The organism is Planctobacterium sp. AWH2_060 (genome assembly GCF_056158425.1).
In genome coordinates this window covers 692055-749725 of the sequence record NZ_JBSWTG010000001.1, presented here as the reverse complement: position 1 = coordinate 749725, position 57671 = coordinate 692055, and the positions used below count along the sequence as shown (strand labels likewise).

At 44.1% G+C, this 57671-nt stretch carries 49 protein-coding genes and 3 pseudogenes (2 of these 52 cut by a window edge); 31 read left to right on the top strand and 21 right to left on the bottom strand.

All coding sequences use genetic code 11. The annotated features are described in order from the left end of the window. Positions 1-1970, top strand: partial view of a transcription-repair coupling factor gene (gene mfd, locus ACXAD8_RS03295; protein ID WP_475224870.1) — the 3' portion only. It extends 1510 nt beyond the left edge of the window; the window shows 1970 of its 3480 coding nt (coding positions 1511-3480); its start codon lies beyond the left edge, outside the window; it ends in the stop codon at positions 1968-1970. A gap of 48 nt (positions 1971-2018) precedes the next feature. Next, on the top strand, positions 2019-3380 hold the full coding sequence (locus ACXAD8_RS03290; RefSeq protein ID WP_475224867.1) for a CsiV family protein: 1362 nt from the start codon (positions 2019-2021) through the stop codon (positions 3378-3380). Here ACXAD8_RS03290 and ACXAD8_RS03285 read toward each other — a convergent pair. From ACXAD8_RS03285 to nagZ, 3 genes are all read right to left on the bottom strand, one after another. Continuing rightward, positions 3363-4472 (bottom strand): ISAs1 family transposase, encoded by a 1110-nt coding sequence (locus ACXAD8_RS03285; RefSeq protein ID WP_475224598.1) that lies wholly within the window; start codon positions 4470-4472, stop codon positions 3363-3365. The genes ACXAD8_RS03290 and ACXAD8_RS03285 overlap by 18 nt on opposite strands. A gap of 170 nt (positions 4473-4642) precedes the next feature. After that, positions 4643-6022 (bottom strand): SLC13 family permease, encoded by a 1380-nt coding sequence (locus tag ACXAD8_RS03280; protein ID WP_475224865.1) that lies wholly within the window; start codon positions 6020-6022, stop codon positions 4643-4645. Further along, on the bottom strand, positions 6012-7019 hold the full coding sequence (gene nagZ / locus ACXAD8_RS03275; RefSeq protein ID WP_475224863.1) for a beta-N-acetylhexosaminidase: 1008 nt from the start codon (positions 7017-7019) through the stop codon (positions 6012-6014). Before nagZ ends, ACXAD8_RS03280 begins: the two co-directional genes overlap by 11 nt. A 269-nt stretch (positions 7020-7288) precedes the next feature. On the opposite strand from nagZ, the gene ACXAD8_RS03270 reads away from it, so the two are divergent. The 3 genes and pseudogenes from ACXAD8_RS03270 (at position 7289) to ACXAD8_RS03260 (ending at position 8927) form a co-directional block, all read left to right on the top strand. Further along, on the top strand, positions 7289-7552 hold the full coding sequence (locus ACXAD8_RS03270) for a GrxA family glutaredoxin (protein ID WP_475224860.1): 264 nt from the start codon (positions 7289-7291) through the stop codon (positions 7550-7552). 146 nt (positions 7553-7698) lie between these two features. After that, a pseudogene (locus ACXAD8_RS03265) lies at positions 7699-7863 on the top strand (helix-turn-helix domain-containing protein); the annotation flags it as partial. 80 nt (positions 7864-7943) lie between these two features. Beyond that, positions 7944-8927 carry a transposase gene (locus tag ACXAD8_RS03260; protein WP_475224857.1) on the top strand — a complete coding sequence of 328 codons (984 nt, stop codon included), beginning with the start codon at positions 7944-7946 and terminating at the stop codon, positions 8925-8927. A 277-nt stretch (positions 8928-9204) separates the two neighbouring features. Here the strand turns inward: ACXAD8_RS03260 and ACXAD8_RS03255 are convergent, their stop codons facing one another. Further along, positions 9205-9795, bottom strand: coding sequence for a methyl-accepting chemotaxis protein (locus ACXAD8_RS03255; protein WP_475224855.1), 591 nt, complete (start codon positions 9793-9795; stop codon positions 9205-9207). A gap of 146 nt (positions 9796-9941) precedes the next feature. On the opposite strand from ACXAD8_RS03255, the gene ACXAD8_RS03250 reads away from it, so the two are divergent. The 3 genes from ACXAD8_RS03250 to vapC all read left to right on the top strand — a co-directional run bounded on the left by ACXAD8_RS03250 (position 9942) and on the right by vapC (position 12016). Further along, positions 9942-10925 carry a transposase gene (locus ACXAD8_RS03250; RefSeq protein ID WP_475224853.1) on the top strand — a complete coding sequence of 328 codons (984 nt, stop codon included), beginning with the start codon at positions 9942-9944 and terminating at the stop codon, positions 10923-10925. Positions 10926-11423: 498 nt separating this feature from the next. Next, positions 11424-11618 carry a type II toxin-antitoxin system VapB family antitoxin gene (locus ACXAD8_RS03245; RefSeq protein ID WP_475224850.1) on the top strand — a complete coding sequence of 65 codons (195 nt, stop codon included), beginning with the start codon at positions 11424-11426 and terminating at the stop codon, positions 11616-11618. After that, the gene (gene vapC, locus ACXAD8_RS03240) at positions 11615-12016 is read left to right on the top strand and encodes a type II toxin-antitoxin system VapC family toxin (protein WP_475224847.1); all 402 of its coding nucleotides are present in this window, start codon (positions 11615-11617) and stop codon (positions 12014-12016) included. The genes ACXAD8_RS03245 and vapC overlap by 4 nt, the downstream gene beginning before the upstream one ends. A 107-nt stretch (positions 12017-12123) precedes the next feature. Here the strand turns inward: vapC and ACXAD8_RS03235 are convergent. After that, positions 12124-12291: pseudogene (locus ACXAD8_RS03235) on the bottom strand (Txe/YoeB family addiction module toxin); the annotation flags it as partial. A 104-nt stretch (positions 12292-12395) separates the two neighbouring features. Here ACXAD8_RS03235 and ACXAD8_RS03230 point away from each other — a divergent pair. After that, positions 12396-12503: pseudogene (locus ACXAD8_RS03230) on the top strand (transposase); the annotation flags it as partial. 76 nt (positions 12504-12579) lie between these two features. Here ACXAD8_RS03230 and ACXAD8_RS03225 read toward each other — a convergent pair. Then, positions 12580-12918 carry a hypothetical protein gene (locus tag ACXAD8_RS03225; protein WP_475224845.1) on the bottom strand — a complete coding sequence of 113 codons (339 nt, stop codon included), beginning with the start codon at positions 12916-12918 and terminating at the stop codon, positions 12580-12582. After that, entirely contained in the window at positions 12919-13986 is a 1068-nt protein-coding gene (locus ACXAD8_RS03220; protein ID WP_475224842.1) for a methyl-accepting chemotaxis protein, read from the bottom strand. 53 nt (positions 13987-14039) lie between these two features. Between ACXAD8_RS03220 and ACXAD8_RS03215 the strand changes: the two genes are divergently transcribed. Beyond that, positions 14040-14987: an IS1595 family transposase gene (locus tag ACXAD8_RS03215; RefSeq protein ID WP_475224840.1), complete on the top strand. Its 948-nt coding sequence runs from the start codon at positions 14040-14042 to the stop codon at positions 14985-14987. Between the two features lie 1405 nt (positions 14988-16392). On the opposite strand, the gene ACXAD8_RS03210 is transcribed toward ACXAD8_RS03215, so the two are convergent. Both ACXAD8_RS03210 and ACXAD8_RS03205 read right to left on the bottom strand, forming a co-directional pair. Then, positions 16393-17529 carry a DNA alkylation repair protein gene (locus ACXAD8_RS03210; protein WP_475224838.1) on the bottom strand — a complete coding sequence of 379 codons (1137 nt, stop codon included), beginning with the start codon at positions 17527-17529 and terminating at the stop codon, positions 16393-16395. 58 nt (positions 17530-17587) lie between these two features. Next, a complete protein-coding gene (locus tag ACXAD8_RS03205; RefSeq protein WP_475224835.1) occupies positions 17588-18214 on the bottom strand; it encodes a TetR/AcrR family transcriptional regulator in 627 nt (208 codons plus the stop codon). A gap of 212 nt (positions 18215-18426) precedes the next feature. On the opposite strand from ACXAD8_RS03205, the gene ACXAD8_RS03200 reads away from it, so the two are divergent. Further along, a complete protein-coding gene (locus tag ACXAD8_RS03200; RefSeq protein WP_475224832.1) occupies positions 18427-20259 on the top strand; it encodes a M2 family metallopeptidase in 1833 nt (610 codons plus the stop codon). Positions 20260-20673: 414 nt separating this feature from the next. On the opposite strand, the gene ACXAD8_RS03195 is transcribed toward ACXAD8_RS03200, so the two are convergent. Then, positions 20674-23271: a VolA/Pla-1 family phospholipase gene (locus ACXAD8_RS03195; RefSeq protein ID WP_475224830.1), complete on the bottom strand. Its 2598-nt coding sequence runs from the start codon at positions 23269-23271 to the stop codon at positions 20674-20676. Between the two features lie 248 nt (positions 23272-23519). On the opposite strand from ACXAD8_RS03195, the gene ACXAD8_RS03190 reads away from it, so the two are divergent. Continuing rightward, positions 23520-24263, top strand: coding sequence for a YciK family oxidoreductase (locus ACXAD8_RS03190; protein ID WP_475224828.1), 744 nt, complete (start codon positions 23520-23522; stop codon positions 24261-24263). A gap of 59 nt (positions 24264-24322) precedes the next feature. Here ACXAD8_RS03190 and ACXAD8_RS03185 read toward each other — a convergent pair whose 3' ends face one another. The 3 genes from ACXAD8_RS03185 to ACXAD8_RS03175 form a co-directional block, all read right to left on the bottom strand. Further along, positions 24323-24859, bottom strand: coding sequence for a methyl-accepting chemotaxis protein (locus tag ACXAD8_RS03185; protein ID WP_475232864.1), 537 nt, complete (start codon positions 24857-24859; stop codon positions 24323-24325). After that, a complete protein-coding gene (locus ACXAD8_RS03180) occupies positions 24860-26170 on the bottom strand; it encodes a methyl-accepting chemotaxis protein (RefSeq protein ID WP_475224825.1) in 1311 nt (436 codons plus the stop codon). Positions 26171-26345: 175 nt separating this feature from the next. Continuing rightward, positions 26346-26711 (bottom strand): hypothetical protein, encoded by a 366-nt coding sequence (locus ACXAD8_RS03175; RefSeq protein ID WP_475224822.1) that lies wholly within the window; start codon positions 26709-26711, stop codon positions 26346-26348. Between the two features lie 285 nt (positions 26712-26996). Here ACXAD8_RS03175 and ACXAD8_RS03170 point away from each other — a divergent pair, with 285 nt between their 5' ends. Then, positions 26997-27605 carry a MarC family protein gene (locus ACXAD8_RS03170; RefSeq protein WP_475224820.1) on the top strand — a complete coding sequence of 203 codons (609 nt, stop codon included), beginning with the start codon at positions 26997-26999 and terminating at the stop codon, positions 27603-27605. A 1-nt stretch (position 27606) separates the two neighbouring features. On the opposite strand, the gene ACXAD8_RS03165 is transcribed toward ACXAD8_RS03170, so the two are convergent. Then, positions 27607-28212 carry a hypothetical protein gene (locus ACXAD8_RS03165; RefSeq protein WP_475224817.1) on the bottom strand — a complete coding sequence of 202 codons (606 nt, stop codon included), beginning with the start codon at positions 28210-28212 and terminating at the stop codon, positions 27607-27609. Between the two features lie 107 nt (positions 28213-28319). Between ACXAD8_RS03165 and ACXAD8_RS03160 the strand changes: the two genes are divergently transcribed. After that, the gene (locus ACXAD8_RS03160; protein WP_475224815.1) at positions 28320-30161 is read left to right on the top strand and encodes an FAD-binding oxidoreductase; all 1842 of its coding nucleotides are present in this window, start codon (positions 28320-28322) and stop codon (positions 30159-30161) included. 174 nt (positions 30162-30335) lie between these two features. After that, positions 30336-31265: an aldose epimerase family protein gene (locus ACXAD8_RS03155; protein ID WP_475224812.1), complete on the top strand. Its 930-nt coding sequence runs from the start codon at positions 30336-30338 to the stop codon at positions 31263-31265. Between the two features lie 7 nt (positions 31266-31272). Here ACXAD8_RS03155 and ACXAD8_RS03150 read toward each other — a convergent pair whose 3' ends face one another. Together ACXAD8_RS03150 and ACXAD8_RS03145 are read right to left on the bottom strand one after the other, a co-directional pair. Beyond that, positions 31273-32244, bottom strand: coding sequence for a hypothetical protein (locus tag ACXAD8_RS03150; protein ID WP_475224810.1), 972 nt, complete (start codon positions 32242-32244; stop codon positions 31273-31275). Between the two features lie 86 nt (positions 32245-32330). Beyond that, positions 32331-32705 carry a hypothetical protein gene (locus ACXAD8_RS03145; RefSeq protein WP_475224807.1) on the bottom strand — a complete coding sequence of 125 codons (375 nt, stop codon included), beginning with the start codon at positions 32703-32705 and terminating at the stop codon, positions 32331-32333. A gap of 158 nt (positions 32706-32863) precedes the next feature. Here ACXAD8_RS03145 and ACXAD8_RS03140 point away from each other — a divergent pair, with 158 nt between their 5' ends. Beyond that, on the top strand, positions 32864-33262 hold the full coding sequence (locus ACXAD8_RS03140) for a hypothetical protein (protein ID WP_475224805.1): 399 nt from the start codon (positions 32864-32866) through the stop codon (positions 33260-33262). On the opposite strand, the gene ACXAD8_RS03135 is transcribed toward ACXAD8_RS03140, so the two are convergent. Next, positions 33259-34152 (bottom strand): AraC family transcriptional regulator, encoded by an 894-nt coding sequence (locus ACXAD8_RS03135; protein WP_475224802.1) that lies wholly within the window; start codon positions 34150-34152, stop codon positions 33259-33261. The two genes, ACXAD8_RS03140 and ACXAD8_RS03135, sit on opposite strands and share 4 nt — an antisense overlap. A gap of 526 nt (positions 34153-34678) precedes the next feature. On the opposite strand from ACXAD8_RS03135, the gene ACXAD8_RS03130 reads away from it, so the two are divergent. Then, positions 34679-36349 carry a cytochrome-c peroxidase gene (locus ACXAD8_RS03130; RefSeq protein ID WP_475224800.1) on the top strand — a complete coding sequence of 557 codons (1671 nt, stop codon included), beginning with the start codon at positions 34679-34681 and terminating at the stop codon, positions 36347-36349. 357 nt (positions 36350-36706) lie between these two features. Here the strand turns inward: ACXAD8_RS03130 and ACXAD8_RS03125 are convergent, their stop codons facing one another. The 4 genes from ACXAD8_RS03125 to ACXAD8_RS03110 form a co-directional block, all read right to left on the bottom strand. After that, on the bottom strand, positions 36707-36967 hold the full coding sequence (locus tag ACXAD8_RS03125; protein WP_475224798.1) for a helix-turn-helix domain-containing protein: 261 nt from the start codon (positions 36965-36967) through the stop codon (positions 36707-36709). 783 nt (positions 36968-37750) lie between these two features. Then, entirely contained in the window at positions 37751-38152 is a 402-nt protein-coding gene (locus ACXAD8_RS03120; protein ID WP_475224795.1) for a hypothetical protein, read from the bottom strand. Continuing rightward, a complete protein-coding gene (locus ACXAD8_RS03115; RefSeq protein WP_475224793.1) occupies positions 38145-38792 on the bottom strand; it encodes a YceH family protein in 648 nt (215 codons plus the stop codon). The genes ACXAD8_RS03120 and ACXAD8_RS03115 overlap by 8 nt, the downstream gene beginning before the upstream one ends. Next, positions 38793-39653, bottom strand: a complete 861-nt coding sequence (locus tag ACXAD8_RS03110) for a putative RNA methyltransferase (protein ID WP_475224790.1) — start codon at positions 39651-39653, stop codon at positions 38793-38795. A gap of 197 nt (positions 39654-39850) precedes the next feature. On the opposite strand from ACXAD8_RS03110, the gene ACXAD8_RS03105 reads away from it, so the two are divergent. From ACXAD8_RS03105 to ACXAD8_RS03040, 14 genes are all read left to right on the top strand, one after another. Further along, positions 39851-40984: an endonuclease/exonuclease/phosphatase family protein gene (locus ACXAD8_RS03105; RefSeq protein WP_475224788.1), complete on the top strand. Its 1134-nt coding sequence runs from the start codon at positions 39851-39853 to the stop codon at positions 40982-40984. A 228-nt stretch (positions 40985-41212) separates the two neighbouring features. After that, entirely contained in the window at positions 41213-41617 is a 405-nt protein-coding gene (locus ACXAD8_RS03100; protein ID WP_475224785.1) for a hypothetical protein, read from the top strand. A gap of 77 nt (positions 41618-41694) precedes the next feature. Then, positions 41695-42357 carry a peroxiredoxin-like family protein gene (locus ACXAD8_RS03095; RefSeq protein WP_475224783.1) on the top strand — a complete coding sequence of 221 codons (663 nt, stop codon included), beginning with the start codon at positions 41695-41697 and terminating at the stop codon, positions 42355-42357. Between the two features lie 255 nt (positions 42358-42612). After that, positions 42613-43935: a sigma 54-interacting transcriptional regulator gene (locus ACXAD8_RS03090; protein ID WP_475224780.1), complete on the top strand. Its 1323-nt coding sequence runs from the start codon at positions 42613-42615 to the stop codon at positions 43933-43935. Positions 43936-44591: 656 nt separating this feature from the next. Next, positions 44592-44831 carry a hypothetical protein gene (locus tag ACXAD8_RS03085; protein ID WP_229527275.1) on the top strand — a complete coding sequence of 80 codons (240 nt, stop codon included), beginning with the start codon at positions 44592-44594 and terminating at the stop codon, positions 44829-44831. Between the two features lie 46 nt (positions 44832-44877). Then, positions 44878-46971, top strand: coding sequence for a type VI secretion system contractile sheath large subunit (tssC, locus tag ACXAD8_RS03080; protein WP_475224777.1), 2094 nt, complete (start codon positions 44878-44880; stop codon positions 46969-46971). 23 nt (positions 46972-46994) lie between these two features. Beyond that, a complete protein-coding gene (locus tag ACXAD8_RS03075) occupies positions 46995-47540 on the top strand; it encodes an Hcp family type VI secretion system effector (RefSeq protein WP_338292579.1) in 546 nt (181 codons plus the stop codon). Beyond that, positions 47540-47956 (top strand): GPW/gp25 family protein, encoded by a 417-nt coding sequence (locus ACXAD8_RS03070; protein WP_475224773.1) that lies wholly within the window; start codon positions 47540-47542, stop codon positions 47954-47956. The genes ACXAD8_RS03075 and ACXAD8_RS03070 overlap by 1 nt, the downstream gene beginning before the upstream one ends. Further along, positions 47956-49785, top strand: coding sequence for a type VI secretion system baseplate subunit TssF (gene tssF / locus ACXAD8_RS03065; RefSeq protein WP_475224771.1), 1830 nt, complete (start codon positions 47956-47958; stop codon positions 49783-49785). The genes ACXAD8_RS03070 and tssF overlap by 1 nt, the downstream gene beginning before the upstream one ends. Next, on the top strand, positions 49749-50765 hold the full coding sequence (tssG, locus tag ACXAD8_RS03060; RefSeq protein WP_475224768.1) for a type VI secretion system baseplate subunit TssG: 1017 nt from the start codon (positions 49749-49751) through the stop codon (positions 50763-50765). Before tssF ends, tssG begins: the two co-directional genes overlap by 37 nt. Next, on the top strand, positions 50762-53560 hold the full coding sequence (locus tag ACXAD8_RS03055; protein ID WP_475224765.1) for a contractile injection system protein, VgrG/Pvc8 family: 2799 nt from the start codon (positions 50762-50764) through the stop codon (positions 53558-53560). The genes tssG and ACXAD8_RS03055 overlap by 4 nt, the downstream gene beginning before the upstream one ends. A 4-nt stretch (positions 53561-53564) precedes the next feature. Next, complete coding sequence (locus ACXAD8_RS03050; RefSeq protein ID WP_475224762.1) at positions 53565-56183, top strand: DUF2169 domain-containing protein; 2619 nt, start codon at positions 53565-53567, stop codon at positions 56181-56183. Then, positions 56161-57207: a pentapeptide repeat-containing protein gene (locus ACXAD8_RS03045; protein WP_475224760.1), complete on the top strand. Its 1047-nt coding sequence runs from the start codon at positions 56161-56163 to the stop codon at positions 57205-57207. Before ACXAD8_RS03050 ends, ACXAD8_RS03045 begins: the two co-directional genes overlap by 23 nt. A 1-nt stretch (position 57208) precedes the next feature. Continuing rightward, on the top strand, positions 57209-57671 hold the 5' portion of the coding sequence (locus ACXAD8_RS03040) for a DUF3540 domain-containing protein (RefSeq protein ID WP_475224758.1). It continues 95 nt past the right edge of the window; the window shows 463 of its 558 coding nt (coding positions 1-463); it begins with the start codon at positions 57209-57211; its stop codon lies beyond the right edge, outside the window.

Sequence of the window (57671 nt, the reverse complement as noted above, 5' to 3'; positions counted from 1 at the left end):
ACCTGGGTTTACAAACGCTCGATGCCGGTGGCATCACCACCGAATACCTGACTATTGAGTATGCCAAACAATCCAAGCTGTATGTACCGGTTGCGTCACTGCATCTGATCAGCCGTTACAGTGGCGGCGATGAGCAAGCCCCGCTACATAATTTAGGTACTGACACCTGGTCAAAAGCAAGACAAAAGGCAGCGGAAAAAGTGCGCGATGTAGCAGCACAACTTCTGGAAGTCTATGCTCAGCGTGAAGCGAAACCCGGTCAGGCCTGTAAAATCGACTGGCAAGACTATCGCCAATTTGCAGATAGCTTTCCATTTGAAGAAACAGATGATCAGCTCCAGGCCATCAATGCAGTTATAAATGATATGGGCTCCCCTCGTGCCATGGACCGATTGGTCTGTGGTGATGTGGGTTTTGGTAAAACTGAAGTGGCAATGCGCGCCGCCTTTATTGCCGCCAGTCAGGGTAAACAGGTAGCCGTGTTGGTTCCTACCACTCTATTGGCTCAGCAGCATTATGAAAACTTCCGGGATCGCATGAGCCAGTGGCCATTTCAGATAGATGTCATGTCCCGATTTAACAGCACTAAAGAGCAAAAACAGGTGTTGGCGGGATTAGCAGATGGCAAAGTAGATATCATAATTGGTACCCACAAACTCATCCAAAAGGATATCAAATTCGCTGATCTGGGATTATTGATTATTGATGAAGAACACCGTTTCGGTGTGCAACAAAAAGAAAAGATAAAGAGCCTGCGGGCCGAAGTGGATATATTGACTCTAACCGCCACGCCAATACCTCGCACACTAAACATGGCCCTTAATGGGATGCGTGATTTATCCATCATAGCAACCCCTCCGGCTAAGCGCTTAGCGATTAAAACCTTCGTAAAACAACGAGATAAAAACCTGATCAGAGAAGCAGTAATGCGTGAAATACTGCGTGGAGGCCAGGTTTATTTCTTGCACAATGAAGTAGAAAGTATTGAGAAGACCGCCAGCGAGATTGCCGAGATAGTGCCAGAAGCCAAGGTCAGTGTGGCCCATGGACAGATGCGTGAAAAAGATCTGGAAAGAGTGATGTCCGACTTTTATCACCAAAGGTTCAATGTACTGGTATGTACCACAATTATCGAAACCGGTATCGATATTCCTTCTGCCAATACCATTATTATGGACCGTGCTGACCATCTGGGCCTTGCGCAATTACACCAACTGCGCGGCCGGGTTGGACGCTCCCATCACCAGGCTTATGCGTATTTACTGACTCCGCATCCAAAGCGCATGACCAAAGATGCCACCAAACGTCTGGAAGCCATTGCCCAATCGGATAATCTGGGTGCAGGCTTTGAGTTAGCGACACATGATTTGGAAATACGCGGTGCCGGAGAGCTGCTGGGCGAAGAGCAATCAGGGCAAATAACCACTGTCGGATTTAGTTTGTATATGGATATGCTTGAAGAGGCGGTAGAAGCCCTCAAAGCTGGCAAAGAGCCTTCATTGAATAATCTGATGGCTCAGCATACGGAAGTGGAATTGCGCATCCCCACTTTACTGCCAGATGATTACATTGCCGACGTCAATATTCGCTTGTCCATGTACAAAAAAATTGCATCCTGTAAAAAGCGGGAAGAATTGAAAGAAATACAGATTGAATTAATTGACCGATTTGGCATGCTACCGGAAGCAACAAAAAATCTGTTTAAAGTTCACGAGCTGAAGCTCAGTGCGAAACAAGTAGGTATCAAAAAGATCGATGCCAATGCCCAGGGAGGCTTTTTGGAATTCAGCGAAAACACTAAAGTTGATCCTGGCTATATCATTCAGTTGATTCAAAGCAAACCCAATGTATTTCGCTTTGATGGGCCTCAAAAATTAAAATTTGTTTCCGAAAAGCCAGAGGCAAACAAAAGACTGGCCTTTGTAGAAGGAATGCTCATCGACTTTAACAGGCAACAAAAAGTCGCCTGATGCTCGTTTAATCGCGTTTCGTAGCGCACATAACCAGGGAACTTCGTTTTGTACAAAACTCCGTATTACCTTTGCTTGTCTGTTTTTTTAGCAATTGTAGCGACACAGGTTAAAGCTGATGATTCTTCGAATCCCTGGTGGTTTGAAGTGGAGTTAATACTGTTTGAACGCAATATTTCAGCGGATGATATTGCTGAGCAGTTTCCGTTGCAGGTTACACAAATCGATACCCAAGGTATGCATGATTTCATTACAGAAACCTTGTTGCCCGACTTTCAGTTTTTGCGCCAGGGAGCCGATGTCTGTAATCAGGAGCCTGTCCCAATTGCATTTCCTACCCAGGTATTCACAGCAACGCCTATTCAAAACCAGTTGCTGGAAGAAGCCTTGCTACATGATCCTGAGTGGGTCACCAGTACCAAGCCCTCTGAGCAATTGCAAAATATGCTGGACTCCATTATTGATGTTGATGAACTGGCGTTAGGAACGCCGCAACAGAATGAATTTACACAGCAGTTTTTGTTCGACGATTTAATCCCTCAAGAGCAATCGCCGGAAATTCAGGTGCCCGACAACCTTTATTGTCAGTGGCCTGCTGAAATGGAATATTTCAGTAATGAGCACGCCACTTACTTGCAGACACAGGTCAAATTAGCCACGCTCCCCACTACGCTAAATGGTATTGAGTACCCCTATTCCGAAAAGGCTTATACTTTACCGCAAGACAACCTGCAATTGAGAAAGCTTCGCACTGACATCAATCGCGCCAGAGGGTTGAATGTGCTGCTGCATACGGCGTGGCGACAAAATGTCATTGTGGGCCGCGATAAGGCCCCTTGGTACCGTATTTACGCCGGAGAAAACTTCAGCGAAGATTTTTATTACTCCGGGCTACCGAAATCTCGTGCCGAATCTGAGCAAAGTTTTCAACAGCAAAATCTTTATCAAAAAATTGCAGCCATATTGAATCAGCAGAGTTATCAGACGCTTGAAATTACAGAGCCGCCAGCCGAACTCATTGCGCTTCAGAACTCTGAGTTGAACGATGAATCTTTGAGTGTGTGGACGATTGATGGCCGATTGAAAGTATTTATAGAATATATCGGTAGAACGCCCTACCTCCACCTGGATAGCGATCTAAACTTCAGAAAACCCATTGTTATAGACTGGCAAAACTTTAAACGACCGCTCACTGCCACTGCTGAAGAAAATAGCGAAGCAGACAATAGCGCATTACCAATGCAGCCTAACTTTTTACAGGCTTATCACTTTGACCAGTTACGCCGAATGATCAGTACCGAAATACATTATTTCGATCATCCTATGTTTGGCATGGTGGTGCAAATCAGACGCTACAACCGCCCTACACCACAAGGGCTTGAATATACTCGGTTAATTATTTCCAAATAGCACTTCATGGCGGTAGTCATCACTTCCGGCACACCAGCCCATTTTTTGTGGTTTCGTCTTTTTCTTTTTGTCTTTGTGCTGGTTTAACAGATTCAGAGCCAGCCGCCTGAAGCAGGCTATATTGATGGCGGAATTGCCGGCGTACATTCTCTGATCATCCTCCCTGAACGTCACATCCAACACATGATGCTGACTGTTTTCTATGTACCAGTGGCGTCGGGTAGCCTTCATCAGTTCGTCAAGCGTCAGTTGTTCAGTACAGACATAATAATGGGTCTCATGGCTGGTTTGTCCTTTGACAGAGCGTTCTCTCACTACCGCGGCTATCGTTTTCAGGTCTGACCATTTTTCTTTTAGTTGCCCCTCAAGGATGAGGTCTGTTGACCAGACCGTGCGGGTTTCTTTTCGCCCATGTCCGGTTTCACTTTCGCTTAAACTGGTCTGTTCTGCCTCAGGTAAAGCCCAATATTTCTGGAACAGTGTATCTACCGCCTCAAGTAACGTGGGTTGATTTTTCTTGCACTGTACCAAAGCAATCCCTTTTTGTTCTTTAATCTGGTGGATAGTCTCTACCTGACAGTGAAGTGCGTCCAGGGTCAGAATAGCCCCGGTAATGTCCAGCGATTCAATTAACTCCCGGGCCATTGCCAGCTCATTTCCTTTGCCTCGTCCGGCTTTGTGATACAACACCAGCCCCTGTTCCACATCAAATGCAGAAACCATGCTCAATGGCGTTGAGCCGCTATATTTCGCGACACCTCGTACATCTTTGCCGTCAATAGCAATATGTTGAAACTGGTTTTCTTCCCTGACCGCATTTACCCAGGAAACCAACGCTGCCATTAATGATTCAGGTACCATAGTTCTGATGATACGGGCGACATTTTGTTGGGTGGGTATCCCGTATTCAAAAGGCAGATATTGTCTTAGCCAGTCCAGTCGTGTTTCGCCAAAAACATGAATATCAGCCCAGGATTTACTGCCACTTATGAGGGCACTTATCAACAGGAATGACATCTCCAGCACAGGATAATCCTGATTAACATGAGATCGGGTATCAGACACTTTTTGAAGATGAACAAGAATTTCCATGACGCGGCCTTTATGAGAGACAAATCGGGCCAGGATGGAGTGAACAGAGTTCAGTGTAAAGCTATTTCATTGGCTTATGCCACAATGTGATCGTTAAAGGGGGTGTTATATCAAAAAGTTTGATCATGCCCTTCCTACACCACCAACCGAAGAAACCTTCGAGGAATAAACTACTGCAGCGTCAGATAACTTACACCTGATACCACAAAAGCCACCAATACGTTTAATACAAAGCCTTCCCTTGCCATAGTTTTAATCGGAAACTTATCGGTTCCATAAACGATGGCATTGGGCGCAGTAGCCACCGGCAGCATAAAGGCACAACTTGCCGAAATCGCAGCAGGTATCATCAGCAGTGACGGCTCAATCCCCATTGCCATGCCGCTTAACGCCAAAATCGGCATTAACAAAGTGGCAGTCGCTGTATTTGAGGTAATTTCCGTTAAGAAAGTAACAAACAAGCAAATCGACAGAATCAATACGGGTAATGGTACGCCTTCTAAAAAACTCAACAAGTCACCCATTTTTTGGCTTAGTCCCGAAGCCGTAAAGGCCTTCGCGATACAGATCCCGCCAGCAAACAACAGCAACAATCCCCAGGGGATATCATTCGCGGTCTTCCAATCCAGAAGACTGGTTGCTTGCCCTTTTTGATCCTTTTCACCTGAAGGGACGACAAACATAGCAATCACACCCAACAGTGCAATGGTACTATCACCCACTGTATTCATGCTTAATGTTTCAGACCAATAAGGTCTGGTTACCCAGGCAAGCGCTACCAGTCCGAAAACCGTTAGCACCCGTTTTTCTGCCGGCCGCCATTCACCCGACGTAGGAATATTCACAGCTCCCAGACTTCCCAGTCCGCGGGTTAACCACAAGGCCATGATAGGTATGGCGATGACGACAATAGGGACACCTGTTTTCATCCATTGTAAAAATGTGACTTCTTGCCCCTGGGACTCCTGATAAACACTGATAAATATAATGTTTGGCGGCGTACCTATTGGTGTACCTACTCCCCCCAAACTGGCGGCATAAGCAATACCAAGTAGTAAAGCAGCAGCGAGTCTGGGATTGTCGATTGAAGAAAGAATGGCTAATGCGATTGGCAACAGCATCAATGTCGTAGCGGTATTGGATATCCACATACTCAATATCGCAGCAGTCAACATAAAGGCCAAAACCAATCGGGAGGCGCTTTTACCGCCGGTTAGCTTAAGCATCTGCAAAGCAAACCGTTTGTGCACCCCCGACTTCTCAATAGCCTTGGACAGCATAAACGCGCCCATCAATAGAATTATGACGTGGCTACCTAAGGACGATGCTGCTTCTTTGTGGGATAAAACCCCTGCCGCCGGAAAAGCCGCAAAAGGAATAAGAGATGTCGCCGGAATGGGCAGTGCTTCAGTAACCCATAGAATGGCGGTTACCAGTGTGATGGCAGCCGTCCAACTGATTTCACTGGCGACACCGATGCTGTCCAGATGCCACTTTAAAACCGCAGATATCAGTACAGCAACCAGGATAATAGCTTGTTTAGTTGTCATTTAACTCATCCAGGATCTGACGCAATGCCTGCCAACGCGAAGAGCTTTGACATTGGCGCAAGCCCTGGTACTTAGGCTGTGCCATGATCATCTTCTCAATAGCCGGTGACATAGCGGCAGAACCTTTATAGTTATCCAGGACCTCGATGGAAGCCTCACGGTTATTACAGATTAACGCCATATCGCACCCGGCCGTCATGGCTAATTGCGCACGCTCGGTGGGAGTGCCGCACTTTACTGCACCTTCCATTGTCAGGTCATCAGAAAACACGGCGCCGTTAAATCCCATATCTTTGCGCAGTTTTTGTTTAACCCAGAACTCAGAAAATCCAGCTGGCAGGTCATCAAATGCAGAATAAATTACGTGTGCAGGCATCACTGCATCTAACATGTTTTGTTGCGCCAGTTGTTCAAAAACCCAAAAATCGGTTTCCAAAACTTCCTGTGCCTCCCTGCGATCAATAGGTAAAGCAATATGCGAGTCTTCTTTTACACTGCCGTGACCGGGAAAGTGTTTACCGGTTGTGGCCATACCGCCTGCCCGCATACCCTCACAAAACGACGCGACAAGTGTAACTACATCTTGCTTATTTTTAGCGAAGCCTCTATCACCTATAACATCAGAAATATTGTTAATATCTGCGACTGGTGCAAAGCTGATATCAATACCCACGGACTGTATTTCCAACGCCATTAACTCGGCAATCGCTCGACACCAGATTTTAGCCTGTTCGATATTGCCATCTGAGCGCTCCAAAATAGTCGCCATGGCAGGCAATTCGCTGAAACCTTTTCTGAACCTTTGAACCCTGCCACCTTCCTGATCCACAGCCAGCAATAGTGGCTTTTTAACAGACATTCTGATTTCTTTTGAAAGCTCGGTGATTTGCTGATGATCTTCGAAATTGCGGGTGAAATATATCAGGCCACCTGTTAAAGGATGCTCAAGGATCTCCTTATCTTCCGCAGTCAAAGACTGACCGGGAAGGTCCAACATTAAAATTCCCATTAATACCGTATTATTGTTGTCGTAAATTAAGACAACTATAAAAGATGCCAAAGGCCCAATGCAATTAGCTTTGCCGCTATTTCTCCCCTGAAGTGGCTTAATGTTTATTTATTGCACTATTCAGACCTAATTCTCTCGATTAATAACCCCGCGACAGACTCATTTAAAAAAGCGATAACAACTATCGAATCTATCAACTGTCTTTATTCCACTCAGCCACTAAACTGATTAGCAAGTTAACCCTTTGAGGAAAAGTTATGTACGCAGTTATTTTTGGTAGAGATGGTTGTCCTTTTTGTGTCAGAGCGAAGGAACTCGCTGATAAACTGACTCAGGAAAGAGACGATTTTAAATATCGTTATATCAACATCCACGAAGAAGGTATCAGCAAAGCCGATCTGGAAAAAACAGTGGGTAAACCAGTTGAGACAGTACCCCAAATCTTCCTGGATCAAAATCACATCGGTGGTTTTACAGACTTTGAAGCTTACGCGAAAGAGCACCTTGGTCTGTACGAGTAATTAAAGATCCGAGAAGGTATTTAGGTTGCTTTAATAAACTAATTTGTATAAGTCCTGACCTAATCTGACACTTCTATTTGCAAAACAGAGAGTTACCCGTTTTGATATAGGTGCTGAATCTAAAATCAAAACAAAAGGTAACTCTCATGTTGCATACTAACAATCCAATTATTAAACACAGAGCAGGTTTGCTCAATCTGGCTGAAGAGCTTGGGAATGTTTCCAAGGCTTGTAAGGTGATGGGCGTTTCCAGAGATACGTTTTACCGTTATCAGGAATTAGTTGAGAAACTAAACAAGACAGCCATCATAACTGTACTTCAGTACAGTTTCCAAACTCATTGATTTATGCAAAATAGAAGCTTCATTCAGCAGACTCTGGAAGAGTTAACATGCCAAAAGCCAGGAAGGCACAAATTTGCCTTGAAGATACACCCTATTATCACTGCGTTTCCCGTTGTGTGCGCAGAGCCTATTTATGCGGGGAAGACAAACAAACCGGTGTTAGCTATGAACACCGCCGTCAATGGGTTGAAGACCGTATTCACTTTCTGTCTCAAATATTTGCTATTGATGTTTGTGCCTATGCGGTAATGAGCAACCACACTCACCTGGTATTGCATATTCACAAAGATTTATCTGACGGTTGGGATACCGAAGAAGTGATTCGCCGCTGGCACAGGCTTAGTAATGGTACGTTGCTGAGTCACCAGTATTTGAATTCAGAGCAACGAAAGCAGATGCATGAGTATCAGCTGTTCACCGTTGAGGAAACCGCAGATATATGGCGACAGCGGTTGACGGATATCAGCTGGTTTATGCGCTATTTAAATGAATACATTGCCAGAGAGGCCAACAAGGAAGATGAATGTACCGGCAGATTCTGGGAAGGTCGATTTAAGTCCCAGGCACTATTGGATGAAGCTGCGCTTGCCGCCTGTATGGCCTACGTGGACTTAAACCCCATCCGAGCCAAAATGGCTGAAACGCCAGAGCAATCCGACCACACCAGCATTCAGTATCGCATCAATGCTGCCAAAGCAGGTAAAACACCCAAATACCTGACACCTTTTGCCGGAAACATCAAAGATGATATGCCCCATGGTTTGCCTTTCCATTTATCCGACTACCTGGAGCTGGTTGATATCACAGGCAGAGCTATCTTACCCAATAAACGCGGTTCCATTGAGGAATCAACACCTGCGATATTGGAACGCCTCAACCTCAAACCCGAGCAATGGCAGGAACTCACCACCCAATTTGAAAGCTATTTTCATCACGCCGCTGGCAGTGAATCTTATCTTGAAGCATACAAACACCGGCACAAGTTACAACGACTCAGAGATAAAAACGCCGCGATTCGATTATTTGGCTGACAATTAATATCTTTACGCCAACTAAAAACATAATTGCCGCCAGGTAAGGTGGGCGCCTGCCTATATCTTTTTGAAGTTGTAATTTCTAACCCAGAAAGCACTATTTAATAGTCTGAATCCCCTCTCTGATGTGTTTCTTCCCAGAAATTTAAAAAAATTAATGGCGAAATCTGAGGTTTGAAAAAAGTGAGCTGAATGAATTTAAAGTGGATGTCTTTTTATTGCCCGATGTCTTTTTATTGGCCTGCTTCTGAAAAAGCCATACAGCTCCAGTCACTCACACTTTAAATTCCCCTACCAACAGTTGCAGTCGTTTCGACATTTCTTTAACACTGTTGCCGGTATCTGCTGCATTGTGGGCTTCAACAGCGGTTTGTTGAGCAATGTCACTGATGGTAGTAATTCTCAGGCTGATATCTTGAGTGACGGCTTGTTGCTGCTCTGAAGCCGCTGCAATTTGTAAACTCTGATCGTTAATATCTTTAATAGACTGAATTATCTGGTTCATGGCTTCAGTTAGTTCAGAGACTTTTTCATGGCTCTCTTCCACACGTTCTACGGAAGAGTTTATCAATTTGACCGAATCCGCTGTTCCAGACTGTAACCCTTCTATCATTTCCTGTATTTCAGTGGTTGCGGTTTGCGTTCTTTGTGCCAGCTTTCTTACTTCATCAGCAACAACGGCAAATCCCCTGCCTTGCTCCCCGGCCCTGGCAGATTCGATAGCAGCATTTAGTGCTAATAAATTGGTCTGCTCGGCAATATCTCCTATGACCTCCACAACAACACCAATTTTTTCACTCAAGGTCGATACACCTGCAAGTGCTTTTGCACTGTTAGCCACATCCACCGATAGTTTTTCAGACACATCAACAGCGGTTGCTGCAACTTTTTATTAACAATGACACCCATCATAACTGTAACACCCATCATAACTGTACTTCGGTACAGTTTCCAAACTCTCTGATTTGTGCAAAATAGAAGCTTCATTCATCCAACTCAGGAAGAGTTAACATGCCAAAAGCCAGGAAGGCACAAATCTGCCTTGAAGATACCCCCTATTATCACTGTGTTTCCCGCTGTGTGCGTAGAGCCTATTTATGCGGGGAAGACAAACAAACCGGGGTTAGCTATGAACACCGTCGCCAGTGGGTGGAAGACCGTATTCACTTTCTGTCTCAGATTTTTGCTATTGATGTCTGTGCCTATGCGGTAATGAGCAACCACACTCACCTGGTATTGCATATCCACAAAGATTTATCTGACGGTTGGAATACCGAAGAAGTGTTCCGCCGCTGGCACAGGCTAAGTAATGGCACATTACTTAGTCACCAGTATTTAAATCCCGAACAACGAAAACAGATGCATGAATCTCAGCTGTTCACCGTTGAGGAAACCGCAGATGTATGGCGGCAGCGGTTGACGGATATCAGCTGGTTTATGCGCTATTTAAATGAATACATAGCCAGAGAAGCCAACAAGGAAGATAAGTGTACCGGCAGATTCTGGGAAGGTCGATTTAAGTCCCAGGCACTACTGGATGAAGCTGCGCTTGCCGCCTGCATGGCTTATGTGGACTTAAACCCCATCAGAGCCAAAATGGCTGAAACACTGGAAGAATCTGACCACACCAGCATTCAGTATCGCATCAATGCAGCCAAAGCAGGCAAAAACCCTAAATTCCTGACACCTTTTGCGGGGAATATCAAAGAGGATATGCCTCATGGTTTACCCTTGCACCTGACAGATTATCTGGAGCTTGTAGATATTACCGGCAGAGCTATTTTACCCAATAAACGCGGCTCCATTGAAGAATCAACACCGGCAATATTGGAACGACTCAATCTCAAACCCGAGCAATGGCAGGAACTCACCACCCAATTTGAAAGCTGTTTTCATCACGCCGCTGGCAGTGAATCTTATCTTGAAGCATACAAACACCGGCACAAGTTACAACGACTCAGAGATAAAAACGTCGCGATTCGATTATTTGGCTGACAATCAACATCATAACGCCAGCTAAAAGCATAATTGCTGCAAGGTAAGGCGGGCGCCTGCCTATACCTTTTAGAAGTTGTAATTTTTAACCCAGAAAGCACAATTTAATAGTCTGAACCCGCTCTCTGATGTGTTTATTTCCGGAAATTTAGAAAAAACTAAAGGCGAGGCCTGAGATTTGAAAAAAGAGTACTGAATGAATTTTAAAATGGATGTCTTTTTATTGTTCCTATAGTCTGAATTCACTCTCTGATGTGTTTCTTCCCAGAAATTTAGAAAAAACTAATGGCGAAATCTGAGATTTGAAAAAAGAGAACTGAATGAATTTTAAAATGGATGTCTTTTTATTATCTGCGACAAGAAACAGTTGGCGGCTTTTGCGCCCGCGCAGCGGAAATGCGCAAAAGGTGACAACTGTTTTTTGTCCGTAGCATGCACTTGTTAGCTTTTTTTGATTGATATACCATAATGTGTAGATCAATGTGTAAGGAGTAAGTTATGGCAACAAATTTAGCTTTGGATAATAGTCTATTAGACGCTGCATTAAAAGTCGGTGGTTTTAAATCTAAGAAAGATACTGTTAATGCGGCGTTGAAAGAATTTATTGAACGAAGAAAGCAACAAGAAATCAAGGAATTATTCGGTAATTTACCTGCCGATGACGACTATGATTACAAACAGGGCCGCCAGTGAACCAAATATTGATTGATACTTGTGTATGGTCATTGGCATTAAGAGGTAAAAGCACCAGAAACAAAGAAATTGCCACCGAGCTTTCCAAAATCATTGACCAAGGTTCGATTATGATAATTGGACCTGTGCGGCAAGAACTACTTTCTGGGTACAGTGACAAAAACCAATACTTAAAACTTAAACAGAAATTAGATTACTTCCCTAACCTACCGGTAATTGATGATGACTATATTCTCGCGGCGGAATATTCCAATATTTGCCGTGCTAAAGGTATACAAGGATCACATACTGATTTTTTGATTTGTGCCGTTGCCACAAGAGTAAAAGCAACCATATTTACGACCGATAAAGACTTCCAACATTACAAATTACATTTACCTATTGTGCTGCACTACTAAGCTAACGCCCCAAGCAGGGACAATAACACGTAGGCTAAAATACAGAACAAAGTGACGAGAGCCTACGTGTTAGTGTCCCGCTGACTTGGTTTGTTAGCTGCCACCTACTAGTAATGATAACGACACGAGATAACCGTAACCGCTGTATCATCCACGGCATATACCAAACGATTGGTATCATCTATTCTGCGAGACCAAAAACCTGAAAGATTTTCTTTGAGAGGTTCCGGTTTTCCAATCCCCGCAAATGGAGAGCGCTTAACATCTACTAACAATTACTAACAATGACACCCATCATAACTGTACTTCAGTACAGTTTCCAATTCATCGAGATTGTGCAAAATAAGAAACCCAATGAGCAAACTCAGGAGGAGTTAACATGCCAAAAGCCAGGAAGGCACAAGTCTGCCTTGAAGATACACCCTATTATCACTGCGTTTCCCGTTGTGTGCGCCGAGCCTATTTATACGGGAAAGGCCACTCAAGGGGGGCGAGAATTCTCAATATCTTGTCTGAGGAGCTTTAGCTGCCTCCTTCTGAAAAAGCCATACAGCTCCAGTCACTCACACTTTAAATTCCCCTACCAACAGTTGCAGTCGTTTCGACATTTCTTTAACACTGTTGCCGGTATCTGCTGCATTGTGGGCTTCAACAGCGGTTTGTTGAGCAATGTCACTGATGGTAGTAATTCTCAGGCTGATATCTTGAGTGACGGCTTGTTGCTGCTCTGAAGCCGCTGCAATTTGTAAACTCTGATCGTTAATATCTTTAATAGACTGAATTATCTGGTTCATGGCTTCAGTTAGTTCAGAGACTTTTTCATGGCTCTCTTCCACACGTTCTACGGAAGAGTTTATCAATTTGACCGAATCCGCTGTTCCCGACTGTAACCCTTCTATCATTTACTGTATTTCAGTGGTTGCGGTTTGCGTTCTTTGTGCCAGCTTTCTTACTTCATCAGCAACAACGGCAAATCCCCTGCCTTGCTCCCCGGCCCTAGCAGATTCGATAGCAGCATTTAGTGCTAATAAATTGGTCTGCTCGGCAATATCTCCTATGACCTCCACAACAACACCAATTTTTTCACTCAAGGTCGATACACCTGCAAGTGCTTTTGCACTGTTTGCCACATCCACCGATAGTTTTTCAGACACATCAACTGCGGTTGCTGCGACTTTTTGACTTTCGCTACAGGTTTGATTGGCTTGGTCTGTTAATTCATGAGCCGTTGAGGCATTTTGCGCAATAGAGTTTGCAGTCACATTCATCTCTTCAGTGGCCGTTGCAATTTGCTGACTTTCTAATTCCTGATGACTGACACCGTCCTCAGTTTTAGTGGTTGAGACAATGAGTTTTTCCACCGCGGCGTCCAACAAATTTGCCATTTCATTGACATCACGAATGATTCCCTGAAATTTTTCCGCCATGCCATTTATTGCTTCACCTATCTGGCCAACTTCATCGTTGCTCTTATCTTTGACCCGGCGAGTCAGATCAGAGTGCTCCGTTAGTTCCGAAATGGTTTGAAATAAACTGATTATAGGCCTGGTAAAATACTGGCCAAAATAGAAACTGACAAAGAACGCTATTGCAGAAAACAACAATATCAACCATATGGTATTGAACTGAATGCTTCTCAACAGCACCTGGTTCATAGCGAAGGCTTCTGATTCGTCAATTTCACTCATCAGTACCCAGTTGAGGTTAAAAATATCTAAAGGCGTGTATGCCGACAAGACGTTAACGTCCCTATAATCTGGAAATATATGAAAGCCACGCTCCCCAGCCAATGCTGACTCAGTGCCCTCGGTTTTAACTTCTAGCAAACCAATAGTGGTATTTTTAGCCAGAATAGTAGAGATAGTTTTATCTGGCGTATTTACATTTCGAATTGCCGCCTCGAAGCCTTGCGGATCATCAATTAAGAAACGACTCATACTGCGCATTTTAAAATCTTCCTGATTACCCATTTTGAGCATCCTGCGCTACACTGTATATAATAACAGTGTTTGATGGTGCAAAAATGGCGAAGAACAAAGTGCAGTTTCAAAAGGGATATAGTGTTTTTGAAGTGATGGAAGACTACGGGACCGAAGAAAAGTGCAGAGAAGCCTTGTTCCGGTGGCGCTACCCATCAGGGTTTGTTTGTCGGGAATGCGGTCACAAGTCGCATTGTCAGTTGAAGTGCCGTAATGCGTTACAGTGTAATCGTTGCAAACATCAACAATCACTGACCAGTGGCACGGTATTCGATAAGACCCGATTGCCATTGATGAAGTGGTTTATGGCGATGCACCTGCTAACGCAGTCTAAAACAGGCATTTCGGCTATGGAGTTGATGCGTCAGCTAAAAGTAAATTATGACACTGCCTGGAAAATGAAACATAAACTGTTGCAGGCCATGAAAGAAAGTGAAGACGAGCACCAGATTGGCGGCATTATTCAACTGGATGATGTCTATTGGGGAGGTGAGCGTCGTGGGGGAAAGCGCGGACGCGGCGCATCGGGTAAAACCCCGTTTGTTGCTGCGGTTGCACTGAATGAAGAAGGTCACCCCACCAGAATGAAAATGACAGTTGTTGAAGGGTTCAGGAGTCATGCTATCCAGCAATGGGCGGATAAACATGTTCTGCCAGAAGCCATTGTGATTTCTGACGGATTACCCTGCTTCCGCGCTGTAGCAAGCGAAGACAGACATCACTTTTATGCGAAAACGGGCGGCGATCTGGAAAAGCTTGAACACCCAGCCTTTAATTGGGTCAACACCATGATCGGGAATGTTAAGAACTCGCTGAGAGGGAGCTGCCACGCGATAGCGTCAAAGCACCTTCCGCGTCATCTGGCTGAGTATTGTTTCAGATTTAACAACCGGTTTAATTTACGAAGACTGTTGCCCACGTTAGCAAAGGCAGCTATTAAAACACCACCCATGCCGTATAAGCTATTAAAGCTGGCTGAGCTAAGTGGGTAATCAGGAAAATCTTTACCTACAAGATAAGTCTCACCAGAATCCCCTAGTCCGGATTCTTGCCATTCCTGGCCGTAGGTCATAATTTGATTAATCCTGTCTATAGGCATCTGAAAAATTAAAACCCCCACTTTTAAGTTGCCATCAAAAATGGGGGTTGCAATAAAGCTGGCGGGATCTTCATATGAAGGTGTATAGGCAAAAAAGTCCGTTAACGTCGCTTTACCATTAGGCAAATTAACGGCTTGTTGAAATGCTTTGCCAATTCCTGTGGATTTATAAGGGCCACTAATTAATGATGTCGTGTAATCGATCTCTTTAAATACAGAATAAACAATATCGCCGCTATCTGGATCCACTAAGAAAATATCGTAATATTCAAAGCGTTTTAAAAAATCCCGAATACTGGGGTGATATTTTTGGTGTAACTGCGCATACGTGGAATCATTGCCGGGTTTCATTAATTCATCTTTTGCTCCCAGAGGATGTGGGGTATCAATGATAAAAGCGTGTTGTAACGAAATGCTATCCTCATCAAGCGCGTCAAATAATGAATTGATATTTGGTGATTGGTTACTGTTACGCTGTTTATACTCGTTTGAATAGTCCTGAGTATAATAAGATTTCAGTTGGCGACGTAACTCGCCAGATTGTTTAATATCTAACTCATTTCTATAATTTCTGAACGCCGGTTTAAACGCCTTCATGGCTTCAACAATCATCAGATTATTAGAGAAACTCAGCACCTGACTTTCAATGGTATTGAAATAGCTTTCTATTTGTTGCTTTTGAATATCACGTATAGCAACTAACTTTAAACGAGCCTGTTCGGATAGCGCCTGATTTGCCTTACTGTAAGATTGAAATCCAAGTACCAAGGCTACAACAATCATGGGCACAAGAGTGATAGATAAGATGACGAGCGTCAGCTTTTTTCTGATGCTAAACATAAATGTCCTCTGGTAAAAAATACTTGTCCTTTACCGGGTTTAAACGAACATCTGAATAAATTGCAAAGCGCCTGCTTGCTATATATCCAGTGTAGTCCTTTCTTATGTCGCCGCTTCTGCTTATTGCTCGTTTGTGCTTATGGGGTAGCTGACTATAAAACACCGAAACATTTATTAACTCCCCCCTTAACGAAAATTATTTACTCGAGAAAATTGTAAATAAGTGCACCTTGATAATTTAACCTTAGACAATTAATAAGCATGCGCAAGTTACATCAAAGTCTTTTTTCAAATCAGGAAATTTTAATTTAAATGCCCAAAAACGGTGCAAGAACAAAGCTAGATTAAGTTATTACAACAAGTGAATTGTAAACTACCTAAAGCAGTTTACTCACGTGTACTTAGTGGCACTTTAGGGATGATTTTTCATTAATCATTTGTGCTATTTTTAGCCTTGCTTATACGCCGTTTTCTACTAATTCAAAATTAGATTCTGCGAGGATTTCGCCATTTAATTGTGTTTCAACGCGATGTTCACCAGGGTAGTGTTTTCTGGTAGTAACACTCTTAAAAGAATGGCGTTTTTGCAGGTAAAGCGATTCGCCCCGCCACTGTTCAATTAATTTCCATTTAAACACTTTGGGTGTGAGCTTACCGTTTGCTTTTTGATACCAAATCACATAATCTAGCATTAGCTTTTGTGGCTCACTTATATTGCCAGACAACTCCAGATTAATTAACAAGTCACCTTCTGCCTGAACCTTTGATTGCTTTAATGTTAGCTGCAAATTTCCATTAAAAGGTAAAAATCCAAAATGCGCCAAGATATCAGGGTGGCCTTGTTTCAATAGCGTTCTGCAGCCATGTTTTAACAATCGAAACTGGTTTGTATCCGCATCGGGTAAAAACTCTGCCACAAAATCCACTACAAATTCAGGATTATCTTTGGCTATGTCGTTGAGGTTATTGGCCACTGATCGTCGCACATATTCCTCGGGGTCATCCAGCAGGCTGACTAGTAAGGGTCTGAGCGGTTCTGGATCGTCAACAAAAACCTTAAGCCGTTTTCCCCAGGGTAATCTGGGACGCGTCCCTTCACTGACTAACCTGCGCACATGCTGATTATCAGAGCCGCTCCATGATGTTAAAATCTCAAGCGATCTTTGCCAGTCAAAAATTAGAAAATCCCGAATAGCAAATTCAGAACTAAAGCGACTGGTTAACACCTGCAATAGTGCCATGCCCTTGTCAAAGTACTCCGGAATTCTCCTGAGACTGACAAAATCCGCCAGTGGCATGATTAACCACCCTCTGATCCCTTCCCGCTCAATGACGGAGTCATTCATACTAGAATTATTTTCAGGGTGAAGAATTGTTCTTATTACCGAGTCACAACGCTGGTAACTTTGTGGCATATACTCGTGTAGCGCTTGTGTGATTTGCAGTGAGCGTTGTTTGAGTTCCAGATTATCAAAATTGTGTGCGGCCATTCGCACAAAATCCTGTTCTGCGAATTCCGGTAGCTGTTGCTTTATAGTGCGACCAAAGTGCTCTATGATTTGGACGGAAAACTTATTCTTAAATGCTTCAGGCATAGCAATTTATTGGTTGTAACAGGTGGGCTCATATTATTGTCTGATGAACCCAATCCTGTCAGGAGGTTTTAGGAGCACTAAATCCGGCAGCAATATAGGTGATCACTTTTCTGATAAGGTCTTCAATTTCCATGTGTTGCTGATATTCAGCTTCGGCAATTTCAGATAACGCTTTACTGGAAACCATGGTAAATACACAAGACCCAAGGGCAAAATGCCAACGCCAAAACACTTCGCTGGGCGATAAATGCGGCACCGCAAGATGTAATGCCTTGTTCAGGTGTTTTAGCTCCTGAGTGTAATGAGTTGTGATATAACGACGAAGATGGCCCTGTGATTCGTAATAGGCTCTTGCAAATAACTGCACAAATACTCGTGTTCCATTGGGACGGACTTTTTCCAGTGCCAGTAATGGTTCCACCAGGGCACCAAACAGCCCTTCTGTGGTTGCGGATTCTGAGGCCTTGCTCATTGCCATAATACGTTCGTCGAGCGCCGGCATGAGGACGCTGAGATAGCGGGCTAACACTTCCTGAATTAACTGTTTTTTGGAACCAAAATGATAGTTAACCGACGCCAGGTTAACATCGGCTTCACTGGTGATAGCGCGCAGTGAAGTATTATCAAAACCAAAATCACAGAATAAGTGTTCGGCAGCGTTTAAAATGCGTTCTTTTGTAGACACGTGTACTTATTATTAATTTTTCTTATGGTTAGGACTGTAAAGTTTCTAATTTTAAAGTTCAAGCGACTGTTTGAATTTACGGACAGTATTTAGCAATTTATCGCATTATGGTTGCCTGAGCAGTTTAACGACCTCTATACTGTGCCCGAAAATTATAAATGCCTTTTTGCAGCCCAACCAAAAAGGCGACGAACAGAAAAGAGGAACCTTTCATGAATAAACGTTCAATGCTGGCCTTAATGGTAGCAGCATCTTTTGGCGTGTACGGATGTAACGACGCTGCGAAAACAACAAACACAGAAAAAGCTGCTGAGCCTCTTCCCACTGCGGAAGATGCCAAAACCTTTATCACCAATGCACAAAAAGAATTAGAGAAGTTACAAATGCCAGCCGCACAAGCAGCCTGGGCATATCAAACTTACATTATTCAGGACACTGCAGCTGTATCTGCATACCTTTCAGAAAAACTTTCCAGCAGAGCTTCTGAATTAGCTAAAGAGTCGGCTAAATTCAACCAGGTTGAAGTGGATCCGGACACGCGCAGACAATTGGATCTGTTGAGAAATTCTTTGGTTTTACCACCGCCAGGTAATGCCGCGGAATCTGAGCGTCTGGCGCAAATAGGCACAGATATGGAAGGTATGTACGGTGCTGGCCAATACTGTCCTGAAGAAGGTACATGCTGGGGCCTGACTGAAATGGGTTCCAAAATGGCCACGGAACGTGACGAAAAACTGCTGTTAGATATCTGGCAAGGTTGGCGTCAGGTTTCTCCTCCCATGAAAGACTTATATGTGGAGCAAGTAGAAATAGCCAATAAAGGCGCTAAAGAACTGGGCTTTGAAAATGTCAGTGAGCTATGGCGCGGCAAATACGACATGGAAGCTGATGCCTTTGAAAAAGAGTTGGACAGACTTTGGGGCCAGGTAGAACCCTTCTATGATGCATTACATTGCCACGTCAGAGCAGAGCTGGGAGAGCAATACGGTACTGATGTTGTTCCTCAGGACCAACCTATTCCGGCACACTTGCTGGGTAACATGTGGGCACAGACCTGGGGTAACATCTACGACATCGTAAAACCTGAACAAGAAATGCAGGTCGCTGATGTCACAGCCGCTCTGGAGGAGAAAGGCTACGACGAAATCAAAATGGTTCAGCAAGCCGAAACATTCTTTACTTCCTTAGGGTTTGAGCCTCTGCCTGAAACCTTCTGGGAACGTTCTCAGTTTACGCAACCAGCAGACCGCAATGTGGTTTGCCATGCTTCTGCATGGAACCTGGATGACAAAGAAGACCTTCGGATCAAAATGTGTATCCAGAAAACCGGCGAAGAGTTTGCCGTTATTCACCATGAATTGGGCCACAACTTTTATCAGCGTGCTTACAATCAACAACCACTGCTGTACCGCGGTAGTGCCAATGATGGCTTCCACGAAGCAATCGGTGACGTAATTGCACTATCCATCACGCCTAAATACATGAAAGAAATCGGCTTGATTGATGAAATCCCTGATGCGTCAAACGATATTGGCATGTTATTAAAACTGGCATTGGACAAAATTGCTTTTGTACCTTTCGGCTTGTTAGTGGATAAATGGCGCTGGGGTGTATTCTCGGGTGATGTTACACCAGAGCAATACAACGACTACTGGTGGGAATTAAGAGAGAAATATCAAGGCGTTATGGCGCCGGTTGAACGTCCAGCTGATGCTTTCGACCCGGGTGCGAAATACCACATTCCAGGTAATACGCCATACAGCCGCTACTTCCTGGCTCACTTACTGCAATTCCAGTTCCACCGTGAACTTTGTAAAATTGCCGGTGACGAAGGCCCGGTACACCGTTGTTCCATTTACGGAAATAAAGACGCCGGAACTGCGCTTAACAACATGTTAGAACTGGGTCAGAGCAAAACCTGGCAAGAGGCGCTGGAAACCTTGACTGGTTCACCGCAAATGGACGCGACAGCAATCCTGGATTACTTTGCGCCACTAAAAGATTGGCTTGATGAACAAAATAAAGGCCGTACTTGCGGTTGGTAACTCAAAGTTAGTTTTATGAAAGGAGTCGCAAGACTCCTTTTTTGTATCCTGGTCTAAATTGTTTTTGAGAGTGTTCCAGCCTACTTATCCAAAACACAATGCTGCCTGCGGTTATACTGTTCTCGTTATAATCTAAACGCCTTATCTGTATCCCATTTGGAATTTCTGGTTGGTATTTCCTACACTTTCAGTCGTTCCCAACTTCGAATGCTTTTCAACTGCTTTGATGTCAAAGTCAGAATTCACTCTGTCCTTGTACTTATCGTAAGGCCTTGACCGGGTGTGCACAGGACTTTCACCTCCGAGTCATCAACTCACCACCACAATAAATCCAATTGCGTCTCGGCCAATACTCCCTAAAAAAAAAGCCCCGGCACTTGGCCAGGGCTTTTGCAGTTGCAATATAAGTGTTGTTTAGTTGGCTACAACCGTCTCATCAGATACAACGATTGCCGTACCCTGTGAACCAAAGTACTGAGCCATCTGCAATTGCATCTCAGTGGTTGCTGCAACACTGGCTGACGGATCAAACAGTGAACCGTGTGAACCAGCAATAAAGCGTACCGCACCGCTTTGTGGTGTTTCACTCACGGTAGTGGTAGAGACACTTGGTAAACCAAGGAAACGAATTAGTGCTTCGGTTCCAGAGGTAGGCAATGCGGTAACATTCGGAATAACGGCATCGCTACCTGCTGTAGTGCCATCATCATTAGCTCCGCCACCAACAACTTCATGTAACAGTACTGGAGTAGTTGCAGCTAAACGCGCTGCGTAGTTATTAGGATCTCCACCCTCAATTACCGTTTGCGCAGCAAAGGCGAACTGGCTAATCAGACCATTATCCACAGCTTCCTGTGCAGCGGTTCTCTCCTGGATGTATTGCAAGTATGCCGGAACAAGCGCTTGCTCAACCGGTACTTGATTGGCTTGTGCATAAGTAGCCAATGCAACCTGGAAGGATTCTGAGCCACCTGCTAGAACACTGGCTGAAACCAGAGGACCAAAGGATTGAGACTCGATCAGGAATGATGCAATACCACCGCCAGGCACTGATAAACCTGCGGATTTAAAGGCAAACATGCCAGAAAACGGTGCCAAATCTCCAGTTAACGGTGTATTCGCTGTAGCAACCGTACCGATCCCTGTAATTGAACCCAGACTTTGTCCCATAAAGTGGACATTATTTGCGTCAATAGGAGCCGTACCAGTAAAGTCGACCCACGCATTTAGACCAAGACGTAATCCCATGGTATCAACGATACTTTGTCTGAGGTTATCACGTGCCGACAATAAGCTGCCTAAGTTCAGGTAATGAGTGGGAGCTCCACCAAAACCGCTGGAAGCATTGATAGTTTGACCGTCAATCTCAAAACCACGACTACCGTGTAATGGGTGATCTATGGCTACCGTTGCAAAGCCTGCCAGTGATAAAGCTCCGGTAGCAGCCAATACATCTTCTTTCTTAGAAGTAATTCCGTGTTGAATGATAACAACCGGCCAACCATTTTCTGGACGAGTTACTGCATTAATCTGAGGGTTAATGGCTGCTAGGAACTGGATCAGAGTTTCATCTGGAACGGTAATTTGTACCTGAATAGTTTCAGTACCATCTGCATTAGAACCGTTGGCCGCAGGAATAGGTGCAACCTTAGTCAGGTGACGTCTATCTGTGAGACCTATCGCATCCAGATTCAAGTCATACAATTGACCGCCTGAAGCTGCCTGGCACAGTTCATTGTTTGGACCGATAGCTTCAGCCTGAATCAATGTAGCTACTGTACCCGGCGCAGAGCTTTCTATCGCCTGAACTGCGGAACCTGATGTACAGGCACTACGCCACCAATCTCCCAGCGGATTTTCAGGATTTAGATAATATGGCAAGTTTACTTGCCCTGATTTCAGGCTTGAAGCACAGAAAGGCGCGACACTTGGGAACAGAGAAGCTACTGTTGGATTAAGTGGGTTAGTGGGATCACTCAGAACCGCCACCATACTACTACAGGTTGCTACACCCAGAGCTTGTAATTGTCCGTAGGTCTCTTCGCCCAGCAAGGTTGGAGCCAATACATCAAAAGCGGTTTCGTTCTCTGCATCATTTACCAAAATAGCAGGTAAATATTGAGCTGCCTGTGCTTGCGCTGTTGCCATATCAACACCTTGCGCCAATAATGCCCCTAATGCCTGAGCAAAACCGCCAATTTGTAACTGTTTAACAGTTGCAGTTACTGTACCGGCTGAGCCTGTGGAAAAATAAGCAGCATAACTAGTTTGCTGAGGATCTAAACCAACACTTGCTCCCGACCCCAGGATTAAGTTTGCCAGACCTTGCAACTGCAACTGATCCGGTGTCGCTAATGGTAAGTCATTAATATCCTGTCTTGCCAATTCCCATGTTGTGGAGCCTAAAACACCACGACCTTCAGAATCTTTCAGGTCCTCAGTGACCACTAACATGTAGCCTTGACCTGGTTTTAATGGTTTCAGTGGAATAACAGCAATGGTATCACTATCGCTGAGCGTTACCGCGTAATCTACATTTAATGTTAATTGTTCACCAATTTCGCAGGGAATTCCTGGAGCAACCACCTGGGCCAATACAGCCTGACATGCTGCAGACGTGCCTTCGAGGGCCTGAGTTGCTTCATAAATGCGAATGGCGCCAGGCACTTGTAATGAAGAAAGAGGGATTTGAACGTTAGCCGGTAAATCAACATTCACAGTAATTGGATACTGAGTTGACCAGCCATCTAGTGCGCCAACCGCATCAAGTGGGTTGCCACCATTAAAATTAACCTGGTTTTCTGATTCAATTGTAAAATCAAAAAGGTTTGTGGCCGGAATCATCGCGGCGTCATTAGGTAACGGTAAAGTACCAGGTGGATTAAACACAATTCTCGCAAATGGTTTATCAACCGTGGCTTCGGCCTGGATTTCAACCAGGTCCTCACCGCCCCCACAGCCTGAGAGGCCAAGTGATGCGGCAATTGCGGTGCAGAGTAGCAGTTTTTTCATATGTATCCCCAAAATCCTATTCTAATTATTGTTCAACCATGTCGGTTTAATGTCCGCATTTATCGTGTGTAGTTAAAATGTGTGCATAACTTGTACGACCAGTGACAACTCCCCCAATATTATGGGCAAATAAAATTATTTGCAAAGATTTGTTAACTGTTTGTAAGTATCTTGTTTTTCTCAATAAACTATCCAAAACATAGGACAGTCAGTGTTAAAATCCAATTTTTTTTATGAATGGAAAGTATATGCTTGATTTTCAGCCAAATTCAGACGCCCTAAAAGGTAGGACGATCCTCGTTACCGGTGCCGGTGATGGTATAGGAAAAGAGGCTGCGCAACAGTATGCTCAATTCGGGGCAAATGTAATTTTGCTGGGGCGCACAGTTAAAAAGCTCGAAGCCACTTATGATGTCTGCGTAGCAAAAGGCGAAGGTGAAATGGCTATTGTGCCACTTGATCTCGAAGGTGCTACGGTAAAACACTATCAAGACATGGCAACAACAATCGAGAGTCAGTTTGGCAAACTCGATGGCCTGCTACACAACGCCAGTTTATTGGGACAGTTGCAACCTTTTGGTCAGATCACACCAGAGGAATATCAGCAGGTTATGCAGGTAAATGTAAACGCCACCTTCTACCTGACCCAAGCCTTGTTACCAATATTAAAACAGGCAAAAAGCGCTTCAGTCATCTTTACCACCTCATCAGTTGGCAGTAAAGGCCGAGCCTACTGGGGTACCTATGCTATCTCAAAGTTTGCTACTGAAGGTATGATGCAGTGTTTGGCCGACGAGTATTCTAATGGCAGCATTAGATTTAATTGCATCAATCCCGGTGGCACCCGCACCAATATGCGTGCTAAAGCTTTCCCGGCCGAAAATCCCGACAACCTGAAAACACCCGCAGACATCATGCCGGCTTATTTGTATTTAATGGACGATGCCAGCATCGGTACTACCGGTGACACGCTGGTTTGCCAACCTAAATAGTGCAAACGGTAGAAATCAAAAAAGCCGCATGATGCGGCTTTTTCTGGTGAATCTGTTGTTTAAACCTTAAAGCGCGTCAGATTATTATCAATCTGCTCACTCAGAGCGTGTAACTCATCGGATTGAGTTGTAGTCTGATGCACGTTTTCAGCTAACTGATTGGAAGCGTCATGTATTGCTGTAGCGATGCGATTAATCTCTTCCGTTGATGTATATTGCTCTCTGGATGCATTAGCTATGGTATTGGCTCTGCCAGAAATATCTTCAATAGCCTCAGCAATACGCATTAAACTACTGGTAACCTCCTGAGCACTTACACCAGTTTCAGCGGTCAGGGCCTTGCTTTGCTCCATAATGCTAACGGCATTTTGTGTTTGCTCCTGCAACTCTTTGATTACATTTTGTATTTCACCTGTGGCTTCATGAGTACGGCCTGACAAAGCCCGAACTTCGTCAGCTACAACCGCAAAGCCCCTTCCTTGCTCTCCGGCACGGGCTGCTTCAATGGCCGCGTTTAAAGCCAGTAAATTAGTTTGCTCAGCAATACCCTGAATGGTGGAAAGAATGCTATTGATTTGCTGCGCTTGCTCGTCCAGTCAATTAATGGTCACTGTAGTTTCATCGATTTGCCGGGTCAGATTCTCCATGCGCTTCTTATTCTCACCGGCGTTCTTCATGCCATGATTACCCTCTTCAGCTGCTTTTTGCGCGGCTGTGGCGGTATCGGTAGCGTTATCCGCAACGTGAGAAGAAGTTGTAGACATCTGATTGATGGCAGCCGCCACTTGACTTATTTCTGATTGCTGCAACTGAATAGCATGATTATTATTTTGCGCATTTTCTCTGGAAGAATTGGACAGAGTTGTCAGCCTACTGGCAGAACTCATGGTATCCGCCACCAGATCGTGAATGATTTTTATAAAATGGTTAAACGACTGACTCAAGCGTCCAACTTCATCATCACTTTTAACCACTAGGCGTTTGGTTAGGTCAGCGTCACCTTTACAGATATCTGACATGGCTTTATTTAAAGATAACAGCGGTTGTAGCAGGTAAGAGATCATAAAACCTGAAACTAACACCACCAGACCAATAGTAACTGCGGATATCAGTAAGTTGGTCAGCGCGATCATACCCAAACCAGACATAGCATCTGACTCTTCCATGGCCAACAGCAACTTCCAGTCTACGCCATCGATGGCAAAGGTAGCCGCGATCCAGGTTTCACCATCAATGTCAATTTCACTGGCTTTGTTACCTAAACGTGTTCCGCCACCAAAACTTGATAAGGATTTACCGACTTTAGATTTATCAGGGTGAACCAGAAATTTGCCTTCACCATCAATCAACGCAGCATAACCGGACTCGCCAATCTTAACCCCTAAGACTTCTTCAACTACGTCACCTAACTCCACATCTGCGGCAATAACATCGCTGGAAACGGGTTGCGCAAAAGTCATCACGATATTACCGGAACTGGCGTCCTGATATGGTGGAGTTACAATCTGTTTTGCGGCTTGTTGCGCCTGTTTATACCAGGGACGGGTTCTGGGATCATAATCGGCTGGCAGGTTTATCGCCGGATAGGTCAGCATGCGGCCATCACCAGCGCCGACATACATTACTTCAAATTTACCGGCCAGTTGGCCTTGTTGCACAGTATCCTGAATATTGTTGCCTAACTGCAGCGCTTCAGCTGCGCCAGATACCATTTGGCTTTTTACGCTAAACCAATTGGCCACAAACCGCGTGGTATTTTCTCCGGTCCGGGAGATGATCTCTGTTACCCCATCCTTGAGTCCGGAGCGCGCCTGCATGTAATTTACGATGCCATTGATGGTAACCAGCACAAAGACCACAGCGCCAACACTGAGCATTAATCTTGCGCGAATACTGATAGATGTCATTTACTCTTTCCAGCTTAGATTCGAAAGGAAACCTGAATAGTTATCCTGAAAATTCAACAGTTTGATTGTTGTGCCTTGTTGGCACTGTTGCAGATTACTGAAAGGAACATCATATTAAAAGATGTTATATAGAAAAAAATTTAATCCGAACAAGAACAGCCCTGTAAATATCACGTTACCCAGTTTTTTTCTGAGTATTCAAATAAGCTCTGTGTAGTTTTCGCTCAATCACCTGAGAAAAGCTGTACTTACCGTTTTCAGATAGGGCTACCAATATCTCATGGGCCTTATCAGAAATGGTGATGTCTTTGCCTTTTTGACGCATACGAGATTTTCTAATGGAGGCATTTAATTTTTGCTTTTGCTCAGGTTGCAAATACTCTTCAACCCAATTTAACCACTCGTCTGCAGTATCGCCCAGCCGATGCATAGCCTCCACGGATTCATTTTTTCGTTCGTAGCTAACCCCCTTCCAAAAAGCACTCCGGGTAACACTCCGCATCAAGTATTGTTGCATTGCAAATAAGTCAGCGCCATTCATATAATACCATCCAAGCAATTCGTTACCTGTCACATACGATACAGTGTGACAGGTAACAAAGGCAATAACTTTAACATCCCACACAGTTCAATGAGTCTTTTTAGTCATACCCATGGCACAAATAACAGGGTGTTTCTGTGCACCATGGAAGACAATAACCTTCGTCGCTGCAAAAGTGATATAACCTGAAATTAATTTGAATTAATTCAGGGCGTTGGAAAATTTTCAGCATAGGCTAGAATAGTGGGCTAAGCCTTCAATTTGCTCATCTGTAGGATCCGTGCCGTGGAAATTCTCGACTCCATCATCTCACTTACCCTTGTACTGTTATTTGTAATCGATCCGTTTGGCAACGTGCCTATTATTCTGTCGGTGCTGAAAGATGTACCAAAAGAAAGAAAACGCAAAATTATCTTCAGAGAAACCCTGATTGGCCTTGCCCTGCTATTAATCTTTTTGTTTTTTGGAGAGCATTTCTTAAAGCTGTTTGGTCTCCAAACAGAAGCAGTAACCATTGCCGGGGGCGTAATTTTGTTTGTCATCGGCATCAAAATGATATTTCCGCCCCCCAAAGGACAAAGTATTTTTGGCGGCGAAGGCGAGCCCTTTGTTGTCCCCATTGCCATGCCCATGATTGCCGGGCCATCTGCCTTGGCAACACTCATGGTTATGTCTAAAACCTCTCAACTGAGTTTACCCATGTTGACCCTTTCAGTGTTAATTGCCTGGTCAATTACTATGGTGGTTTTGTTATCTGCGCCATTTATGCTGCGTATTTTAAAAGACAAAGGCTTATTAGCGATGGAACGCCTGATGGGCATGTTACTGCTGATCATGTCGGTGCAAATGTTTATCAATGGGCTTTTCGGGTTACTGAAAAAGGCCCCACTCTGATTTATCGGCTGACCACTAATTGCGTCAGCCAGCACTCGTTTTCCAAACGATGGCTGACCGTCAGAACCTGAAAATCGCCATCAAACCATTGACTGCAGTTTTTCAGACTCACCCGTTGGTTTGGTGTTATGGCAGCGTTACCCGCTACCGTCAATTCCACTTCCGCGGGATATTCTGCACCTGGCTGAAGTTGTTCCTCAAAATGCACCACACCATTAAAATCCAATAGGGTTTCACCATAAGTAAGGCAAAGTGATTTTTTGTCTTCTGAAGAATATTCAGTGTCGGCCAGCGCATTCAAAACTACCAGGGTCCCTACTCCTGATGAAACCTGAGCTTCCAGCGCCATGAGCTCTCCCCTGAAAACACATATTGAGTCTTGCTCATAGCCCAGCATCACCTCAACGTTTGCCGCTGGTTTTATGTGCTGTGGAAAATGGATCTGATCTGTGGCTTGTGACGATTCATTAATAGTGATACTTGCCACACTTTCCTGATCGGCGTGTAAAACCACCTGCAAAGCACTGATCTGCTGCGTCGCACTCAAAGGGTGTCCATCGACTAATACATTGCAGCTTATTGATTTTAATGCTGTGGAGTCATTCATAGTTATCTTGTTCTTTTATTATTAATTATATTTTACATAATGGTAATTATTTTATTAGCCACTACAATCTTATTCCCGTGCAAAGGAATACTATAAGGAATTTAACTATGTCACAGCAAGAAAGGTTTAACATTGGAATGTCTGCAGGGCTTTTAGGGTCTGTTGAGCATGAGGATCCAGAGATTAGCAATCCAATGGAACAAAGAAAGCAAGTGTTGGGCGTTTTATCAGAAATGGTCAGCAACGCTCAGGCATTTTTTAACGCAATGATTGAACAAGGCTTTGATAAAACGCGTTTGTTAACACCTTCAAACAACTCTCAAAGCCAGGTAAAAGGCTTAAATACCTATCAATCAGAAGCCCTGGTATTTAATACAAGATATCAGTATCACCCTTTTGCCATTGCCATGTGCACCTCTACTGAAGAGGTGCAAATGACTTATCGAACAGCAGTAGAATACAAACTTCCTGTCAGAGTTCGTACCGGAGGCCATGACCATGCCGGGGAATCCAGCGGAGATAATACGATATTAATTGATGTCACGGGCATTAAACCTGAAATTAACATTGATGCTCAGGGGCTAGCCACCATCGGCGCAGGGTACCGCTTTTACGAACTCACTCCAGTACTGGCCAAAAAAGACAGAATGGTTCCTCACGGTACCTGTGCTACCGTGGCTCTGTCTGGTTTTATTCAAGGTGGCGGTTGGGGGCCATGGACCAGAAAACATGGCATGTGTTGCGAACACCTGAAAGAAGCCACCGTTATCCTTGGCAATGGCGAAAAAATCATAGCAACAGAACAACAGCACTCAGATATTTTGTGGGCGTTGCGCGGCGGCGGTGGCATGAGTTACGGCATAGTTACCGAATGGAAAGTTCAGACTTTTGAACTTCCTCATGAAATTCACCGTTTTACCATTGAATGGAACTCCCCCACAAAAATGGATGAACAAAGTAACTGCCCGCTTCCCACCGAAGATTATCCCACGGATAAAATTCTTAAAGCGTGGGAAGACGCCATTAACGCAGAAAATTCTGCATTGCTGGGCACCAACCTGAAAATTAACGCGAAACATTTTGATGGTAATTTCGATAACGAATATAAACGCGGAATTTACCACCACTGTTTGATGTACGGTTACTGGGAAGGCACTGATATTGAACTGGAAAAATTTATTGATACCGCCTTTGCCAGTGTCGGCGGTACTGATGCTAATGTAGTCATTTACCCCGCAAACGGGTCAGGACAAAACAATGACGAGGATAAGTATCCAGCAGATTTAATGGGTGACTGGGGAAGAAACTCTATTGCCGATGTCAGCCGTTATTCAGGTCAGGTGCCAGGTCAAACTGCATTGTTACAGGGGACGCCTTTCACACCAGATTATGATGCCCCTGCCCCGCACAAAATCAGCTCGAAGCTGGTACCTGCCAAAGGTTCAGGAAAATGGACTGACAGCAGTAGAAAGCAGTTAATTAAAACCCTTTCTTCCAATTTACTAAGCCCTCAAAATGAACATTTGGGATTGTTTAGTTATGTAACCCTGGGAGCAATTGTCGGTGAGTTTTATCAGAAAATGGGCGTTTCGCAGGAAACAGCTTGTCAGAAACCTTGGCAAAACCCCAAAGAACTTGGCGTAGCTTTTCCTTACCGCCCCTGTCAATACACTATTCAGTATCAAACATGGTGGAATGAGTGCATCGAGAGCAAGTTGAAGCTGCAAAACAATGACGTATTTGTGGACACCAACAGAGCGATGGACTGGATTGATGTATCACAAAAAACGCAGATTGATGGCGCTTATGGAGCTTTTATTAGTTTTAAGGATCCAGGTATTGCCACAAAAGTCTATTTTCAGGACAACTATGGTGAATTAATGAGGATCAAAGAAGACTGTGTCGAAGATGATTTCAATCACTTAAGGACCAGAAAAACCATCATATAACCATTCTCAATGGCTCGGTTTACTGCAAGTTTTCTATTAAAGTAGCGGCAAGCCGAGCATTATTTAAATCGCCACAACATTTATAAAAATTATTTATTCCGCTTTAATTGTTGATCACAATCTTCAATCCCGTTTTAATTCCATTCAGAAAAATCTAAAGCGGCAATATCTCTTATGTTAAAAACCTGGCAAATATCTTCCGCGAATGGCAATCAGGCAACAATTCTTAACTACGGTGCCCGCCTTATTGACTGGAGCACACCAGTATCCAATGGGCGAAACATCATTGTAGGCTATGACCATATTGAAGATTATCTACAAGACGGTGCCTGCATGGGAGCGATTGCTGGTCCCTACGCGAATAGAATAGCCAAATCACAGGTAGTGATTGATGGCCAGCAAATTAATCTGGGTGCAAATGAAGGAGACAACCACCTACATGGCGGCAAAGACGGTCTGCAGAATGTCTATTGGCAACTGAAGGAGCAAACCGAGCATCGTCTGACACTCTGTTATCTGCATCAAAAAACTGGTGCCGAAGGCTATCCTGGGCCAATATCCTTCGAAGTGAGTTATGAAGTTACAAATAACAATGAGTTACAGATAAACTTTACTGCAACCTCTGCTACTAAAGTTCCTATTGGTCCTACCGGACACGCTTATTTTAACCTGGCTGAACACTCACAAAACATCAATCAGCACTGGTTATGGTTAAACGCAAATCGCTACACTCCAGTGGACCAGGAAAATATCCCTACCGGAGAAATAGCCTTAGTGCCTGATGAATATGATTTTACAACCGCAAAACAAATAACGGTTAACTTAGATAACAATTTTGTCGTTTCCAACACAGATCTCAACAAGCCAGTAGCCTGTTTATCCAGTCAGGCAAGTGGTATCAGTCTGGAGGTATATTCTGACTATCCTGGCGTGCAGGTTTATACCGCTGATCACATGAGTTCACCATTTGTATCTCGAAATGGCGTTTGTATAGAGCCGCAGTATTTTCCTGATGCCCCAAACAGACCTGAATTCCCATTTGAGTTCACCGGCCCCGAACAGCCATTCAGCAAGATGATTGGCTATCGCATGCTGACAAACTAAATCGGCGCTAAAACACAAATCCTGAATTTTGTTCTTTTTGCCCCTCGGCTTTCATTTGCGCTTTGTACTTTGCCAGCAAGGGGGTTAACGCTTCGGTTACCCGTTCACTTACATAATTAGCCAGTTTAACATCATCAAAATCAGCCATATCTGTTAACTGGCAACCAAACTCAACATAACCATGCGCCTGGTCTACAGCAAAAAAACGCGCAGCGGCTTCACTGCGATAATAGGTATTGCTGACTACAACTTCACAGCTGGCCTGTTGTACTTCAAAGCTGATAGCCTGCTTACCATCTAAAATCTTCTTTTGTTTTGCTTTACTGAGTAATGACACGGCCTCCAGCTCAACATCGTAGCGTTTAGCAATAGCCTTCAGAATGTTATCCAGGCTCTCCGCGTCCAGCCGTTCCACTAACTGCTCTGCTTTTAACGATAACAACTTACCGGCATGATTGACGCTAAAAGTCAGAGTCGCCAGCTTTTTAACCCCAGATTTGTTGATAAATTTGGCGACAACTGTGGGTACTTCAGTATTGACGTATTCAGCGGAGTTAAACGCCCACTGACAAGTAGGCTGAGCAAATCGTTTACTGACGCTGTGGATAACGGTTTTCTCTGCACTGTTCAGATCGTCTTTTATACGTTGATTTAGTGCTTCTTTGCGCGCCGCCAGGTAGTCATCTTGCGCAGTTAGATCATGATAGGTATCGCTGAGGACTTTTGATATACCAAACCCCTTTTGCTTACACGCAATTTGATTTTCAGCCCGCTCTTTGATGGACAGAGTTTTTGCAGACTCCTGGCTATTCCCATCTTCAAGGAAAAAGCTCTGTGGACTAACACCTAATTGCTGCTGCAACGTCCGCTCGCCACCTAATTCCAAATTGTAGAGTTTGATGCTCCCTGTTGGTTGCGCAAAAGAGATAGGGATAGATAACACACACAATATCAGCGTCGAAGTCAGAAGCTTGCTCATAATTCACCTGTCAAAAAACTGGCCAATCATTAGATAAGAACCAGATATTTATTCCTGCAACTTTTACTGCAATTTCTAAGCCTGGTTTAGCGCCGACCTTGTAAAAAGCGAATAGGCGTAAAGTCGCCCTCCTCCAACAAAGGTAAACTGGACTCCGCCAGGCATTTTTCCATCCAGGCTTTATCTTTTGGCTTCAACGACATGGGTGAAGCAGCGGACACTTCGGAAATCAACGAAGGATTGATATCAGCAGTGGCTAGTGCGATGGCCTGCCAGACGTTGTGCTCAGCCTGTTCAATGTCTTGCAACAGTTGCTGATGTTCACTGACATCATGGCTATTCAGGCGTTCAAATTGACGTTGCAATTGATTTGCTCGCAGCAGTGCCGGAGCCACCAGTTGTCTAAACAGGGACTCATCTGTCAGCTTATTGTCTGATCGTTGAGAAGATGATTGTGTCATAGGCCACAATATTACAAATTATGCTCTGCTCACGCCAGTGGCGATTAGCGCGATTACAGACCACATACCAACTTTCGCATTATCAATGGCAATCAAAGCACATTTTCCATTTACCCTGTTTTTGACTACACTGGTGCTAAATAAAAAAGAGCAAATAGATGACCGAACCCGAATTAGTGAGTGTGGTGTTTCAGATCAGGGACCAAATCAATTTTTTGTGGAACTTTTACGTGACAGCCTGCGCCATACTCATCGGATGGGTATTCTCCGACAGTATGACCTGGACCAGGGACAAATATCTGGCAATTTCAGGCTTATTTATTGTATTTGCTCTTATCAACCTGTCTGCAATCAGTACTGAATATAATTTACTGGAGCTAGCCCTGTATGACCTGAACAACAAGGCATCAAGCTCAGGTCAATTTGTTCCCGAATTAGCCCAATCCAGTGGGCTTGGTTCTTTTGCATCTTCTGCTATCCATCTCATTGTTGATCTCTTGTTATTGCAATTAATTCGCTATCGATTTAACAAGAAAAAAGTCGATATTCAGGTCTAAACTGCCAAAGTTTGCGAAGGCGAAAAACCAAAGAAGCGTTTATATTCCCGACTAAACTGCGAAAAGCTACTGTACCCCACATGATAGCTGGCTTGGTTAGCTTGCATTCCCTGTTTTAGCAGCGCTTGAGCTCGTTGTAGTTTGATGCCCTTGATATATTGATTCGGTGGTAAATGCATCAATCTTTTAAATGCATTAAAAAATGCGGTTTTACTCATGTTCGAAAGATTTGCCAGTTCCTCCACTTGAATCGTTTTGTCAAGATTGGCGTGGATGTAGTTAACCGCTTTGGATACCGGCTGTATATGGCCATATTGATTTAATAATTCTCGCAAAGCAAAACCCTGATCGCTGGTTAAGATTCTAAAGTAAATCTCATCAATAATTGCGCCTCCAAGAATCGCCGCTTCAGCTTCAGGGCGACTGACTTTTAACAACCGGTTAAAAGCGTCCACCAGTTCGGCATCAGCGTCTCCCACTACAACACAGGAAGTATCAACTGATTTGTTTTGTATTTCCTGATTTTCAATTCTTTCTATTTGCAGAATGATTTCAGCCAAACGCACCAGGTTTACGCCCAGAGCCGCTGACAGGAATGGCTCTTGTTCTGAAGCCTCCACCACCTCTGTTTGTACCGGCAGTGGAAGAAAATTGATAAAAAAGTTTCCGGTACTATAGGTATAGACCTCAGAACCAACGTGACAAACTTTCTCCCCCTGCGCAATCAAACATATCAGAGGTTCATAAAGGTATGGGCATTTAGTCTGTCTTAGCGAAGATTTATAACAAGCAACCCCACTCACCCGAGTGTCATTGAGTCCATCCTGAACACTCAATTGAGATAACAGAGTTCTGAGCTGTTTTATACTTTCTGATTTATCAGCCATCATATTTTTGGAAACCTGATGCAACATGTCTTTTGATGATTATTGAGTTTACCTCAGTAACACAGCTTGGTTAGTGTCCGCCTTTAAAGTTGGGATAAATAGGCATGAATTAAACTGAATTGTGTATTATTTTGACGCCCACAAACAGGCTTGCGACACTATCATTTTTCGCCATTTAACCCACAGACTTCATCATCTTTTGCCCCCGCAAAGCAAACGAACTCAATGATAAATTAAACAGCGCAACCAAGGTTTGGTCAGACTTAAAACTAGAGATAATTGGACTGCCCCGACCCAATAAGTCAGGTAATTTAGAGTTCCCAGACAAAAATATTCAGGAGTCCAATTAACTCTAAATTATTTGTCAATTTTGTCAGCTTTGTGTCAACCAAATCAATTCGGGTTCGTTGCATTGAGTAAACCCAGGCGTGAAAAAGCCAAGCCCGTTGGGTATACACGCGGAAATGTGAAGCCTTTGTTCATGTTACTGCATTAAAAAATTGCACTGCAATTCATCAAGAGGTTGACTATGAAAAAGGCAATAGCAATAGGTTTAGTTTTAGCAAGCACATTGACATTAGATCCTGTTTGGGCGCAACAAAGGCCGGTACGAGGTGATGGTCCTGGCAACCCGGGTAATCCCGGTAATCCCGGTAATCCCGGTAATCCCGGTAATCCCGGTAATCCCGGTAATCCCGGTAATCCCGGTAATCCCGGTAATCCCGGCAATCAAAACATTGAACAACAACTTCAACAATTACTATCGCAGCTAAACCTTTCAGCAATCAGTGACGAAGGCTTACCTTCCATCGAAGACCCTTTGCCACAGTTGGGTAAAGCATTATTTTTTACTAAAAGCCTTGGTGGTGAACAAAGTGCCGCTTGTGTAAGTTGTCATCATCCGGTTTTAGGGGGAAGCGATGAACTGTCTTTATCTGTGGGCGTTGACGCGGTAAATGAACTCGATGAACAGGCTCATGATCTGTTAGGACATGGCCGCTTTAACAATAACAGTCAGGCGCAACTGCCTTCAGTGCCTCGTAATGCCCCAACAATTTTCAATGCCGGACTCAACGAAGAGCGCATGTTTTGGGATGGACGAGTTGAGAGACAAAATAATGGTCAAATTGTAACGCCTGACTCAACGCTAAATCGAAGAGGTAACCGCCGCTCTGACAGCAATTTACCAGAAGATGCCACCCTGGCAGCCGCGCAGGCTCGCTTCCCGGTAACTTCTCCCGATGAAATGCGTGGCGACTTTGAATTTGATTTAGATAATGAAGCTTATCGAGAAGTTCTGAGCGAGAGACTCGATAATACCGATAATTTGTGGTCACAAGCGTTTGAAGTTGCTTATGGTGATGATGAGGTTTCATTTGACAGAGCAGCTGAAGCCATAGGTGAATACGAACGCTCTATGGTGTTCATCAACAGTCCCTGGAACCAGTACCTGGCAGGTGACAGTAACGCACTAAGCGAAGATGAAAAAGCAGGTGCCGTCCTGTTTTTCGCAAACCGAAATCAGGGAGGAGCTGGATGTAGTACCTGTCACTCAGGCTCGACATTATCTGGACAAGGCTTTCAACTGGTGGCATTTCCACAGTTTGGCCCCGGCAAAGGCAACCCGGGTGTCAACATTAATGATCAGGACTTCGGCAGAGAAAACGTAACCGGCAATGCCTCCGATCGTTATCACTTCCGCGCCCCCAGCCTGCTAAATATCGCTGTCACCGCGCCTTATGGTCACAGTGGCGCGTATCAAACATTAGAAGAGGTTGTCAGGCATTACAGCAATCCACAACGCGCCATCAATCGCTTGTTTGGTGTGCGCAATGGCCAGCCATTTAACCGTAACAATGTGCCCTTTTGTCAGTTGCCGCAGATACAGGACCTAATCAGTAAAACCGGACAAGGCTGTGCAAGCCTGTATCCTGACGCTTATGCCAACTCAATTCAGGTTGCAGAGCATCTGGAAAGTGCCAGAGACGGTGACGTCCCTGCCCGATTCGCCTTGCGCGGCTCACCGAACCTAAACAATCAGGAAGTTGAGCAATTAGTGGCCTTTTTAGAAGCCTTAACTGATCCATGCGTGCTGGATCGGGAATGTCTGGATCCCTGGATTGTCGATCACGATGAAGAAGCCAGCTTCCCTGACAATTTACCGCTAATTGCTGAAAACAGACACGGCAACGCTTTATAACTCTATCCTATTATACTGATAAAAAAGGCCAGACTAAATGTTTGGCCTTTCTACACCATATGTACAGAAGCCATAAACTACATGCTTTGCATTTCATGCAAGTAACTTATTGATATTAAGATCAATTATCTGAAAGAACAGAAAGAGAAAGCGATTCAGTTAGTGTTAAAAAGCAGGAACGCTGAACAAAGAAAACAGTGTTTTTTACCGTTTAATATAAAATAAAATGAAGGGTCAAATTTAGCTTTAGCCATATTCCCTGACAGCTAAATACAAAAATGCTCGGCAGTTAGTAGTTGTCAAAGTTACCGAACTGCCAAGCATTTTAAGAAGCTTATATTAAGATAAAAATGTTACCTACTTAATATCAAAAAAAGATTTGATATAGATAGCCCATTCGTCTTTGGTGGGCTGGCAAATTTTATCCTCACAAGCAATATACCAGCTTCTGATCACATGTATTTCAAGCGTATCAATAGAGCCAGGTGCACCGTTTTCAATGTGCAGTACAGTCTCTCTACTGAGTCCTAAAATATCTCCGAGTTGTTTTTGAGTAATTCCGGCTTCTTTACGCATATTGCGCAATCGTTCCGGGTTAAATTTTTCTTCTTTGTCCAATGGTTTAATTCCTCTGTCACGATGGAAACGCTCAGAATAGTACCATTTAAATTTAAAATGTGTGAGTCGCCAATTTCATTTTTTTAACAATTCCGTGAAACAGTTTACATAATATGTAATTCATTCAACACAAAACCAGCATCACATTAGTCTTATAGGGAAATATATGTCACAACATTCGTTGGAGGAGTAGAAATTCACCTGATTATGGCAACAGGGCGAGAGCATGAGTGCTCATTTAGTGTCCAGAAACTAATAATGTTCATTTGGAGATAATCCAAAACGGATTCGTTTGCGGGTTCTGTTCCGCCAATATTTGTTCGGAGTGCTGAACCTCATCTCCCTTTACGCGCAATAAACTACGACATCAGTTAAAACAACGATGAGAGCTATCAGGGATGATAGCTCAATCAATGCCCAGCCCAGGGATGTGCTGTCATTGATGGTCGTCGTTGTTCTGATGGCGAAGCTTATGCTTTTGCGCGTCAGGGGCTGCGGGGGATTCTTAAGGGGGGCGCAGCCCGGTCCCATTAAGGCGCAGTCGGCGCCCCGACAATGATTTCAATTAAATGATAATGGTTGAATTAGGCCGCGACACCGAAAAAGTTTACCTAACAGCAAACTCAACTAAGGGATCTGAAGGTTGGTTGATAGTCCCTCCTCAATACTCCAGGGTAAATCTAAATCAATTAGCTTTTTGCTTCGGTTGGTGAGGTAATTTTCGAATGCTGCTCTAAAAACGTTCGCGAACTCACCCTGCAAGCAAATCAACAAACCTGTCGGTTAAGATAAAAAAGAAGTCAAAAATGAAATAGCTTCTCTTCTGTCAGTAAACAAACGAAACCTGAGCCCCGTTTGCTGATACAAAGACTCCCACCACTGGACATAAGTTGGAGGCGCGTCTTTTTCCAGCACCAGGGCCGTAACTTTTAACCCAAGTGATTTTGCATCTCTGATTGAACTAATCAGAAAGTCTCTAACACCATCACTGGCCAGGCTTTCACCCGCCACCACGGTAGCCAGGCTTCCCCAGGCTATCGGTTGCAAGGCAGTTCTCAAGGGGGCAATTTGTGCGTGATACCGCTCTGCAAAATCATCGCCAAAAGGACCTGTTGCGTTAATAAACAAGATCCGCAATGAGGCATCCAACGAAAGCTCTAACTTACCAGAAGTAGTTTTAATCATTATTGAGAATTTCCAGTTGTCTGGAGAGCTCTTGCACCTGCTCCTCCAGCTTTATCACCCGACTTAACAAATCTTCCTCTGAGGAGAAATCTTCCAGAGTCACTGACGCTGATATCTTGTCAGAATACTCTTCCAGCTCAGCAAAACAATGAGCATAACGGTTTTCTCTTTTACCTGGTTCTCTTTCAAGACGAATAACTAATTGCTCCTGATTGAATTCCATTAAAGATTGCAGCGCCTCTTCAACTTCATCGACATTTTTAAATTCAGTGAGGCGGTTACTCCGGGTGCGCAATTCACCTGGGGTTTGAGGACCGCGAAGTAATAACAGACAAATGATTGCCGTTTGCTGCGAAGTAAACTTGTAACTACCAAATTCGGTATTACAAAATTTATGCTTGTATTTGGTTACGCGACTTCCCCAGGTGTCTTCCATGATTTGCCGTTTTTCAGCCAAAGAATCCAGCCCTTGCTGAACCTCAGACTCACTCAGCGCCATGACGGGTTCGCGATTACTTTTTTGATTACATCCCACAGTCAGTCCATTCAGAGATAATGGATATTGCTCTGGCGTCGTTATTTCTTTTTCCAGCAAAACACCGATAATACGGGCTTCAATGGCGTTAAGTTTAACTCTCACTTAACTCTCTCCTTGTAAATTCGATTTTTTAAAAAGTTGTAACTCAAAATCCAGTGACACTTCCAGGCTTGATAAACTCGACAACTTTTGTTTTTTTTGTTCCGAAATCGACCAATAATAAGGTGTCATCATCAATAGTTTAGCAATTTCGCTGCCAGCAATTTTTTGACTGTCGGCAATACGAAAATCAGCTACCTGCTGTACTGCAGAGTTTTGTTCTTTATTTACTGGATTTCCCTGATGCGGTCTTACTGAATCATAGACCAGTTGTGCTAGTTCACAGAGATGTTCACTACCGGGCCCCACCTGCAAAAAGTAGCCGCCGGGTTTTAATGTTCTTTCTATCTCTTCCAAACTGTAAGGTGCAAAAATATTGAAAATGAAATCAAAACTCGCTCCGCGGTAAGGCAAACTGGCAGAACTGGCCACTGAGTAATGTCCAGATTTAAACTGTTTAGCGGCCATCTGCACTGCAAATTTAGAAATATCGGCTCCCCAAAACCTGAGTTTTGCAAATGAGTCGCATAAAGATTCAGACAACTGACGACTGTAATAACCTTCACCACAGCCCAAATCTAATACTTCGGCTGAATCGGCGTTGAGATACTCGTCCAAAATTTGAGAGATAGCATTGACCAAACATTGGTAATAACCAGAAGTGAGAAATTGACGACGCGCTAGCAGCATCTCTTTGCTATCACCGGGCTCTTTGCTGCGTTTTTTGTTTACGGGCAAAAGGTTTACATATCCTTCTTTGGCAATATCGAAAGTGTGATTGTTAAGGCATCTGAAGGTACGTCCAGTTTGTTCGAGGTGCTCCGAGCAAACAGGGCAACGATAAAGAGAATAAATATTATTCATGGTTTTAATGTGGAGATCGTAGCGTATTCAATACGCGCTTCTCCTGGCCTTGTTCTTCAGTTAAGGTAAGCATTAATTTTCGCAAATATTGATCTATGATGCTACGGAAACTATCAGCTTTTAACAGCAGCAAACCTTTATTTATTATTGGCAACTTTCTGGTTGCTTTCGCGTTGAGTGCTTGTGTGAGTACAACCATGTTAAAACCGTCCACATCAAAAAATACATACCGAATCGCCACTTTTAATATCGGTCTTGATCAGGCCAAAAAGCAAGGAGAGTTAGCTGAGCGGCTACAAAGTGGCGATTATCAGCCAGCGCTAAAGTCAGCTGAAATAATTCAGCGAGTAGCCCCAGATATTATTTTGCTCAATGAAATAGATGGGAATGATGCAGGAAAAGCGCTTAAGCTCTATATGGAATTATATTTACAACGCAGTCAGACTTCCCAAACCATTCAAGAATATCCATACATTTATCAGCCAAATTGCAATACCGGGGTAGAGGCCGGTATCAGCTTCAGAGGTGTTAAAGGCACACAAGATAAATATGGCTTTGGCCACTATGACGGTCAATATTGCATGGCGCTGTTGTCAAAATATCCTATCATTCACTCAGAGATTCATAGCTTTCAAGAATTCCTTTGGAAGGACTTTCCATCGGCCGCACTCCCTGCAATCAATGGAAATCCCTGGTATTCGGCAACCGGACTTGAGAAATTCAGATTATCCTCGAAAACTCACGCCGATGTCCCGATTCAAATTGATGGTAAAAGGGTACACGCTCTGATTTCACACCCTACCCCTCCGGTGTTTGATGGCGAAGAAGACAGAAACGGTCGCAGAAATCACGATGAAATCAAACTCTGGCAACATTACATCGGCGGCAATCTGGATTGGTTATACAACGATAATAATCAAAAGGTAACGGGTCTCGCTGCCAACCAAAGGTTCTTTATTTTAGGAGATTTGAATGCCTCCACAGTGGAAGGAGATACCACAGAAATCAACGGTGAAAGGGCCATTACCGCGCTTCTACACGACAATCGGGTTGCTGAAGGCTTTTCTGAGATGTCCAATGCATCACTAATACCTAAAAGAAGCGGTACATTAATTGAATCTCAAGGTTCACAATGGCAACAATACCATACCGCTTCGTGGAAAATGCGCGCCGATTATGTCATCCCATCCGCTTTTGGGGTAACGCCAGTAAATTCCGGGGTGTACTGGCCTGCAGCGGGAAGTCAACAGTCTACTCTGGTGACGGAGGATGAAAGAGGCCCATCCAGCTCGGACCACCGTTTAGTATGGATGGATTTCAAGCTTTATTGAGCAAAATGCAACCAACCACTTTTTTAACTAACTCATGGAAAAACAGCGGTTTTGTACAGGATAACTCACAAAAAATGAGGGAATTTAGCTATATTTTGTACATTTTCTCTTTCAACTGCTGTTTTTTTAACTTATTATTTTAGTTTAGATTGTTAATATTTTTTTAACAATTATGATTTAAGCTAGTTTGGCTGAGTTCTGTGTAATATTTTGATGAAGTAAATACCGATGTTTAATAAAAAGCTTCAAGTCGAAAAAGTGGAAATGGTTAAAAAGATCATACGCAAGTATGATTATGGTAACTACGAAGCTACCCATAAGGAATGCGTAGAGCTTGGGTTAAACGTTAACAGACCTGCACTTGACAGGTTTGGCGAAAAATTACAAATGCTGGATTCTCAGGCCAAAAGTAAATCAAAACTGCTATTTGACGAAGTAGAGTCTCCTTCACAACCCCCTATCGAGTTAAGCAAAGAGCCAACAATAGAATTGTCAGATCAAGTGACAAAAAGCGACTATGGTCGTTTCGGAAGCCGCTCAGAAGAGATTACTTTTGAACTTGGTGCGTTGCGCATCAGGGAAAACGAGCTGCTTAAAGAGCTTAGTGAAATCAGAAAGAAAACCAGTAATTAAAGTCTAAACGCGCTTTTTCAGGCACAAAACTTTCTTGTGAGCTATAACTTTAATATAGCCCACCAGAGTTTTAAGCCATGGCAGATTTAGCAGAATCTCTAAAGCAATACAAAAGTTCCTTTGACGCCTCTACCCCGGCTGAAATTTTGGAAACCATTAATCGTAGCCTGTCACTTTACCAATCTCACTCAGTCTGTGCATCCTGCTTACCTTTGGGTAGCAAACTGCCAAAATTTACCTTAAAAACAATCGATGAAGTTCCATTGGATAGCGATGAACTACTCAGTAATGGGCCCCTGATCATTACCCTGATACGAGGTGGATGGTGTCCCTACTGTATTTTAGAAATGCAGGCATGGCAAAAGTGGTGCGCTAGCGTAGATTACCCGATAAACCTTGTTGCTATCACACCCGAGATTCCTAAATATGCAATTCAGGCCAAACAGGACAATAATTTGAAGTTCCCGATTTTGATCGATGAAGGTCAGAGTTTTGCTCAGGCGCTGGGTTTAATTTGGGAGCTGGATGAAGACATGAAACAGTTATTGAATCGCTGGGAAATCGATCTGGAACAGCGCAATAGAGAGCCAATGTTTCGTTTACCAGTGCCTGCCACCTTTGTGATCGACAAAAATTACGTTATTCATTTTCGATTCATAGAGGAAGACTACACGATTCGCGCTGAACCGGAAAAAGTGCTCGAAATCTATCGAAAATTATTAAACAAAAGCTCAAGTTAACTCATTAACTTAATGTTTTTAATACAAAAATATTTCACAGAACATTTTTTAACCAATGTAGATTTATTTACCTCACATTTACAAACATTTTGCAATATTTATGAATTTTGGTGAATTTTTACCCCTTCAATGTTGCAAACGGTAACATAATCATCTACTTATAATGGTCTAAACATAACTATTAGCGTCGTTATGATACTCAGGGACACACAAATAAGATTAGTTTCGTTTACAGACGAATACACCAGTTACGCCGTGGCTGAACTTTTGGGGTCGGGGCAAATAATCACCCGTGCATTTGAAACCATCAGTCATGATGAAGTCGACACTTCATACCCCATTGTATGGCTGGTACTGGTGAACGAATGGGAAGCGATTAAATCTCTTGATATTCGAAAATATCATGGCACCAATGAACAGATCCTGTTTCTGATCACAGATCAGAAACCGCAGATATTGCCGCCTTATCTCAGTGATAACAGCATATTCTGGCAAGCTGGTGGTGGACAGTTGATAGATAATCTGAAATACGCTGAACAGCGTATTTTGCAACGTCAGCACTTTTACCCCAAAGAATTAGACGATACCTTTTTGCGTTTGAACTTTTACGGACGCTCGCCCAGCTTTTTAAAAGCAGTTCGCTTAATCAAAAAAGTGTCCTGTGCCAACACCAACGTTTTTATCAAAGGTCAAACGGGTACCGGTAAAGAACTCACAGCCAGAGCCGTTCATTATATGAGTGACAGAGCCAATGAAGCTTTTGTCCCTATCAACTGCGGTGCCTTTACCGATGATTTGATACTCAGTGAATTGTTTGGCCATGAAAAAGGCGCGTTTACGGGCGCTCAAAAAGCCAAAACCGGTTTACTGGAAGTAGCTAATCGCGGCACTGTATTTCTGGACGAAGTAGACAGCCTGTCTCCCAAAGCTCAGGTAGCATTACTGAGGTTTTTACAGGATAGCGAAGTGCGCCCTGTGGGTGGTAGTGATGTCAAAACGGTTGATGTGCGGATCGTTGCAGCGTCTAACAAAGACATGAAGGAACTGATAAAGTCCAGGGATTTCCGGGAAGATTTAATGTATCGTCTGGACGTTCTACAAATCCCTCTGCCACCGTTAAAAAAGCGTGGCGAAGATATTCAGATCCTGGCGCAACACTTTCTGTCCACCCTGAGTTTACAAAGCAATAGTCAGGTGAAAGTATTGTCGGCCAATATGATCACCGCAATGCAAGCATGGAACTGGGATGGTAACGTTCGGGAATTAGAGAACTTCATTAAACGAGCTTGGTATCTGACTGAAGGCTTTATTATTTCGGATACCAGTCTATTAACCGGCTCTAATACCAGCGATAACGAGGTTATAAACCGCATCAACGGCGACATTGAGGCATTTGATGGGTTCCAGGCAGCAAAGGAAGAACTAATCGTTCAATTTGAACGAGACTACCTCACTCGCATTCTGGTAAAAACAGAAGGCAACATTTCCAAAGCAGCTCGTATTGCCAAAAAAGAGCGCCGCTCCTTCTGTCGCCTAATGGAAAAGCACGGACTTGAGAGAACCCAGTTCTCAACTTGATGCATCCACTATCTCTAAAAAGGCGCATAACTCACTGTATGCGCCTTTTTTGTATGTTCGTCCTCTAGAGCGTGCTGACCTTTCCTGTACAAAGTTGTACCGCAAAGGGCAGCAGCTCTATTTATAGTTTCCCGATTAAGCGTCTTCAGCTAGTGCTGATAGCCTCTGGTACCTATGCTGTTCTGGTGAGCGAGCGAGGCTTTATATTTGCAACAGCTTGTTTGAAATCTAACGCATAACTCAAACATCTTTCGGACACACATCCCAAGATATATGGCGTTTAAGCCTTACCGCTGCATCCACCAAGACTTAAACATTTGCTACCAAATCATCTTTTAACCCCAAGCCCTATATAACTCTCCCGCAACACAACTACGCGTAACCGAGCAAAAAACCACCAAATCCCTGATTTTATGTATAGGGCCAATGTGCCCCGTAGGTCTGTTTAACCCTAAAACAAGCGCACGCCCTAAAACACCTTAGCTGTAGGTGAATTGGTTAATTTTTACCAGGGCAAATAACCCCTACATAGAAAAAATGCACATTTTAAAACCCTATATTTTTCAATAGGTTACGCAAACAAAAAAGTTGGCACGGTTAATGCGCTTAATTTTAGCGGACAAGTCCTAATTTAACGAAATAAGTGGATGAGAGATATGGCATCACAACCGGTCAAAGTAGAAAGCATTGCCAAGGACATCAGGGAATACTTCCGTGGCAATCCGCATGCTGGAGATACTGTTGAAGGCATTGCGAGTTGGTGGATTACCAAACAAAGCATGAACAACGCCAGGGATCTGGTTATGGAAGCTCTTGAAATGTTAGTTGTCGAAGGAGAACTGCATAAAAGAGTATATGGAGGGCGCGTTATCTATGTTCGAGAGGCACTACATTAAGTAGCTACGAATTAACGCTTAATTTTTATCAACGGAGGCTAGTCGAATGTCGAATAGCATACAACATAAACTAAGCAGGGTTCGCCCACCTCGGGTACAAATTACCTATGACGTAGAAACGGGCGGCGCGTTGGAGAAAAAGGAGATCCCATTTATCGTGGGTGTTATAGCTCCTCTTTCTGCTAAATCTGATAAAGTTTTACCCCCTTTACGGGACCGTAAAATGGTTCAGATTGATCGCGATAACTTCAACAAGGTACTTGAATCAATTGAACCTCGTGTCAAATTCAGTGTACCCAACACACTTCCTGACGAATCAGGCGAATTGTCTGTCAACGTGCCATTTATGCACATCGACGACTTTGATCCTGTTGTGGTTGTTCAGCGAGTCCCTAAATTAAATGCAATCTACCTTGAGCGCAGTCGCTTACGTGACTTCATGGCCAAGTTAGATGGTAATGACGGTCTTAACGGCATATTGTCTGAGTTATTATCTGACTCAGAACAAGGCGACGCTATCAAAGCAGCGGTTGCCGGAGCAAAAGACGCCGTCGAGGCAGCCCGCACAGAGCGCGCAGCACGCAAGATGGACCAGGCTGCTTATGAAGCCGCAATCCTGGAAGCATACGCTGCAGAGCTGGAAGACGGTAAGGCCATTGCCAGAATGCTGAGTGAAGGCCAGATGATTCTGGAAGATTCACAAAAGCCTTATGCCATTGAGCTGATTGCCGAATACGTTGAGCAAATCATGGTTAAAGACGATTTGATCCCTAAAGGTGATAATCCGGATTACAACCATGGTGGTATGTTAACCCATCGTATTGCTGAAAAAGACGTCACTATCAGTAAGCAACTGAATCTCATCATTCACCATGATGACTTCCAAACACTGGAAGGCAGTTGGAGAGGTTTACACTTCCTGGTAATGAACACAGAAACCAACAATAAGCTGAAAATCCGTTTATTGAATGTATCTTATGAGGATCTGTTCAAAGACCTGGATAAAGCGGTTGAGTTTGACCAAAGTGCATTATTCAAAATCATCTATGAAGAAGAGTACGGTACTTTCGGTGGCGAACCCTACAGTGTCCTGTTAGGTGACTTTGAATTCGGTCGTACTGCTCGTGACCTTAAATTCCTGGAAATGATTTCAGGAGTTGCCGCAGCAGCTCACGCTCCATTCATTGCTTCAGCCTATGCGAAGTTATTCGATATGGATGATTTCTCCAACCTTTACAAACCTCGCGACTTAAGCAAGCTGTTTGAAAGTGCGGAGTTAATCCAATGGCGTTCATTCCGCGAAAGTGAAGATTCGCGCTATGTAACGCTGACATTACCAAAAGTAATGATGCGTTTACCTTACCATCACGAAAACAACCCGGTTGAAGGCATTTACTTCGATGAAGATGTGGCTGTGACTCTGGTTGACACCGATGAAGAAGGTAACAGCAAAGAAAGAACGTTAAAGCAAGTAGATGCTCGTAAGATCCTGTGGAGTAACCCTGCATATATCCTAGGCCAGCGTATTACTAATGCCTTCTCGTTACACGGTTGGACAGCGGCTATCCGCGGTGTAGAAGGTGGCGGTTTGGTAGAAGGTCTGCCAGCTTACACATTCGAAACCGAAAGCGGTGATATTGAGCTTAACTGCCCGACTCAGGTCGCTATTACAGACCGTCGTGAAAAAGAGCTAAACGACCTTGGTTTCATGGCAATTTGTCACTGTAAAGGCACCAATAAGGCCGCATTCTTTGGTGGTCAAAGTACCAACAAACCGAAAATGTACCTGACTGATTCAGCAACCGCGAATGCGCGCATCTCATCCATGCTGCCATACGTAATGTCTGCATCTCGATTTGCTCACTACATCAAAGTCATCATGCGTGAAAAGATCGGTAGCTTTATGACGCGTCAAAACGTCGAAAACTATCTGAATACCTGGATCGCACAATATGTACTTCTGGATGATACGCCGCCACAACACATTAAGGCTAAGTATCCACTGCGTGAAGCACGTATTGATGTAACAGATGTACCAGGAAAGCCTGGCGCTTACAGAGCCACAGTGTTCCTGAAACCCCATTTTCAGTTAGAAGAACTTTCCACGTCGATTCGACTGGTGGCAGATCTTCCTTCCTGATAACTAGTTAAGAGGAAATCGTTATGGATTTAGTATTATTGAAACCGGGTTTGGAAGACCTTGCTGGTGCCAGCTTAATTGATGGTGAACTAGTAGACGCAGGAGATGATCTGTCGGGTTGTATCGAGCTGGTTTCCATGCATTTTGGCATGAAACAGCAGATGACAACCGATGTGAGTAACGCAGCGCGTACCTCTGGTCGGCCTAACTTAAATGATATTACTGCGGTTAAGTATCTGGATAAAACGTCTCCGCTTTTATACAAACACTGCTTATCCGCAGCACCGATTGATGATGGTTCAGAGCCTACTCAAATCTTCCTTTGCCGCAACGCAAATATGGATGGTGACGGTAACTCTATCATCGGTAACATCATGACCGTGAAACTGTATAACTGCATGATTAGCTCTGTAGAAGCCCAGTCACATCCAAATGACATGGCAACTGAGCAAATCACGCTTAACTTTACCGATATCGAGTGGACTACTTCGCATCAAGATAGTCAGGCTCAGATCACCGGTAGCTTCGTATACAGCTGGAGCGTGGCGCGTAACAGAGGACCAATGTAATGCGTCGCTTTCTCTTTGATCGACTTTGTCAGCCAGATCTCAAAATGCCAGAGGACACCTTTGGCAAAATGAGAATCTTGCGGGAGTCGATCAGAGAGGAGCTCCAACGTTTAGTATCGGGTCGCTCCTGGTTTGATGGCATCCAAAAAGGCCACAAAGGGGAGAAATCGATACTTAACTTTGGCATTGATAATCCGGTAGACTATGCAGCCAATAATCAAGACAGCACCCTATTAATGGAGCAAGTACTTGAAATGGTTAAAAATTATGAACCACGTATTATCAATCCCAAAGTTAGCCTTACGGGCAACAAAAATCCGTTAAGCCCAAAAAGAATAGCGGTATCAGGTCAAATTAAAGTAGCAGATGTAAGAGAAGATTTTAGTCATACCCTGAGCGTCACCGGAGTTAAGTAATGAGTCACTCAAGGGACCAGTTAACAGATTACTTTAAATCTGAACTCGCCGAATTGCGCAGTGACGCACTGGAATTTGCTCGTGACTATCCAGCGATCGCCGACGAATTAGCCCTGAACCAGGGTAAATCCCGGGATCCACACATCGAACTTTTGCTGCAATCTTTTGCCTGGATGACCAGCCGTCTGCGCCAGAATATGGAAGCAGAGACTAAGCAGTTACCAGCGATTTTACTGCAACAACTCTACCCGCAACTGGTATCTTCTATCCCTTCCATGGCTATAATGGAGTGTGACGTCGACGGGTTTTCAGCAGATTTTGACAATGGCTACCAGTTTAACGGGCAGCGCCAATTCGAACCCATTAACGTAACTGGTAAAACCGAAGCCACTGCGCGTCTGAATCAATGCCGCTTTTCCTCTTGTCACCTGGTTAATCTGTGGCCGCTAAAAGTCAATTCCATCGCTAAGTTTCCCATCAATCAGCAAGATTATGTGCGCAACCATTTCAAAACCGGGCAGTCGATTATAGACATTAACCTGGTTTCATCCCCGGAAGCAGCCGCCGATGGACTGCTGATGAAAAGCCCGCTGCGCTTTTTTATTAATCTGGACGATACCGCGAAATATCAGTTTTACAATCTCCTTGCGAAAGGCTTTGTCGGAGCCGTTGTTTACGACGCTAATGGTGAACGGGTGGCAAACCTGAGCAAGGAGAATCTCAAATTCTGTGGATACGAAGACGATGAACGCACCATGCCCTGCACTAATCAACAGGACCTGGGTTATTCGTTGCTATTCGACTACTTTCACTTCCCGGAAAAGTTTCTGTTTTTTGAAATCAATGGCATGGAGCGCGTCCAGTTTAATCAGTCACTGCGCCTGATGTTAGTGTTTGATGAGCCAATACCAAAAAACATTACGCTTTCCAGAAACAGTCTCAAGCTAAACTGTATTCCAGTGGTGAATCTGTTCAAGAAAACCACTGAGCCATTGCCTCTGACTCACAAAGACTATCGTTACAAGTTATTCCCCAGCCGGGAAAACTATGACTGCCAGGAGATATATCGGGTAGACAAAGTCTTTTCGATGAACCGGCGCGGTGAGTCTAAGGAGCTGCAGCCCTATTTCTCTATTGTGAAAAGCGATCATAAAGATTCGGATTTTCGCTGGATGGCACAAACCGAAGCCAGCCATAAAACCAAAACACCGGGCACCGAAACCTGGCTTTCCGTGTTTAGTGAGGCGTTTGTACGAGACATTCCCATTGGTGAGACCCTGTATGCAGAAACCCTTTGCTGCAACCGTACCTGGAGTGAGTTGTTTAACATCGGTCAGGAATTTACCGTTATTGGCTCTTCACCAATAAAAACGGCTCGCTTGCTGACTCGCCCTACCCGGTACCGCTCTCAAAAAGCCAATTCGGAACACATGTGGAAAGTACTATCCCATCTGTCTTTGTATTATGTATCATTGACCGACCCTAAGCTGGCTCAAGATTCACTCACATCGATTTTGAGCATGTATGCCGGCAAAGATAATAACGTTGCACAGCGTCAAATAGAGAGTATTGAAAACTTCACTGCAGAAAACGATATGTTTCCGGTGCAAAAAAGTGGTTGGCGCGGCTATTACCACGGAGTCAATTTTAAACTCACATTGTACGGAAGAAAGTTTGAAGGCAGCAGCATGATCTTATTCGGCTCTGTATTAAATCAATTCCTGGCGCTGTTCGCCCATATCAACTCATTTGTCCGGCTGGAACTGATGGTCGGTAATAAGAAGGTGTATCAGTGGAAACCCCTGAGCGGTCACAAATATCTAGCCTAGATCTATTACAAGGTCAGGCAGAAGAGTTTAACTTTTATCAAGCCATTCGCGTGCTTGAGTGTGTAGTGCGGGAAGAAGAAGGGATCCCACAAATCCGCTATAAAGCGGTCAATGAGCAGGCGTTCATGCCTAACTTCATCGCCAACTTGTATTCAGATCACAAAGTAACCGAAGTCAAGGTCAACGGCTACGCGCTGACAGGACAGCAAGGTCCTCTGCCTGACGTTTACAATGATCTACTTTTAGAGCAAAAATCCAAAGGCAATCGGGGTCCGGAAGCCTTTTTAGATCTGTTTAACAATCGCCTTTTACATCTTCTGTACGACACCAAAAAACGCCTGGACCCAATGCTGTTCAACGATATCAGCATTAATAGCGAACTGTTTAATATTTTGGAGTCTTTAACCGGGCTGGCAACTTTTGATTTGTTTCAACGGTTGCCGATCACTCAGGAAAAGCTGCTGACCTTTTCTGCGCTATTAATCGGAAACAGACAAAACTACTCTTCGTTAAAGCAAATTATCGAATGTATGTTCGATTGCAAAGTGGAAATCGATCCCTGTAAGGGTGGCTGGCGCAAACTACCGGAAGAGTGGCAGACTCGATTAGGCAGCGACAAGGCAGTATTGGGCTCTGGCGTTGGGTTAGGCAAAAAACACTGGGATAACCAGGCCAAAATTGATTTATTGCTGAGATTAAAAAACATCGATCAATGTCGTCAGTTGATGCCCCGTGGCAACCTGCACGAAGTACTTAAATCTATGCTGGCCTACCTTACTGACGGGCGTTACGAAATCGATGTACGGCTACAACTGGACTGGGAATATTTACCTAACTCGCAGCTAAGTAGTAAATCATCTATGTTCCTTGGGCAATCCAGCTGGTTGAAGTCCGATCACGGCACAGGGAAAACCCTTAACTTACCTAAATTCACTGTAACACCAACGCTGAAAAATCAATTTTGGGGTGAAGTGGCATGAGGTACAACACAGGCACCAATACCACGCAAATAGCGGAAAAGGTAGGTTACACTGATTACCCAGGCACCAGTCGTTCAGACACGCCTCCTTCTCCCCGTTGTAGCCTGGATTTTTACATCGAACTTGATGACGGCACCATCATTGATGATCAGACCTTGCGTTTGCAGAACTTCTCAGGACAAGAATCGTTATCTCAGATGTTTGATCTCAACCTCAACCTGAGAGCCAATACCTATTTTTCTTCAGGTATCAATAAACCCTGGGGAAAAGAATTAGCGGGTAAGTATGGTACCTTATTGAGCGAAGGTGGGATCACCTCACAAACTCTGGATTTCCAGAAAATTCTCGGCGCTAAGGCCTGTATCCGCTTAGGCGCGCCGGAAACCGAAAAGGATGTATTCGAAGGTGAATATCCCGAGGCACGTCCGGTGGTGTACTTCAACGGTATTATTACCAATTTTTCCATGGCGGAACGCGGGGTCTACTCAGCGACGCTAAAACCAGCGCTTTTCAAATTGTCATTACAAAATAACTACCGCTTATTCTCTCAAAAAACCATTCTGGAGGTCATTATTGAGATATTGAGCGAAAACAGCATTGACTTTAACAAAGATGAATTAGAGAAGAAGCCTTCCAGAGTAGTGCGTGGGCTGGCTGGCTATCGCAAACAGGATTGGCTTCAGGCAGGTGAAACAGATCTGGATTTTCTGAACCGACTAATGCAGAAGGTCAGTTTGTTTTACTACTTTGAGCACGATGATAAACATCACAAAATGATCATCACTGATCAGCCCTACTACACAGGTATCTATGCTCGTAAGGTGAATAGTGAAGGCAATGTTGAAGAAACCCATGATCTGAAAGAGCTGTATCTAAGTTACACCCATCAGCAAAGCCTGGAACGAGACGATTACATCACTCAGTTTACTTACAAGCAAAACCTGACTACCTCTGGGATCACCACGGTTCTGGCACAAAAAGAAGCGACCTGGGAATCACAAAACACCGCTATGGCCACGCCGGTGTTCATTAATAAAACCAATAAAAAAGAGAAGCTCAATATGGAGTTTCTCAACATGGTGCAATACGGCGCATCTGAAAAAGAAATCAATACGGTCACCGACAACCACATGAACCGTCTGGTGGCATCGCGTTTTGATTTTTCAGGCTCATCTTCTTGCCCGGAATTAAAAGCCGGACATAAATTCGTGGTCAAAGAAAAGTACGATGACGACGGTTCGATGCCGATCTGCCCTACTCTGGATGGTCTTGAGTTCGTGGTTACTCAGGTACAGCATCAAGGCAGCGCCGCCGGAGACTATTCAAACTCTTTTCAGGCCATGGATGCCAATGGCCTGGCAAACGCTTTTTCGCCGCCACAGGAAAACCAGGGCAGTATCTTAGCGCTGGTTGTAGACAACTCAGGTCAAACTGACTACGAGGGTAGCTCTGCAAAGTACCTGGAAAAAGACGGCTTTGCCTACGATAAAAAAGACTTTCAGTTTGACGATAATGGTCAACAAAAGTTTAACTGTCGCGGCATTTACGTCACTTTTGTGGATGATCCGGACTCCATTCACTGGGTAAAGCTTGCCGAACATATGCAAACCATTCCGGAAACCGGGGCCTGGGTTACAGTATCTCGTTCTCAGGACAACAATGAGATCCCGGAAGTCACCCAGATTATGCAAAACAAGGGCAATAAAGTCATCATGCCCGAGGATTACACCTGCTCTACCAATGTCGGCAATAACTACAGCACCAGTTACGGCGATAACACCAGCATCAGCTTTGGCGCCAATATCACTACTCCGCTGAATAAAGCCCGAACAATAGTGGAAAAACACCGTAAAAGTGGCAATTACAACAGCGTCAACTATTCAGAAAGCAGCTCTTACGGCTTCTCCGTTACTGAACGCAGCCATTCGATTTCAAGAATGGGTAATGGTCCAGATGCTTCAGATAACCCTGGCGATATGATGTCCTATGTAAATTATAGTGACTCTTCAATTTATGGAGATACTTACAGCAAAAACCTGCACATAGGAAAACAAGAAAGCTACTCTACGCAAACAGGTGGTAGTTATAGTGAGTCGACTCAAACTGGTGGCTCGGTCAGTATTTCAACTGTTGATACCAGCGACAGTACCAGTACAGTTGGCACATCAACCAGTAAAAGTACTGTGGGTACGTCCAACAGTGTGAGTTCCGTTGGAACTTCAAACAGCACCAGTACGGTTGGCACAAGTAACAGTATGAGCACAACCAGCATGAGTAACAGCATTTCCATGACTGACATGGCAAACGGAATTGGCATCACCACCATGTCAAACAACGTATCTGTTACAGACATGTCAAACAGCGTTGGCATAGTAACAATGTCTTCCTCATTGAACCTGACAAGCATATCCTCCAGCTTAAACTTAACCAGCGTGCAAAGTGGTTTGTCTTTAACCGGTGTGTCTGACAACCTTTCCCTGACCGGTGCCAGCTCAAATTTATCTCTGACGGGTAGCAGCAGCAGCTTATCCTTAACGGGCTCAACAAGCAGCCTGGGGCTCACCGGTTCAAGCAGCAGCCTTAATCTAACCGGGTCCAGTAGTAGCCTGAATTTAACGGGTAGTAGTGCTTCTTTAAACCTTACGGGAGAAAGCTCGTCATTAAACCTCACCGGCAGTTCAACTGACCTCAACATTACCGGTGGCGGGGCCACGCTGAGCATAGATAACCGCTCTACCTTGTCGATCGAAGGCGCTATTTTAGAAATTCTCAGTTCGGCAAAGCTGGTGTTATAAGACGATGAAAGTCATCAAACCACAGAAAGTCGGATTACTACACAAAGCTTATACCTTTAAGTTTCGGCATTATTTTGTCTCAGCCCCGGTGATATTTTTTGAATTAGGTACCCAGCCTGGCGAAGACGACCCGCACAATCCCTACGGTATTTACACAGAAAACCTACAATGGCCTTTGGTACAGGAACAGTTGGGCACACAAATATTAGATATGGTGATGCCCAAGCCTACAGCGGAGTTTTTATTGGCAGGCAGTGCCTGGAACCCGAACCCGGAAAGCGCCAAAGCCATTTCAGTTGGCATTAAATTCGGAGATAAACAAAAGCGCCTAAAAATACACGGTGATCGTCATTGGCATAAGGGGCTGCTGGGTTACAAATTGAGTAAACCGGCGCTATGGGAATCGGTATTTATCAACGAACAAAATGCCTACGGCGGCGAAGGATACCAGGATAATCCGTTTGGCACTGGTTTTACAGCACAAGATAAAATCATCCCAGCGCCAAACATCGAAGAAGATGATTACAGCGTTAAACGCCCAGGCAAGCAATACCCACCGGCTGGATTTGGCAGCCTGACGATCAATCATTCGCAGCGCAGTCAGTACAACGGTAACTATAAAACCAAAGACTGGCTGGAAAATCATTTTCCAAATCTGGCACCCGATACTGACTTTCGGTTATTCCAGGCAGCGCGGAAAGATCAACAACTTGATACTTATCTGCGCGGTGATGAAACCTATACCCTGGCGAATCTTGTGCAAAATCAGCCTATTTTTGAAGGGGAATTACCTGGGGTTTATCCCAGAAGTTTTATTCAAACAAACGACCGGGAAAACAATTTTAAGGAAGTGCAGCTGCATCTCGACACTGTTTGGTTGTTTCCTGATATCAATGTCGGCGCACTTATTTGGCATGGTCAGATTGAAGTTCAGCAACTAGACGCCAGAGATATTGAAGCCAACCTGATAGCCTTTGAGGCATTACAAGACAATCCCAGAACGGTTGAACACTATCAACAAGCTCTCGCTTTGAGACTAGACCCAGAAACTGCGCTGGAAGCCATTTCCGATGAAGCACCGCTATCGCCAATTAAAACGGTCGAGCAGTTAGCTGCGGAACAAAATGAGCTGGAAGAGGAACTGGCGGAAGCCGAAGCATTACAACAAGAGCAACAGGCGCAATTCATGGAAGAAGCTAGGGAAGCCAATGGCGGCATATTACCGCCCGGCTTTGAGGCCCCCGAACTTGAGAAGCCCAAAGTGCTGATCCCAAAAGCTGCGATTAAGCGCGGCTCTTTCAGTTCCGCTCCGTTATTCAAAGAGTTTCAGGAACAAAAGAAGGCAGCCGAAAAGCAACAACAGGAAATGGAAGCACAACTGGCAGAAGCGGAAAAATTACGTGAACAACAATTAAAAAAAATGGATGCGGAACAGCTTAAAGCCATTGATGGCAAAGGAAATCTTTCAGACAAAATAGAGGATATGCAGGCTTTGTCTAAAGACAAAAGCCTGGATCTGGATGAAGAGCAACTGAAGATGCTGGAAGAGCAACAATTTAAAGCCCAGCAATACAGCATGACGCCCATATCTGATTGGCCGGAAGATGAATACGCTCAGGAAAAACGCGCGATATTTATCCAAGCCCTGAACAATGGCGAATCTCTTGCAGCGAGAAACTGGTCAGGAGCCGACCTTTCCCAGCTGGATTTACAAGGATTCGATTTAAGTCAGGCTAACCTGGAAAATTGCAATCTGGAAAGCACCAATCTCAGCGCAGCTAATCTAAACAAAACCGCGCTTTTGGGCTGCAAAATTAGCCATACAAATTTTAGCAACGCCAATTTGCATGAAGCCAATCTCAGTAGCACAGTAGGCATAGCCCCAATTTTTAATTCTGCCAATCTCAGCAATGCCCTACTGATGAAAGTGAATCTGGAAAATTCTCACTTTATCGGTGCAGATATGCGCCTGAGTGTTGTTTTTGAATCGCACCTGAAACGCAGTTGCTTCAGGGCCGCCCAGTTTACTAAAGTCAGTATCGCAAATAGTCACTGTCGGGATTGCGATTTTTCACAAATTGAAGCTGAAATGTTCGTCGCCATGAACACGGATTTTCAGTTAAATCAATTTTGTCAGGTAAAACTACTGCGCTGTGCATTTTTGGATTGCGACTTTAGCGTAGCCAACTTTTCTGAAGCATCTTTAGAAAAATGCCAGTTTAGCGGTGACGGCAAACTAGCCGGTAGCTGTTTTGCAGCAGCCCACGCCACACAATCTGGCTTCCGGCGCATTGATGGACGATACTGGCATGCCCCTGACATTGCTTTTAATCAATGTGATCTTGGAGATTCTGATTTTCATCAGGGCAACTTTAAAAAAGCGCAGTTTATTCAGTCCATCTTGTCTGAGTCCCGATTTGTGGAGTGTAACCTGACCGCCGCTAATTTTTATACCGCATTATTAAGAACGACGCTGTTAGAAAAATGCCAGCTTAAAGACGCCAATTTTTACCGGGCAGATGCCCTCACGGCTCTGGTATTTGACAGTAATTTCAAAGCCGCTGAAAACATTGACCCTTTGACACTTAAGAGGTGGCGCAATGCCGACAGAAAAGCTGCTTAAACTGGCGCGTTTGAACCGCCTAATCACTCAAGAGGAAGTTAACGGTGTCGACTTTACCGGGCTGGAGTTACCTATGGCGACTTTTCAGGAGGTTAACTTCGAAAATCAGGTTTTCAGTGAAACCCTATTCCAGCAATGCACCTTTGTAAATTGTCAGTTTGTAAACTGTCGTTTTGAACAGGCACAGTTTGCCACTTGCACCTGGCATGCTTCGAAATTACACCAGGTAGAATTTAAGCAGTGCCAGTTCCTGGAGTCTTCCTGGGCAGCCTGTGAAAATCAGCAAATTTCCTTTACTGAATGTGTCGTACAGCGTTGTGCATTAACTCAGGGACAATTACAAGAGTTTACTTTTAGTCAGGGACAATGGCTGGACAGCGCTTTTATGCAGGTGGCTTGTAATCAAGTCACATTTACAAATTCTGACATGAATAACTTTGTTTTAAACGAAACCGATTTTGCCAAGGTGGCGATAGAGCAATGTAAGGTGCAGCGTGGATTATTCCTGAAGTGTCAGTTTGCAGATAAACATTGGCAAAACTTGAGCTGGCAATCATGCTCTTTTAATGAAAGCGAATTTAATAACTGCACATTTGATGATGCACAATGGCAAACAAATAATTTTATTAACTGCCAGTTCAATCAATGCCAATTTAACCGCTGCAATTTACAACAAGCTCTGTTTTTGAAGGCAAAATTTCAGCTGATGCACTTCGCAGACTGTCAGCTAATTGAAACTAATTTTAGTGAAGTGTCAGCAACGCAAAGTCAATTTGCGCAATGTTCTGCAGACAAGAGCCTGTGGATGTCATCACAGTGGCATTCTTGTGAATTTATTGACTTAAACCTAACCATGAGCGACTGGTCCCACGCTATTATCGAACAGAGTACTGTGAAGAATTGTGATTTTACCGCTGCAAACTGGCATAAATTGCAAGAAGATAATACGCTTTGGAAGAAAAATATTAAAAAAATGATAAGGAAGACGGACAAGTTGCAGGCAATTTCGGAGGCAGTAGCCTGATATGGGTACACAAATCAAAGACGATATAACGCTGGAAAGCACTTTTGAGCGTCCAATGTTCGCGGGCAAAATAAGTTCAGTTTCAGAATCCGGAGACTTCATAGTCAATGGTCATATTGAAACACAACGCGCACTGAGTTGCCTGATCACGCCTTGTGTTGGCGACCTGGTGTTGTATTGGAAAGACAATCAAGATCACGGCTGGATCATTAGTGTTTTAAGCGCCGAAAACCCGCAAGAAAGAGAGCTATCACTGCCTCAAAACGCAGCGATTAAAGTTAATACCAAACAACTCACCGTAAATGCATCTGATTCCATAAAACTGAATGCAATTAAGGAAATTAGCCTTAATGCAACATTGGGTAAATTGAGCGAATGTGCACGCTCTTTCTACCAATTGGTGCAAGGTACCCTGGTGCAACACACAAAACACCTAATAAACAGGTCAGAATACCTTGATTTCC

Coding starts and splice junctions, on each gene's coding strand:
- ACXAD8_RS03285 (WP_475224598.1), bottom strand. CDS start 4,472: ATGGAAATTCTTGTTCATCTTCAAAAAGTGTCTGATACCCGATCTCAT.
- ACXAD8_RS03280 (WP_475224865.1), bottom strand. CDS start 6,022: ATGACAACTAAACAAGCTATTATCCTGGTTGCTGTACTGATATCTGCG.
- nagZ (WP_475224863.1), bottom strand. CDS start 7,019: ATGTTGGACCTTCCCGGTCAGTCTTTGACTGCGGAAGATAAGGAGATC.
- ACXAD8_RS03270 (WP_475224860.1), top strand. CDS start 7,289: ATGTACGCAGTTATTTTTGGTAGAGATGGTTGTCCTTTTTGTGTCAGA.
- ACXAD8_RS03260 (WP_475224857.1), top strand. CDS start 7,944: ATGCCAAAAGCCAGGAAGGCACAAATTTGCCTTGAAGATACACCCTAT.
- ACXAD8_RS03250 (WP_475224853.1), top strand. CDS start 9,942: ATGCCAAAAGCCAGGAAGGCACAAATCTGCCTTGAAGATACCCCCTAT.
- ACXAD8_RS03245 (WP_475224850.1), top strand. CDS start 11,424: ATGGCAACAAATTTAGCTTTGGATAATAGTCTATTAGACGCTGCATTA.
- ACXAD8_RS03225 (WP_475224845.1), bottom strand. CDS start 12,918: ATGATAGAAGGGTTACAGTCGGGAACAGCGGATTCGGTCAAATTGATA.
- ACXAD8_RS03220 (WP_475224842.1), bottom strand. CDS start 13,986: ATGGGTAATCAGGAAGATTTTAAAATGCGCAGTATGAGTCGTTTCTTA.
- ACXAD8_RS03215 (WP_475224840.1), top strand. CDS start 14,040: ATGGCGAAGAACAAAGTGCAGTTTCAAAAGGGATATAGTGTTTTTGAA.
- ACXAD8_RS03210 (WP_475224838.1), bottom strand. CDS start 17,529: ATGCCTGAAGCATTTAAGAATAAGTTTTCCGTCCAAATCATAGAGCAC.
- ACXAD8_RS03200 (WP_475224832.1), top strand. CDS start 18,427: ATGAATAAACGTTCAATGCTGGCCTTAATGGTAGCAGCATCTTTTGGC.
- ACXAD8_RS03195 (WP_475224830.1), bottom strand. CDS start 23,271: ATGAAAAAACTGCTACTCTGCACCGCAATTGCCGCATCACTTGGCCTC.
- ACXAD8_RS03190 (WP_475224828.1), top strand. CDS start 23,520: ATGCTTGATTTTCAGCCAAATTCAGACGCCCTAAAAGGTAGGACGATC.
- ACXAD8_RS03180 (WP_475224825.1), bottom strand. CDS start 26,170: ATGACATCTATCAGTATTCGCGCAAGATTAATGCTCAGTGTTGGCGCT.
- ACXAD8_RS03175 (WP_475224822.1), bottom strand. CDS start 26,711: ATGAATGGCGCTGACTTATTTGCAATGCAACAATACTTGATGCGGAGT.
- ACXAD8_RS03165 (WP_475224817.1), bottom strand. CDS start 28,212: ATGAATGACTCCACAGCATTAAAATCAATAAGCTGCAATGTATTAGTC.
- ACXAD8_RS03160 (WP_475224815.1), top strand. CDS start 28,320: ATGTCACAGCAAGAAAGGTTTAACATTGGAATGTCTGCAGGGCTTTTA.
- ACXAD8_RS03155 (WP_475224812.1), top strand. CDS start 30,336: ATGTTAAAAACCTGGCAAATATCTTCCGCGAATGGCAATCAGGCAACA.
- ACXAD8_RS03150 (WP_475224810.1), bottom strand. CDS start 32,244: ATGAGCAAGCTTCTGACTTCGACGCTGATATTGTGTGTGTTATCTATC.
- ACXAD8_RS03145 (WP_475224807.1), bottom strand. CDS start 32,705: ATGACACAATCATCTTCTCAACGATCAGACAATAAGCTGACAGATGAG.
- ACXAD8_RS03140 (WP_475224805.1), top strand. CDS start 32,864: ATGACCGAACCCGAATTAGTGAGTGTGGTGTTTCAGATCAGGGACCAA.
- ACXAD8_RS03135 (WP_475224802.1), bottom strand. CDS start 34,152: ATGATGGCTGATAAATCAGAAAGTATAAAACAGCTCAGAACTCTGTTA.
- ACXAD8_RS03130 (WP_475224800.1), top strand. CDS start 34,679: ATGAAAAAGGCAATAGCAATAGGTTTAGTTTTAGCAAGCACATTGACA.
- ACXAD8_RS03120 (WP_475224795.1), bottom strand. CDS start 38,152: ATGATTAAAACTACTTCTGGTAAGTTAGAGCTTTCGTTGGATGCCTCA.
- ACXAD8_RS03110 (WP_475224790.1), bottom strand. CDS start 39,653: ATGAATAATATTTATTCTCTTTATCGTTGCCCTGTTTGCTCGGAGCAC.
- ACXAD8_RS03105 (WP_475224788.1), top strand. CDS start 39,851: ATGTTAAAACCGTCCACATCAAAAAATACATACCGAATCGCCACTTTT.
- ACXAD8_RS03100 (WP_475224785.1), top strand. CDS start 41,213: ATGTTTAATAAAAAGCTTCAAGTCGAAAAAGTGGAAATGGTTAAAAAG.
- ACXAD8_RS03095 (WP_475224783.1), top strand. CDS start 41,695: ATGGCAGATTTAGCAGAATCTCTAAAGCAATACAAAAGTTCCTTTGAC.
- ACXAD8_RS03085 (WP_229527275.1), top strand. CDS start 44,592: ATGGCATCACAACCGGTCAAAGTAGAAAGCATTGCCAAGGACATCAGG.
- tssC (WP_475224777.1), top strand. CDS start 44,878: ATGTCGAATAGCATACAACATAAACTAAGCAGGGTTCGCCCACCTCGG.
- ACXAD8_RS03075 (WP_338292579.1), top strand. CDS start 46,995: ATGGATTTAGTATTATTGAAACCGGGTTTGGAAGACCTTGCTGGTGCC.
- ACXAD8_RS03070 (WP_475224773.1), top strand. CDS start 47,540: ATGCGTCGCTTTCTCTTTGATCGACTTTGTCAGCCAGATCTCAAAATG.
- tssF (WP_475224771.1), top strand. CDS start 47,956: ATGAGTCACTCAAGGGACCAGTTAACAGATTACTTTAAATCTGAACTC.
- ACXAD8_RS03055 (WP_475224765.1), top strand. CDS start 50,762: ATGAGGTACAACACAGGCACCAATACCACGCAAATAGCGGAAAAGGTA.
- ACXAD8_RS03050 (WP_475224762.1), top strand. CDS start 53,565: ATGAAAGTCATCAAACCACAGAAAGTCGGATTACTACACAAAGCTTAT.
- ACXAD8_RS03045 (WP_475224760.1), top strand. CDS start 56,161: ATGCCGACAGAAAAGCTGCTTAAACTGGCGCGTTTGAACCGCCTAATC.